The organism is Aggregatibacter segnis (assembly GCF_003130075.1).
Taxonomy (GTDB): domain Bacteria; phylum Pseudomonadota; class Gammaproteobacteria; order Enterobacterales; family Pasteurellaceae; genus Aggregatibacter; species Aggregatibacter segnis_A.
Map to the genome: position 1 here is coordinate 300,808 of NZ_NRCW01000001.1, position 57,671 is coordinate 358,478.

Annotated in this window: 48 protein-coding genes and 1 CRISPR repeat array (1 of these 49 running past the window's edge); of the genes, 29 read left to right on the top strand and 19 right to left on the bottom strand. The window is 44.2% G+C overall.

Annotated elements, in window-relative coordinates:
* The first annotated feature begins 50 nt into the window (after positions 1–50).
* A CRISPR array of direct repeats spans positions 51–1,279; the repeat unit is 28 nt; unit sequence TTTCTAAGCTGCCTATTCGGCAGTGAAG.
* Between the two features lie 180 nt (positions 1,280–1,459).
* Complete coding sequence (lysS, locus tag DK415_RS01510; protein WP_109432130.1) at positions 1,460–2,968, bottom strand: lysine--tRNA ligase; 1,509 nt, start codon at positions 2,966–2,968, stop codon at positions 1,460–1,462.
* A 49-nt stretch (positions 2,969–3,017) separates the two neighbouring features.
* Positions 3,018–4,116 (bottom strand): peptide chain release factor 2 gene (gene prfB / locus DK415_RS01515; protein WP_109432131.1). Its coding sequence is split into 2 segments (ribosomal slippage): positions 3,018–4,040 and positions 4,042–4,116, totalling 1,098 coding nucleotides; the frame shifts between segments, so codons are not numbered across the junction.
* A 169-nt stretch (positions 4,117–4,285) separates the two neighbouring features.
* Between prfB and dsbC the strand changes: the two genes are divergently transcribed.
* The 13 genes from dsbC to DK415_RS01580 all read left to right on the top strand — a co-directional run bounded on the left by dsbC (position 4,286) and on the right by DK415_RS01580 (position 15,085).
* Positions 4,286–4,969, top strand: a complete 684-nt coding sequence (dsbC, locus tag DK415_RS01520; RefSeq protein ID WP_109432132.1) for a bifunctional protein-disulfide isomerase/oxidoreductase DsbC — start codon at positions 4,286–4,288, stop codon at positions 4,967–4,969.
* 12 nt (positions 4,970–4,981) lie between these two features.
* Complete coding sequence (recJ, locus tag DK415_RS01525; RefSeq protein WP_109432133.1) at positions 4,982–6,715, top strand: single-stranded-DNA-specific exonuclease RecJ; 1,734 nt, start codon at positions 4,982–4,984, stop codon at positions 6,713–6,715.
* Between the two features lie 7 nt (positions 6,716–6,722).
* On the top strand, positions 6,723–7,382 hold the full coding sequence (locus DK415_RS01530) for a thiol:disulfide interchange protein DsbA/DsbL (protein ID WP_109432134.1): 660 nt from the start codon (positions 6,723–6,725) through the stop codon (positions 7,380–7,382).
* A 22-nt stretch (positions 7,383–7,404) separates the two neighbouring features.
* On the top strand, positions 7,405–8,097 hold the full coding sequence (locus DK415_RS01535) for a 5'-methylthioadenosine/adenosylhomocysteine nucleosidase (protein ID WP_109432135.1): 693 nt from the start codon (positions 7,405–7,407) through the stop codon (positions 8,095–8,097).
* Between the two features lie 151 nt (positions 8,098–8,248).
* The gene (locus DK415_RS01540; RefSeq protein WP_109432136.1) at positions 8,249–8,944 is read left to right on the top strand and encodes a DUF4198 domain-containing protein; all 696 of its coding nucleotides are present in this window, start codon (positions 8,249–8,251) and stop codon (positions 8,942–8,944) included.
* 4 nt (positions 8,945–8,948) lie between these two features.
* On the top strand, positions 8,949–9,449 hold the full coding sequence (locus DK415_RS01545; RefSeq protein WP_109432137.1) for a hypothetical protein: 501 nt from the start codon (positions 8,949–8,951) through the stop codon (positions 9,447–9,449).
* Between the two features lie 2 nt (positions 9,450–9,451).
* Complete coding sequence (cbiM, locus tag DK415_RS01550) at positions 9,452–10,102, top strand: cobalt transporter CbiM (RefSeq protein WP_109432138.1); 651 nt, start codon at positions 9,452–9,454, stop codon at positions 10,100–10,102.
* Entirely contained in the window at positions 10,099–10,764 is a 666-nt protein-coding gene (locus DK415_RS01555; protein WP_109432139.1) for an energy-coupling factor transporter transmembrane component T family protein, read from the top strand. Before cbiM ends, DK415_RS01555 begins: the two co-directional genes overlap by 4 nt.
* The gene (locus DK415_RS01560; protein ID WP_109432140.1) at positions 10,761–11,384 is read left to right on the top strand and encodes an energy-coupling factor ABC transporter ATP-binding protein; all 624 of its coding nucleotides are present in this window, start codon (positions 10,761–10,763) and stop codon (positions 11,382–11,384) included. Before DK415_RS01555 ends, DK415_RS01560 begins: the two co-directional genes overlap by 4 nt.
* Positions 11,385–11,462: 78 nt before the next feature.
* Positions 11,463–12,269: a hydrogenase nickel incorporation protein HypB gene (gene hypB / locus DK415_RS01565; protein ID WP_109432141.1), complete on the top strand. Its 807-nt coding sequence runs from the start codon at positions 11,463–11,465 to the stop codon at positions 12,267–12,269.
* 15 nt (positions 12,270–12,284) lie between these two features.
* Positions 12,285–13,397, top strand: coding sequence for a hydrogenase formation protein HypD (gene hypD / locus DK415_RS01570; protein ID WP_109432142.1), 1,113 nt, complete (start codon positions 12,285–12,287; stop codon positions 13,395–13,397).
* Complete coding sequence (hypE, locus tag DK415_RS01575) at positions 13,397–14,410, top strand: hydrogenase expression/formation protein HypE (RefSeq protein WP_109432143.1); 1,014 nt, start codon at positions 13,397–13,399, stop codon at positions 14,408–14,410. Before hypD ends, hypE begins: the two co-directional genes overlap by 1 nt.
* Positions 14,411–14,785: 375 nt before the next feature.
* On the top strand, positions 14,786–15,085 hold the full coding sequence (locus DK415_RS01580; RefSeq protein WP_109432144.1) for a helix-hairpin-helix domain-containing protein: 300 nt from the start codon (positions 14,786–14,788) through the stop codon (positions 15,083–15,085).
* Between the two features lie 158 nt (positions 15,086–15,243).
* Here DK415_RS01580 and DK415_RS01585 read toward each other — a convergent pair whose 3' ends face one another.
* From DK415_RS01585 to DK415_RS01595, 3 genes are all read right to left on the bottom strand, one after another.
* Positions 15,244–16,059 (bottom strand): shikimate 5-dehydrogenase, encoded by an 816-nt coding sequence (locus DK415_RS01585; RefSeq protein ID WP_109432145.1) that lies wholly within the window; start codon positions 16,057–16,059, stop codon positions 15,244–15,246.
* A 260-nt stretch (positions 16,060–16,319) separates the two neighbouring features.
* A complete protein-coding gene (hypF, locus tag DK415_RS01590) occupies positions 16,320–18,605 on the bottom strand; it encodes a carbamoyltransferase HypF (RefSeq protein ID WP_109432146.1) in 2,286 nt (761 codons plus the stop codon).
* A 291-nt stretch (positions 18,606–18,896) separates the two neighbouring features.
* Positions 18,897–20,387: a leucyl aminopeptidase gene (locus DK415_RS01595; protein ID WP_109432147.1), complete on the bottom strand. Its 1,491-nt coding sequence runs from the start codon at positions 20,385–20,387 to the stop codon at positions 18,897–18,899.
* A gap of 152 nt (positions 20,388–20,539) precedes the next feature.
* Here DK415_RS01595 and lptF point away from each other — a divergent pair, with 152 nt between their 5' ends.
* The 3 genes from lptF to metF all read left to right on the top strand — a co-directional run bounded on the left by lptF (position 20,540) and on the right by metF (position 23,775).
* Positions 20,540–21,634, top strand: coding sequence for an LPS export ABC transporter permease LptF (gene lptF / locus DK415_RS01600; protein WP_109432148.1), 1,095 nt, complete (start codon positions 20,540–20,542; stop codon positions 21,632–21,634).
* Between the two features lie 15 nt (positions 21,635–21,649).
* Positions 21,650–22,717: an LPS export ABC transporter permease LptG gene (lptG, locus tag DK415_RS01605; protein WP_109432149.1), complete on the top strand. Its 1,068-nt coding sequence runs from the start codon at positions 21,650–21,652 to the stop codon at positions 22,715–22,717.
* Positions 22,718–22,890: 173 nt separating this feature from the next.
* Complete coding sequence (gene metF / locus DK415_RS01610; protein ID WP_109432150.1) at positions 22,891–23,775, top strand: methylenetetrahydrofolate reductase; 885 nt, start codon at positions 22,891–22,893, stop codon at positions 23,773–23,775.
* Positions 23,776–23,864: 89 nt separating this feature from the next.
* Here metF and znuB read toward each other — a convergent pair whose 3' ends face one another.
* Entirely contained in the window at positions 23,865–24,650 is a 786-nt protein-coding gene (znuB, locus tag DK415_RS01615) for a zinc ABC transporter permease subunit ZnuB (protein ID WP_109432151.1), read from the bottom strand.
* Positions 24,651–24,661: 11 nt separating this feature from the next.
* Complete coding sequence (gene znuC, locus DK415_RS01620; RefSeq protein WP_109432152.1) at positions 24,662–25,435, bottom strand: zinc ABC transporter ATP-binding protein ZnuC; 774 nt, start codon at positions 25,433–25,435, stop codon at positions 24,662–24,664.
* A gap of 195 nt (positions 25,436–25,630) precedes the next feature.
* Between znuC and mepM the strand changes: the two genes are divergently transcribed.
* Positions 25,631–27,163 carry a murein DD-endopeptidase MepM gene (mepM, locus tag DK415_RS01625; RefSeq protein WP_239305465.1) on the top strand — a complete coding sequence of 511 codons (1,533 nt, stop codon included), beginning with the start codon at positions 25,631–25,633 and terminating at the stop codon, positions 27,161–27,163.
* 87 nt (positions 27,164–27,250) lie between these two features.
* On the opposite strand, the gene DK415_RS01630 is transcribed toward mepM, so the two are convergent.
* From DK415_RS01630 to DK415_RS01645, 4 genes are all read right to left on the bottom strand, one after another.
* Entirely contained in the window at positions 27,251–28,009 is a 759-nt protein-coding gene (locus tag DK415_RS01630) for an iron ABC transporter ATP-binding protein (RefSeq protein ID WP_109432153.1), read from the bottom strand.
* Between the two features lie 11 nt (positions 28,010–28,020).
* Positions 28,021–28,962 (bottom strand): iron chelate uptake ABC transporter family permease subunit, encoded by a 942-nt coding sequence (locus DK415_RS01635; protein WP_109432154.1) that lies wholly within the window; start codon positions 28,960–28,962, stop codon positions 28,021–28,023.
* Positions 28,952–29,917: an ABC transporter permease gene (locus DK415_RS01640; protein WP_109432155.1), complete on the bottom strand. Its 966-nt coding sequence runs from the start codon at positions 29,915–29,917 to the stop codon at positions 28,952–28,954. The genes DK415_RS01635 and DK415_RS01640 overlap by 11 nt, the downstream gene beginning before the upstream one ends.
* A gap of 75 nt (positions 29,918–29,992) precedes the next feature.
* Complete coding sequence (locus tag DK415_RS01645) at positions 29,993–30,892, bottom strand: siderophore ABC transporter substrate-binding protein (protein ID WP_109432156.1); 900 nt, start codon at positions 30,890–30,892, stop codon at positions 29,993–29,995.
* 242 nt (positions 30,893–31,134) lie between these two features.
* Here DK415_RS01645 and cpdB point away from each other — a divergent pair, with 242 nt between their 5' ends.
* Positions 31,135–33,111, top strand: coding sequence for a 2',3'-cyclic-nucleotide 2'-phosphodiesterase (gene cpdB, locus DK415_RS01650; RefSeq protein ID WP_109432157.1), 1,977 nt, complete (start codon positions 31,135–31,137; stop codon positions 33,109–33,111).
* A gap of 89 nt (positions 33,112–33,200) precedes the next feature.
* Here cpdB and fdhE read toward each other — a convergent pair whose 3' ends face one another.
* The gene (gene fdhE / locus DK415_RS01655) at positions 33,201–34,118 is read right to left on the bottom strand and encodes a formate dehydrogenase accessory protein FdhE (RefSeq protein WP_109104175.1); all 918 of its coding nucleotides are present in this window, start codon (positions 34,116–34,118) and stop codon (positions 33,201–33,203) included.
* Positions 34,119–34,208: 90 nt separating this feature from the next.
* Positions 34,209–35,324 (bottom strand): pyridoxal phosphate-dependent aminotransferase, encoded by a 1,116-nt coding sequence (locus DK415_RS01660; protein ID WP_109432158.1) that lies wholly within the window; start codon positions 35,322–35,324, stop codon positions 34,209–34,211.
* Positions 35,325–35,455: 131 nt separating this feature from the next.
* On the opposite strand from DK415_RS01660, the gene DK415_RS01665 reads away from it, so the two are divergent.
* The 3 genes from DK415_RS01665 (at position 35,456) to qseC (ending at position 37,996) form a co-directional block, all read left to right on the top strand.
* Positions 35,456–35,881 (top strand): YgiW/YdeI family stress tolerance OB fold protein, encoded by a 426-nt coding sequence (locus DK415_RS01665; RefSeq protein ID WP_109432159.1) that lies wholly within the window; start codon positions 35,456–35,458, stop codon positions 35,879–35,881.
* Positions 35,882–35,970: 89 nt separating this feature from the next.
* Complete coding sequence (locus DK415_RS01670) at positions 35,971–36,657, top strand: response regulator (protein WP_109432160.1); 687 nt, start codon at positions 35,971–35,973, stop codon at positions 36,655–36,657.
* Complete coding sequence (qseC, locus tag DK415_RS01675) at positions 36,626–37,996, top strand: quorum sensing histidine kinase QseC (RefSeq protein WP_204098390.1); 1,371 nt, start codon at positions 36,626–36,628, stop codon at positions 37,994–37,996. The genes DK415_RS01670 and qseC overlap by 32 nt, the downstream gene beginning before the upstream one ends.
* A gap of 147 nt (positions 37,997–38,143) precedes the next feature.
* Here qseC and argG read toward each other — a convergent pair whose 3' ends face one another.
* The 4 genes from argG to DK415_RS01695 form a co-directional block, all read right to left on the bottom strand.
* Entirely contained in the window at positions 38,144–39,481 is a 1,338-nt protein-coding gene (argG, locus tag DK415_RS01680; RefSeq protein ID WP_109432162.1) for an argininosuccinate synthase, read from the bottom strand.
* 85 nt (positions 39,482–39,566) lie between these two features.
* Positions 39,567–40,397 carry an SDR family oxidoreductase gene (locus DK415_RS01685; protein WP_109432163.1) on the bottom strand — a complete coding sequence of 277 codons (831 nt, stop codon included), beginning with the start codon at positions 40,395–40,397 and terminating at the stop codon, positions 39,567–39,569.
* Between the two features lie 65 nt (positions 40,398–40,462).
* On the bottom strand, positions 40,463–41,323 hold the full coding sequence (locus DK415_RS01690) for a phosphoribosylaminoimidazolesuccinocarboxamide synthase (protein WP_048750284.1): 861 nt from the start codon (positions 41,321–41,323) through the stop codon (positions 40,463–40,465).
* Positions 41,324–41,547: 224 nt separating this feature from the next.
* Complete coding sequence (locus DK415_RS01695; protein WP_109432164.1) at positions 41,548–42,588, bottom strand: porin; 1,041 nt, start codon at positions 42,586–42,588, stop codon at positions 41,548–41,550.
* 708 nt (positions 42,589–43,296) lie between these two features.
* On the opposite strand from DK415_RS01695, the gene prfC reads away from it, so the two are divergent.
* Positions 43,297–44,880, top strand: coding sequence for a peptide chain release factor 3 (gene prfC, locus DK415_RS01700; protein WP_109432165.1), 1,584 nt, complete (start codon positions 43,297–43,299; stop codon positions 44,878–44,880).
* A 75-nt stretch (positions 44,881–44,955) separates the two neighbouring features.
* Here prfC and DK415_RS01705 read toward each other — a convergent pair whose 3' ends face one another.
* Positions 44,956–45,903 (bottom strand): bile acid:sodium symporter family protein, encoded by a 948-nt coding sequence (locus tag DK415_RS01705; protein WP_109432166.1) that lies wholly within the window; start codon positions 45,901–45,903, stop codon positions 44,956–44,958.
* Positions 45,904–46,078: 175 nt separating this feature from the next.
* Positions 46,079–49,012 carry a bifunctional [glutamate--ammonia ligase]-adenylyl-L-tyrosine phosphorylase/[glutamate--ammonia-ligase] adenylyltransferase gene (gene glnE, locus DK415_RS01710; RefSeq protein ID WP_109432167.1) on the bottom strand — a complete coding sequence of 978 codons (2,934 nt, stop codon included), beginning with the start codon at positions 49,010–49,012 and terminating at the stop codon, positions 46,079–46,081.
* 197 nt (positions 49,013–49,209) lie between these two features.
* Between glnE and cas3 the strand changes: the two genes are divergently transcribed.
* The 7 genes from cas3 to cas1c form a co-directional block, all read left to right on the top strand.
* On the top strand, positions 49,210–51,681 hold the full coding sequence (gene cas3, locus DK415_RS01715) for a CRISPR-associated helicase Cas3' (protein ID WP_109432168.1): 2,472 nt from the start codon (positions 49,210–49,212) through the stop codon (positions 51,679–51,681).
* A 7-nt stretch (positions 51,682–51,688) separates the two neighbouring features.
* Positions 51,689–52,411 carry a type I-C CRISPR-associated protein Cas5c gene (gene cas5c / locus DK415_RS01720; RefSeq protein WP_109432169.1) on the top strand — a complete coding sequence of 241 codons (723 nt, stop codon included), beginning with the start codon at positions 51,689–51,691 and terminating at the stop codon, positions 52,409–52,411.
* Positions 52,408–54,489 carry a type I-C CRISPR-associated protein Cas8c/Csd1 gene (gene cas8c, locus DK415_RS01725; RefSeq protein WP_109432170.1) on the top strand — a complete coding sequence of 694 codons (2,082 nt, stop codon included), beginning with the start codon at positions 52,408–52,410 and terminating at the stop codon, positions 54,487–54,489. Before cas5c ends, cas8c begins: the two co-directional genes overlap by 4 nt.
* Positions 54,490–54,510: 21 nt before the next feature.
* The gene (gene cas7c / locus DK415_RS01730) at positions 54,511–55,350 is read left to right on the top strand and encodes a type I-C CRISPR-associated protein Cas7/Csd2 (RefSeq protein ID WP_109432171.1); all 840 of its coding nucleotides are present in this window, start codon (positions 54,511–54,513) and stop codon (positions 55,348–55,350) included.
* A gap of 14 nt (positions 55,351–55,364) precedes the next feature.
* Positions 55,365–56,018 carry a CRISPR-associated protein Cas4 gene (gene cas4, locus DK415_RS01735; RefSeq protein WP_109432172.1) on the top strand — a complete coding sequence of 218 codons (654 nt, stop codon included), beginning with the start codon at positions 55,365–55,367 and terminating at the stop codon, positions 56,016–56,018.
* 219 nt (positions 56,019–56,237) lie between these two features.
* The gene (locus DK415_RS01740) at positions 56,238–57,041 is read left to right on the top strand and encodes a hypothetical protein (protein WP_162540448.1); all 804 of its coding nucleotides are present in this window, start codon (positions 56,238–56,240) and stop codon (positions 57,039–57,041) included.
* A 23-nt stretch (positions 57,042–57,064) separates the two neighbouring features.
* Positions 57,065–57,671, top strand: the 5' portion of a protein-coding gene (gene cas1c, locus DK415_RS01745; protein ID WP_109432174.1) for a type I-C CRISPR-associated endonuclease Cas1c. It continues 407 nt past the right edge of the window; the window shows 607 of its 1,014 coding nt (coding positions 1–607); its start codon is at positions 57,065–57,067; its stop codon lies beyond the right edge, outside the window.

Consider the following 57,671-nt stretch of genomic DNA (forward strand, 5'->3'; position numbering starts at 1 on the left):
GCCTATTCGGCAGTGAAGCTTTATTGCAACAAACCTCTATCAGTTTGTAATTTCTAAGCTGCCTATTCGGCAGTGAAGTGTTTCTCTATTCAATCCCTGTAAGCGCTTTTTTTCTAAGCTGCCTATTCGGCAGTGAAGGCGATCGTGGCGTGGAACGGAATGCAGATGTTTTTCTAAGCTGCCTATTCGGCAGTGAAGGTTCTTCCACCGCCAATAGCTTGTGTTTTGATTTTCTAAGCTGCCTATTCGGCAGTGAAGCGGAAAAGCTAGAGGCGGTAGTTATTTACTTGTTTCTAAGCTGCCTATTCGGCAGTGAAGGTTTTACCAAAACGGCAAGCGCGTTCGCAAGTTTTCTAAGCTGCCTATTCGGCAGTGAAGAAAACCAAAAAGCGCAGTTAAGTGCGGTAACTTTTCTAAGCTGCCTATTCGGCAGTGAAGCTTAAAACAATGCGTAAGAAAAACGGCATTGTTTTCTAAGCTGCCTATTCGGCAGTGAAGAAAATTTGACTGCCTTTTGAGCCTTTTTTTATTTTCTAAGCTGCCTATTCGGCAGTGAAGATCTCAATGTTAGTGTGTGGGTAATACTCTTTTTTCTAAGCTGCCTATTCGGCAGTGAAGAATCAGCAATCAATTCATCAACAAACGCATTATTTCTAAGCTGCCTATTCGGCAGTGAAGAGATGAACTCAAAAAGGATTGGATTGAAAAGTTTTCTAAGCTGCCTATTCGGCAGTGAAGGATGACATATTAGAGCTGTATGGATTTTTTATTTTCTAAGCTGCCTATTCGGCAGTGAAGCTTTGTTGACGCAGTTTTTCCGCTGTGTTGTATTTCTAAGCTGCCTATTCGGCAGTGAAGGTTGAGATACCTGCATTTCCTTTTTGATAAAGTTTCTAAGCTGCCTATTCGGCAGTGAAGATGGCGCGGCAATATTTCGACGTTGAATTAAAATTTCTAAGCTGCCTATTCGGCAGTGAAGATAGCCATTTTTCCGCCCAAACGAAACCGGAATTTCTAAGCTGCCTATTCGGCAGTGAAGGCTTAGGCGGCATTATCCCGACCAACACGGGCTTTCTAAGCTGCCTATTCGGCAGTGAAGCTAGACGATCTAACTCGTTGCCCTGACGGCGTTTTCTAAGCTGCCTATTCGGCAGTGAAGTGTGGGTAATCTAGGACAGGATCCTGATGTAATTTCTAAGCTGCCTATTCGGCAGTGAAGCCCGTTTGTTTGTCCTGCCATTTTTCGGATGTTTTCTAAGCTGCCTATTCGGCAGTGAAGTAGACATTCTAATTGAAAATACCTGATGTACCAAGCTTATAGACATATTTAGGCAATAAAATCCTTTTTATATCTTGCGTGCTTAAATCATTGATTTTGAAGGAGGGATTAAACTGTAAAAATAAAGGGTAAATAAAAAGGAAGTCGAATGACTTCCTTTTTTGGATGATTTGATTTTGATTATTTCTGACGCATTGCCGGGAATAAAATCACATCGCGGATGGATGGGGCGTTGGCGTAAAGCATGGCGAGACGATCGATACCTAAGCCTTCACCTGCTGTTGGCGGTAAGCCGTGTTCAAGGGCGACAACGAAATCTTCGTCTTTGAACATCGCTTCGTCATCGCCGGCTTCTTTGGCCGCCACTTGAGCGTCAAAGCGTTCATTTTGATCTTCCGCATCGTTTAGCTCGGAGAATCCGTTACCGATTTCACGTCCACCGATGAAGAGTTCAAAGCGATCGGTGACTTCCGGGTTTTCATCGTTACGACGTGCCAACGGTGAAATTTCCGCCGGGTGTGCCATTAAGAAAGTTGGTTGAATTAAATGATGCTCTGCGACTTCTTCAAAAATCGCGTTCACAATGCTGCCTAAACCCCAAGATTTTTGCACTTCGATACCTAAACGTGCGGCAACTGCTTTCGCGCGATCAATATCATATAAATCTTCTTTTACGATACCTTTGTCTGCCCCGTATTTAATGGTGGCGTCGTGTAAGGTAATACGCTCGAATGGTTTGCCGAAGTCGAATTCGTATTCGCCGTATTTCACGATGGTTGTGCCTAAAATGTCGATGGCAAGTTTGCGTAACAATTCTTCGGTGTTATCCATTAAATCGTGATAGTCGGCATAGGCTTGGTAGTATTCAAGCATGGTGAATTCCGGATTGTGACGAACAGAAACGCCTTCGTTACGGAAGTTACGGTTCAATTCAAATACACGTTCAAAGCCACCGACCACTAAGCGTTTTAAGTAAAGCTCAGGTGCAATACGCAAGTACATATCTACGTCTAATGCATTATGGTGTGTTACGAAAGGACGTGCTGAAGCACCGCCCGGGATGACTTGTAACATAGGTGTTTCGACTTCCATAAATCCTTTCGAAATGAAGTAGTCACGAATGCCTGCAACCACTTTTGAACGAATGATAAAAGTGCGGCGGGATTCTTCATTAGAAATTAAATCCAAGTAACGTTGACGGTAGCGCACTTCTTGGTCAGTTAAGCCATGGAATTTATCCGGTAACGGGCGCAATGCTTTGGTCAGTAATTGTACCTCGGTGGCTTTAACGGTGAGTTCGTTGGTTTTGGTTTTGAATAATGATCCTTTTACGCCCACGATATCGCCTAAATCCCAGTGACCGACATCATCGGCATACACGCCTTCAGGTAGATTGTCGCGTGCAACATAAAGCTGGATTTTGCCGCTCATATCTTGGATGGTGATAAACGTGGCTTTCCCCATGGCACGACGCGTCATGATACGGCCGGCAACTGCAACTTCAATATGTTGTTCTTTTAATGCTTCGCCTTCTTCCGCATCATATTTATCATGTAAATCTTGAGCGAGTGCGTCGCGACGGAATTGGTTTGGGAACGCATTACCTTTCGCGCGCAGGGCGGCTAATTTTTCACGACGTACTAACATTTCGCCGTTTAAATCTAATTCTTTTACTTCTTGTTCTGACATTTTTGTTTACCTTTAATTTTAAAAAACGTGTTTAAAAACGACCGCACTTTTAGAGTCCGGCCTTGAGACTGGCTTCAATAAACCGATCCAAATCACCGTCTAATACGGCTTGTGTATTGCGGTTCTCCACACCGGTGCGTAAATCTTTAATACGGGAATCGTCTAACACATAAGAACGAATTTGGCTGCCCCAGCCGATGTCGGATTTGTTGTCTTCCATGGCTTGTTTGTCGGCATTTTTCTTTTGCAATTCCAATTCGTACAACTTCGCTTTCAGTTGTTTCATTGCTTGATCTTTGTTCTTGTGTTGGGAGCGGTCGTTCTGACATTGCACCACAATGCCGCTTGGCATATGCGTAATTCGCACCGCACTTTCGGTTTTGTTCACGTGCTGACCACCCGCACCGGAGGCGCGATACACATCAATACGCAAATCGGCAGGATTGATTTCGATATCAATATCATCGTCAATTTCAGGATACACAAACGCAGCACTGAAAGAGGTATGACGACGGTTATTGGAGTCAAACGGGCTTTTACGCACCAAACGGTGAATACCGGTTTCTGTGCGTAGCCAGCCGAATGCGTATTCGCCGCTAACACGAATGGTAGCAGATTTAACACCTGCCACATCGCCGTCGGAGACTTCCATTAATTCAGTTTTGAATCCTTTGCTTTCCGCCCAACGCAAATACATACGAAGTAACATTTCTGTCCAGTCTTGCGCTTCGGTACCGCCGGAGCCTGCTTGCAAATCTACATAACAATCGCAGGCATCGTGTTCGCCGCTGAACATACGGCGGAATTCCAGTTTGGCGAGTTGTCGTTCCAGTTCATCTAATTCGGCAACAGCTTCGTTGAAGGTGGCTTCGTCTTCCGCTTCCACGGCGAGTTCCAACAAACCGTCTACATCTTCCAAGCCTTGCTCTAAATTTTTAATGGTGTTAACCACCTGTTCTAAAGAAACGCGCTCTTTGCCGAGTGCTTGTGCTTTGTCTGCGTCGTTCCATACATCAGGCTGTTCCAATTCGGCGTTGACTTCTTCTAAACGCTCGGTTTTGGCGTCGAAGTCAAAGATACCCCCGAAGCACTGAAGTGCGGTCGGTTAAATCGGTGATTTTATTTTTGATCGGATTGATTTCAAACATGATAATTAAATGTGTTTAAATACTAAATTAAATGCACAATTATAAGGGATTTTCCATAGATTTGGTAGGGCGAAAGGGGATTCATCATGAAAATTGAATGGGACTTTTGCATAAGCCTCCAATTACTTTTATAATTCGCACTTATTTTCACAATTTAGGAACAATAGAAATGAAAAAAATTATTACCGCACTTTCTCTTTTTGCGATTTCTGTGGGGGCAACCGCAAGCGATGCCGTGTTGAAAAGTAAATTAGAAAAATTAGGCGCAAAAGACATTGAAATTCAAACCTCACCGATTAAAGGTTTGAAAACTGTTGTCAGTGATCAAGGTATTTTCTACGCCAGCGAAGATGGCAGCTATTTAATTCAAGGTAAAATTTATAAACTTACCGACAACGGCATCAGCAACGTTTCTAATAAATTGCTGATGGAAAAAGTCAATGCGTTGAAAGACGAAATGATTGTGTATCCGGCAAAAAATGAAAAACATGTTGTGACGGTTTTCATGGATATTACCTGTCATTACTGCCATTTATTGCATCAACAAGTTAAAGAATATAACGACTTAGGCATTACCGTACGCTATTTGGCGTTCCCGCGTGGTGGTTTGGATAGTCAAACAGCACGTCAAATGGAAGCGATTTGGACGGCAAAAGATCCTATGTTCGCTTTGAATGAAGCGGAAAAAGGGCATTTACCGCAAGAGTTGAAAACCCCGAATATGGTGAAAAAACATTATATGCTTGGTGTGCAACTGGGCGTCACCGGTACACCGACAATTATTACATCTGAAGGTGATGTTATCGGTGGTTATTTGAAACCGGCTGATTTACTTACTGCCTTAGAAGGTTAATGCAGGTTCTTTGTGCAAAAACGAATCTTACGCCGCGATGTGCCGGCAGGCGATAAACTTTGTGACGATCCCTTGTTGGATCGTCTTTATCGTTCGCGCCACATTAAAAACGCCAACCAATTAGACCGCACTTTAAGTGCCATGCACAATCCGAATCTCATGTCCGGCATGGATACCGCGGTGGAATTCCTCGTCGAAGCTTATCAAAAACAACAGAAAATCGTCATCGTGGGCGATTTCGATGCCGATGGTGCAACCAGTACCGCATTGGCTGTACTCGCGCTACGTCAACTGGGCTTTGCTAATGTCACCTATTTAGTGCCGAACCGTTTCGAGCAAGGTTATGGGCTCAGTGTTGCTGTGGCACAAGAGGCATTGGCTTTAGGCGTTGAACTGTTAATGACCGTAGATAACGGTGTCTCTTCTCATGAGGGCGTAGATTTTTTAAAGGCGCAAGGCGTGAAGGTGATTGTGACAGACCACCACTTGCCACCGGAAACGTTGCCGAATGCCGATGCGATTGTGAATCCGAATTTGGCGCATTGCGGTTTTCCCTCCAAAAATTTGGCCGGTGTGGGCGTTACTTTTTATCTTATGCTTGCCTTGCGGGCGAAATTCCGTGAGCTTGGTCTATTTGATGCCAAAAATCAGCCGAATTTCACGGAATTGTTAGATTTGGTAGCATTAGGCACAGTCTCCGATGTGGTGCCGTTAGATCAAAATAATCGTATTTTAGTTTATCAAGGCATTGCCCGTATTCGCGCCGAACGTTGTCGTTGCGGTATTCGTGCATTGGCGGAAGTGGCGAAGCGGGATGTCACCCGTTTTGTGGCGGCGGATTTAGGCTTTTCCATTGGCCCGCGTTTAAATGCGGCGGGACGGCTGGATAATATGTCCGTGGGCGTAGAGCTTTTGTTAGCCGAAAACATGGAAACGGCTCGTGCGTTGGCATTGGAGTTGGATGGGTTAAATCAAGCACGCAAGGAAATCGAGCAGGGCATGAAGTTAGAAGCCTTAACCATCTGCCAAAATTTGTTTGCAAATGCCACCGCACTTGAAACGGACATTCCCCATTCTATCGTGTTGTATCAATCGGATTGGCACCAAGGTGTGCTTGGCATTCTTGCATCACGCATTAAAGAGCAGTTTCATCGCCCGGTGATTGCGTTTGCTCAAGATCAAGCAGGCATGTTGAAAGGGTCTGCACGTTCCATTCCCGGGTTACATATTCGCGATGTGCTGGAGCGGGTTTACTCACAGCATCCGGATTTGATCCTGAAATTTGGCGGGCATGCCATGGCGGCAGGATTGAGTATTCAAGAAAGCCGTTTTGACGATTTTCGTCAGATTTTTAATCAGACGGTCAGCGAATTACTGGCGGAAGACCAATTACAAGGCACGATTTGGACTGACGGCGAATTAAATGCGAACTTGTTAAACTTGGCGACGGCTGAAACTTTGCGTCAAGGCGGACCTTGGGGACAGGCATTTCCTGAACCGATGTTCGACGGCGAATTTAAAATCTTACAACAACGCTTAGTGGGTGAAAAACACTTGAAAATGATGGTGGAACCCAAACTGGGCGGACCTTTGTTAGATGCTATCGCCTTTAACATAGATACGCGCTATTATCCTGATTTATCTATAAAAACCGCAAGATTTGCGTATAAATTAGATATCAATGAATTTCGTGGTAACCGCGATCTTCAATTATTAGTGGATTATATTGAACCATTGGAAAGTTAGGCACATGATGTCACGGGTCGGATTACTCATCGTTTTATTCTTTATCAGCGGATTTACCGTTGCGCAAGAAAGCGTGTCTCATCCGTCAGCCGTGGATGAAGCAAGCCGACCATTTGAAGATGGCAAAGATTATTTTTCTTACCAAGAACCACTCATGTTGCCGCCTCGGGAAGATAATCGCATTCCGATTCAATTCTTTTTTGATTACGATTGCCGCGTTTGTTCTTCTGCACAAGATATTCTTGAACTTTACAGTCAAATTAATCGCGATCGCGTGGCGCTTAGTGAATATCCGGTGGCAACTGCCAAAGCCCGTTTTTCTGCGATGGTTTTTTACAGCTTGCAGGCGTTAAATGCCGATAATGTGTCTTCTGCGTTAATGTTTGAAACGGCCGAAAGAAACCAATACATCAAACTCACTCAGCAAGAAAATTTATTAACTTGGCTTGAACAACAAGGCATTGAACGTAACCGTTTTTTACAAACCTATTATTCGGAACAAGTCAAACAACAGGTGGATGAGGCAGTCCGTTTAACGGAAGATTACGGTGTGTTTACGTTTCCTTATGTCATTATTGACGGAAAATATGTGTTGACTGCCAGCACCTTATATAACGACGATTATGCCCTCGCGGTATTAGATTTTTTAATTAACAAAAAACAATAGCAAACAAATACAAAGGATATTTATGAAAATCGGGATTGTTGGCGCGATGGCGCAAGAAGTAGAAATTTTAGTCAATTTAATGACGGATAAGATCGTGACAAAATTAGCCTCCGGCACGATTTATGAAGGTACGATTCGCGGTAAACAAGTTGTCTTATTGCAATCCGGTATCGGCAAAGTTGCCGCCGCCATGGGAACGACGGCGTTATTGCAATTAGCCAAACCGGAGCTTGTGATTAATACCGGTTCTGCCGGTGGCGTAGCGGAAGGTTTGAAGGTTGGTGATGTGATCGTTTCCACTGAAACGCAATATCACGATGCGGATGTGACGGCTTTCGGTTATGCCAAAGGGCAATTACCGGCATGTCCGGTCACGTTTGTGTCTGATACAAAACTTGTTGAGTTGGTAGATCGCGTTGCAACCCAATTAGGACAACACGTGAAACGTGGGTTAATTTGTTCCGGCGACAGCTTTATTCAAGGCGGTGAACGCTTGGCACAAATTAAACAAGATTTCCCGAAGGTGATTGCCGTGGAAATGGAAGCCACCGCGATTGCGCAAGTTTGTCACGCGTTTAATGTGCCTTTTGTGGTGGTTCGCGCGATTTCTGATGCGGGGGATGGTAAAGCGAATATGTCCTTTGAAGAATTTCTCCCGCTGGCGGCGAAACAATCTTCTCACATGATCGTTGCCATGTTGGCGGAATTGAATTAATCCCTTCTTTCCGCGTACGGTGTATCGTACGCGGACGACATCTTCTGACCTATCTCTCTCATTTTTCATCTATTTTTCTAAAAAACGCTTGATTCTAGAGTTGCTCCATATTTTATCATGAGTCAAACTTAACGATAAAAGGAGACATCAAATGAAATTTCTAAAAACAAGCGTAATTTGTACCGCACTTTTCGCAGCATCCCTTGCTAACGCGCATAACGTTTGGTTAGAGCCCGTTAAAGACGCCAATGCTGCAGGACAATATGTGGTGAAATTCGGTCATGAACAGACAGAAGCTTATCCTGAACAAAAATTGAAAGCGGTGAAGTTGCTCGATAATAAAGGCAATGTCACTAACGCAACCTATCAATTTAAAGAAGGCGAAGCTTATCTTAATGCTGAGAAAGCTTCTCAAGTATTCATCCGTTTTGATAACGGTGTTTGGTCTAAATTGCCAAGCGGCAAATATGTAGAGAAAACCAAACAACAAGAACCGACAGCCGAACTTTCTGTGAATCCGGTGAAATTCGGTAAAGCCGTATTACAGTGGGACGAACAAGCGATGAAAGCACACGGCATGGAATATGAATTGGTACCACAAGCGCAACCAAAAGCCGGAAAACCATTGTCGATTTTAGTGTTACACAAAGGCAAACCGGTGAAAGATATTAAAGTGGGATTGGGTGAAGATGCACCGTTCAATTTAACCAACGACAAAGGTATCGCTGAATTTACCCCACAAGCCGGTTACAACAAAGTTTGGGCTGAATTTGAGGAAAACGTCAAAGGCAATCCGGATTACGATAGCCGTTCTATTGAATACATGTTGACCTTTGATGCCGAGTAATCGCATGAAAAAAACGTTGCGTATTCTGACCGCACTTTTCCCCTTGTTGTTTGCCCCTCATGCTTTCGCGCACGCGCTTTATGTGTTCGCCCAGTATGATGGGCAAACGGTGACGGGAAAATCCTATTATTCCGATATGACCCCAGCCGCAGAAACTTATGTGGAAGTTTTACGTCATGGGGAAAATCAGCCATTGATGACGGGGAAAACCGATAACCGTGGTTATTTTCACTTTCCGTTAGTGGTTGAACCGAAAGTCGCCTTAAAAGTGGTGGTTGAAGGGGAAGAAGGACATCGGGCGGCGGTAGTGGCAGATCGCATCACCGCAACGCCAAATACGCCAACTCAAGCGAGCGATGAAAGCTTGTTGTTACTGCGTGGTGATATTGCGCAGTTACGCGACAAAATTTACCTGCACGATATTTTAGGTGGCATTGGCTACATCGTTGGTATTGCGGGCATTGCTGCGTGGCTAAGTGCCCGCAAATTAAGAAAAGGGCGTTAATAATGCATTTGTCGGAAGGCGTATTACATACGCCGGTGTTATTAGCGGGTGTTGCTTTGGCGGGAGTTGGTGTGGCTGTCGGATTACGTCGTTTAGAAAGTGAACGTTTACCTTTAACAGCGTTGTTTGCTGCCGCATTTTTTGTTGCCGGCACCATTCACGTGCCCGTGGGTATCGGTAGCGTTCATCTGATTTTAAATGGCATGGCAGGTCTATTTCTCGGCTGGGCAGTATTCCCGGCCTTTCTTATTGCGTTGTTGTTGCAAGTGCTGTTCTTTTCCTTCGGCGGTTTTGCTGTGTTAGGCGTGAATTTATGCGTTATGGCATTGCCGGCGGTCGCAGCGCATTATGTATTGCGTGGTCATTTAAAGCCGGACATGGGACGCATAGCAAAATTATTCACCGGTTTGGGAGCAGGCATTATTGGTGTCGGTGGTGCCGGCGCATTAGCCTCTCTCGTTTTAGCGTTAGATGGCGGCAAACATTATCAGGATTTAATCGCCTTATTGCTGTTGTCACATTTACCGGTATTCGTATTAGACGGCGTTATCAGCTACGGCGTGATTTCTCTCCTCAGCAAAATGTACCCTAGCGCATTACAATCTATTGGCACGTCATTGAATGTTGATGATACCAAACGGTGCGCACAATGAGCCCCGTTTTTCAGCGTTTTTTTCCACCGCACTTTTTTGCTCCTCGTTGGCGGCTGATTTATCTATTCCTTTGGGGATTGGTAATCAGCGCCTTGTCTCAACCTTCTTTGTTGCTATGGTTGAACGGCATCACTTTAATTTTATTAGCGATCCTGATTTATCGTGACCGCGAACCTTATTTTCCTTATCTAAAACGTTGGCTGGTTTTCAATGGCTTTACTTTATTACTTTGGGCAACATTAAGTTGGCGTATTGGCACCGACGGTATTGAACTTAATCCTGAGGGCATGGAAACGGCGTTGTTAATTAGCTTACGCATGAACCTATTACTGTTTTCCGTATGGTTATTGCTATGGAAAATGAATGACACGGTGTTGGTACAAGCCATTGGTAAATTGCTCTTGCCGCCCAAATTAATTTGGCTTTTTGTCCTCACGGTGCGTTATATTGCGCTGTTAGGTGAACTGCAACAAAAAATGGATTTGGCGATGCGTGCGCGAGGCTATCATGCCGGTTTGAATCGCCGAACATTATATGTCACCGCACAACGGGTTGCGCTTTTACTGGTGCATGCCTTACTCAAAGCTGAGACGGCACAAATCGCGCTCCAATGCCGCGGCTTCCGCTTTGGTGAAAAGACAAATTTAAGTGGGGAAAAATGACAGTTTTACAAGTCAACGGATTGCAAATTAACCGAGGAGAACGGCAGATTATCGGCAATCTGTCTTTTCAAATTGAAGAAGGCCAACGCTTTTTTGTGCAGGGCGAAATCGGCACAGGAAAAACCACTTTATTGCTTGCTTTGTTAGGCTTTGTGCCTGTTGCGCGCGGTGAGATTCGTCTATTAGGGCAACTGTGTCGAGAAGAAAAAGATTTTGCGCCTTTTCGTGGCACCGTGGGGCTTTGTTTTCAGCACGCCGATGATCAACTGTTTGGCCCAACTGTGTTGGACGATGTTGCCTTCGGACCGTTAAATCAAGGCTTGTCTCACCAACAGGCGTATGCCGTTGCTTTACACCAACTGGAACGCTTGGGTATTTCTCATTTGCAGGATCGCACCGTACATACGTTGTCCGGTGGGGAAAAAAATTTCACAGCGTTGGCGGGCGTGTTGGCGATGCAACCGAAAATGTTGCTGTTAGATGAGCCGACGAATGGATTGGATCGTAAAAATGCCGAAAAACTGACCGCACTTTTGCGTGAGCTGTCACTGCCTATGTTGGTGGTTTCTCATCATCAAGGATTTACGGCTGAATTGGCTGACGATGTTCTGACTTTATGATCTCAATCAACCCGAAAAATCAAAGGTTGTGCTACCCTAGCGAGGTTTTTTGTAACCAGATAGTAAAGGGGCAATATTATGTGTACAACTTGTGGTTGTGGACATCCGGAACAAGTCAGAATCGGTGAAGTAGCACATTCTCATCATGACCATGACGGCACACAAAGTGCGGTCAAAAATCCGAACTTTTCTCATTTCAAATTTCACTCGGTAGAATCGGCTTCTGAAGCCAGTGAAACGCAAAAACGCCTGTTAAAAGTAGAGCAGGACGTGTTAGGTAAAAATAATCAAATTGCGGCGCACAACCGCTTTCTTTTCCAGCAACAACATATTCTTGCACTGAATTTGGTTTCCAGTCCGGGTTCCGGCAAAACCACCTTACTCACTACCACGCTAAACGCGCTGAAAAATGACCGCACTTGTTATGTGATTGAAGGGGATCAACAAACGGAAAATGATGCGGATCGTATTCGTGCTACCGGTGTCTCTGCGATTCAAGTGAATACCGGCAAAGGTTGCCATTTAGATGCCCAAATGATCAATGATGCCTTGTTCAAACTGCAACCAAAACAAGACAGTTTACTGTTTATTGAAAACGTGGGTAACTTGGTTTGCCCGTCCGAATTTGATTTGGGTGAAAAAGCCAAAGTGGTGATTTTGTCCATCACTGAAGGTGAAGATAAACCGCTGAAATACCCGCACATGTTTGCGGCGTCTAAGTTAATGATTTTAAATAAAGTCGATTTATTGCCATACCTTAATTTTGATGTGGAAAAATGTATCGCTTACGCTAAACAAGTGAACCCGCAAATTGAAGTGATTCAACTTTCTGCGACTACCGGCGAGGGCTTAAAAGCCTGGTTGGATTGGTTACAGGCACAATAAGGATTGTGGAACAAAATGCAGTTTATTGATGAGTTTCGTGATCCGAAATTAGCGAAAAGTTTAGTCAACCTTCTGAATGAATTAATGGCGAAATTGCCACAATATACGGCGGAAAATCCGCTCTATTTAATGGAAGTTTGCGGTGGGCATACGCATACCATTTTTAAATTTGGTTTAGATCGTTTGTTGCCGAAGAGCATTGAATTTATCCATGGCCCCGGTTGCCCTGTATGTGTCTTGCCGATGGGACGTATTGATGTGTGCATTGAAATTGCGCAGAAACCGGATGTGATTTTCTGTACTTTTGGCGATGCTATGCGCGTGAAAGGGCGTCGAGGTTCCTTGTTGGAAGCCAAAGCAAAAGGTGCTGACGTGCGCATTGTGTATTCACCGCTGGATGCGATGAATATTGCGGTGAATAATCCTGACAAAAAAGTCGTGTTCTTTTCTCTTGGTTTTGAAACCACCATGCCGAGCGCCGCAGTGACTTTGCAGCAGGCGAATAAATTAAATATTCAGAATTTCTGGGTAGTTTGCCAAAACATCACCATCATTCCAACATTGCACAGTCTGCTTTCACAAGATTATGTGAAAATTGACGGGTTTATTGCGCCGGGTCATGTGAGCATGGTGATCGGCACGTCGCCTTATCAATCCATCGTGGATAAATACCACAAACCTTTCGTTATCACAGGTTTTGAGCCGTTAGATATTTTGCAAGCTATTGTGATGTTGGTGCAGCAATTTGTGGACGGGCGTTGCGAAATTGAAAATCAATATAAACGTATCGTGCATTCCGAAGGTAATCTACTAGCGCAACAAGCCATGCGTGAAGTGTTCCAACTGAAAAAATCCAGCGAATGGCGCGGTTTGGGTGAAATTGAAGAGTCGGGTGTAGAACTGACTGACGCTTATAAACGCTTTGATGCGGAAGTGTATTTCCACAGCCAACCACAACAAGTGGCGGACGACCCGAATTCTCGTTGTGGCGACGTGCTTACCGGCAAATGCAAACCTTCAGATTGCCCGTTATTTGGCACCCAATGTAACCCGGACAATGCTTATGGCGCGTTGATGGTGTCCTCGGAAGGGGCGTGTGCCGCCTACTATCAATATCGGAGAGAATAATGACAGATTTCATCACCATGGCACACGGCAACGGCGGCGGAGCCATGCAAAAACTCATTCAGGATTATTTCGTCGAAGCCTTTGACAATCCCATTCTTGCGCAAGGGGAAGACCAAGCCCGCTTACCTTTAGCAGCACTCATGGCGCAAGGGGAACAGCTTTCTTTTAGCACTGACAGTTTCGTTATCGACCCGATTTTCTTTCCTGGTGGCAATATCGGCAAACTTGCTGTGTGTGGTACGTTAAACGATGTGACGGTGTGTGGTGCCGTGCCGAAATATCTCTCTTGCGGTTTTATTTTAGAAGAAGGTTTGCCGCTAGCCGAACTCAAAGACATCATTCAAGCCATGGCAGAAGCCTGCCACGCTGCCGGTGTGCAAGTGGTGACGGGCGATACTAAAGTGGTGCAAAAAGGCGCGGTGGATAAAATCTTCATTAACACCAGCGGCATTGGTGTTATTCCGCAAGGTATTGATTGGGGAATGCACCGTATTGAAGCGGGGGACAAGATTATCGTCAGCGGTACCATCGGCGAACACGGCGCGACGATTCTCAACTTGCGCGAAAGCCTAGGGATTCAAACGGATCTCAAAAGTGATTGCGCGGTTCTTGCGCCACTCATCGATTTATTGCGCCCCATTGAGGGCGTAAAAGCCGTGCGTGATGCCACCCGTGGTGGCGTAAATGCGGTGCTGCACGAATTTGCCGCCGCCCAGCAATTAGGCATGCAGATCAACGAAGACGATTTACCTATCCGCCCTGAAGTCCGTGGCATTTGTGAATTACTTGGGCTAGAAGCCTTAAACTTTGCTAACGAAGGCAAATTGGTGATCATCGCTTCTCCTGAAAAAACGCTTGAAATTCTGACCGCACTTCATTCCCATGAATTAGGCAAAAATGCCGCTGTGATTGGCGAAGTGACCACGGATAAAAAAGTCAGATTATTAGGCAGTTTCGGTCAGTCACGGTTGCTGGATTTACCGATGAATGAGCCGTTGCCAAGGATTTGTTAGGTTGTTCTACTTTCTTGCTTGTGCAAGAAAGTAGCAAAGAACACACCCCGGATAAATTGCTGTTCCTCCCTTTATTGCCATTTTCTTCACGGAAAATTTTGAACTCGCCACTGCGTGGCTCAAACAAAGCGAAATTTTCCTAAAAATGCCAAATCGTTCGGGCAATTTATACGGGGATTTTATTTGAGCGTTATTAGTTAAAAGTGCGGTGGAATTTTGGATTGTTTTTTATGTGAAAACGTTTGGGATTTCGACCACACTTCTAGATTTTTATTTGGTAGGGACAGACTTTATGTCTGTCCTTATTTATATCATCAGATTATCGGACAGGCATAAAGCCTGTCCCTACGATGGTACTAGAGGGAGCCATAAAACATGAATCCAGCCAAAGTCCAACGGGATAAATTGCATCAACTAACGGATTTGCCGAATGTAGGAAAGGCAGTTGCGGAGGATTTGCGGAAACTGGGGATTAACACACCGCAGGATTTGTTGGGGCATGATGCCTATGCCATGTATTACACACTCTGTGAGTTAACCGGTATGCAGCATGATCCTTGTATGATAGATGTCTTTTTATCTTTAACTGATTTTATGCAAGGAAATGAACCGAAGCCTTGGTGGGCGTTTACCGCACAGCGTAAGGCGTATTTATCGCAATTAAACAGACAATAACGGCATTTTCTAATGTGATCATCTTTGTTGCTAGTGTCCCCTACTATGGCGCGCGTCTCCCGACGCGTGCCTTATTTCTTGTGTTCAGCATGCGTCCGGGAGACGCGCTCTATCTATAAAGCTCAAATTATAAAAACACTCTCAAAACCCACCGTACTCTACGCATTTTTCCTCGCATAATCTGCAGCTTCGGCGATGAGTGCTTCGCTTGGTCTTTTGCCGGTGTAGAGTTCGAATTGCTCAACAGCTTGTAACACAATCACTTCCGCACCGGAGATAGTTTGTTTACCTAAGGCTTGGGCGGTTTTAATTAATGGTGTGTCGGCGGGTTGAGCGACCACATCAAACGCGGTTGTGGCTTGACAGATCATGGCTTCGGGGAAGGCGAGATCGAATGCCTCTTTGCCCCCTTTCATGCCGATTGGCGTGACGTTAACGAGAATCTCGGCAGTTTGGTTGTCGAGGGAAGCGATGTAATCATAGCCATAAAGTGCGGCTAAATAGCTGCCTGTTTTTTCGTTACGTGCGAAGACGTTGAGTTTTTCAAAGCCTGAATGCTTAAACGCCGCCACCACTGCTTTTGCCATGCCACCGCTACCATGCACGATCACGCGATCGTTTTTGCTTAATTGGTATTTTTCGATAAGTTTAACAATGGCAATGTAGTCGGTGTTGTAGGCGCGTAAAACACCGTTGTCATTGACGATTGTATTCACCGATTCAATGGCTTGTGCGGAAGGTGAGATCTCGTCTAAAAACGGCATGCAACTTTCTTTGAAAGGCATGGACACTGCGCTTCCTCGAATACCTAAGGCTCGAATGCCTTTTACGGCATGTTCGATGTCATTGGTAGTGAAGGCTTTATAAATAAAATTCAAACCGAGTTTTTGATAAAGATAATTGTGAAAGGTGGTGCCGAAATTACCGGGACGACCGGAGAGGGACATACAGAGTTGGGTATCTTTGTTAAGCATAAGAAGTATTCCTTTTATAGATAAAGAAATGATGTCGTGAGTATAGCAGATGGCAAGTAAAACATTTGGAAAACTGACCGCACTTTTACGAATCATGCAAAAATAAGACGATTGGGCCCCATCTGAGCCGCCTGAGCGATTTGCAATTTTTAGGAAATTTTTGCTTGTTTGAGCGTAGCGAGTTCGAAAATTTTTTCCTATAGATGGCGCGCGTCTCCTGACGCGTGCCCTTTAGTGGCTTACTTCGCGGTACGCATCAGTTATGCGGTTTCTATCTCATTGAATTGACTTGCGATGACCGCTTGACCCAAACTCAATCCGCCATCTCCCATCGGAAACTGATGCGCACTCAATACCTTAAATTCAGCCAAATGTTCTTTTATCAATCGCCGTAATAATTGGTTATGCCATACGCCACCGGAAAGCACGATTGTTTTGCACTGGTGGCGTTGAGCCTGTTGGCGAGCCAAATGAGCAAAGCCTTCTGCTAACGAATAATGAAAAATAAAGGCTTTGTCGGCGTTGGAAGAATCGAGCGCAATCCAGACTTGCCAGAAATGGGCAAGATCCAATTTATTTTCAGCATTAAGCGGCATTAAGGTTGGAAGCACTCTTTTATCGAAGGGCAAATTGGCGAGCGCCGATTGTGAGGCGAGCACTTCCAATTGGCAAGCAGCTTCGCCTTCCCAACTCAGTTGTGGCTGCGTGATGCCCAAGCCAAATGCCACAGCGTCAAATAAGCGACCTGCAGAGGAAATTCGTGGGCTATTGAGATTGCGCTCAATGGCCTTAGCGAGCAGTTGCCAGTCATAGTTGGCGCAGGTTTGGGCGGCGATTTCTTGCCAATTTGGCATGAATTGATGCAAATGTGCCAGCCAGTTGCGCCAAGGTTGTTTGGCGGCAAGATCGCCCCCCGGCAATGCCACCGCAGGTAGCCCCCCTAAATAATGGCAGTGTTTTTCATCGACCAACAGACATTCTCCGCCCCAAAGTTGCCCATTTTCCCCCATACCGATACCGTCTAACGCAAGCCCAATAACTTGCTCATGGCAATGATGTTCGGCCATCACGCTGACAATATGGGCGTGGTGGTGGAGCACTTCCACATAAGGAATTTGATGTTGTGCAGCCAATCGTTTCCCGACTTCATGGGTGAAATAACCCGCGTGTGAATCAATGGCGATCAGCTCCGGTTTGAATTGGTAGATTTGGCAGAAGAGGGCTATGTTCGCTTCTAATTGTGACCGCACTTTTTCGTTCGAGGTGTCGCCAATGTGTTGGCTGACAATGGCTTTATTTTGACGCAGCAAACAGAACGTATTTTTTAAATCAGCCCCCAGAGCTAGCACATTGTGAGCACTGTGGTGATCCAACAGCGTTTCGTCAGGCACATAACCTCGCGCTCGGCGCAAAGTTTCCACGCCATCAAACGCAGCACACACTAAGGAATCGTCGGCGCGTTGCAAAATGTCGCGGTTGTGGCAGAGAAAATAATCCGCCAAATCACTTAAACATTCCACCGCACTTGTATTATCCAATACCGGCGGTTGTCCGCTTGGGTTGGCGGAGGTCATCACTAATGGGCGATTCACTTCTCTCAATAATAAATGCTGTAACGGGTTGCTTGGCAACATCACGCCGATTTCATTGAGTTGTGGCGCAATCTGTTCCGCTAATAAAGGGACTTTATGTTTTGCCAATAGCACAATGGGTGCAGCCGTGCTGGTGAGTAATCTGATTTCTGTTTCGGTGAGATCGTTTAAAAAAGACACATCCGGTACCATCACCGCCAAGGGTTTACTTGGGCGGCGTTTGCGGTCGCGCAGTAATTGCACGGCATCAGCATGAGTTGCATCACAGGCAAGATGGAAACCGCCGATGCCTTTTACTGCAACAATCTTGCCTTGTTGTAAGAAAAGTGCGGTAGTTTTTATTGGCGTTTTTTCATCGATAAGTTCGCCTTGCTGATCGCTTAACCAAACATGAGGGCCACAGACGGCACAGGCGTTCGGTTGCGCGTGAAAACGACGATCGGCAGGATTTTTATATTCTTCTGCGCAATCAGGACAGAAGGGAAAATCAGCCATCGAGGTGTTTTTGCGATCGTAGGGAATGGCTTTAATAATCGTAAAACGCGGACCGCAGTGGGTACAGTTCGTAAAAGGGTAGTGATAGCGCCGATTGGTCGGATCAAATAAATCCTTTAAACAGGCAGGGCAAGTGGCAGCATCTGGCACGATTTGGGTATCCATGGCGTTGTTTTCGCTTTCACGGATTTCAAAACCGTCAAAGTGCGGTGGATTTTCCCAGCGTTTTTCATGCTGTTGAATGTCGGTAATCAGCGCAAGCGGAGGCAGTTTCGTTTGCAGGTCGTGCAGGAATGGTTGTAGCTGTTGCACTGTCGGTTCACACAAGCGGATAAGTACGCCTTGTCCGTCATTGTTGACATCACCGCGTAATCCGTATTGATTCGCCAATAACCAGACGAAGGGACGAAATCCCACGCCTTGCACTTTGCCTTTTATGCGTAATTCAATGCCCTGCATATGTTTCCTGTTGCATTTTTTATTGCTTTTAAGTATGAAAAAATATTTAACAGTATGAACAAGTTATTTATTTTTAGTGGTTTATTTTACTGGATTTATGGCTTGGCTATGAGGCGGTTTTACGAAAACCATCAAAAATGATGATCTTCGTCAAGGAATAATTCTTTTGAGATGTAAGTGACCAAAGTCATGACCGCACTTTGGGATCGTTCTCAAAGTGCGGTCATTTTTTTTCATTTTTTGAAGATGTTGGCTGTGCCAGTGTTCAAAGCCTGTGCCGTTCTTTGTGTTTTATTTCACTTGATTTAACAGGAATTGTACGAGCAAGGAAACCGGTCTGCCGGTAGCGCCTTTATTAGCACCTTGTAGCCATGCAGTACCGGCAATGTCGAGGTGCGCCCATGGGTATTTCTTGGTGAAATTGGAGAGGAAGGCGCCCGCCGTGATGGCGCCGCCCCAACGTCCGCCAATATTGGCTAAATCGGCAAAGTTGGATTTTAGCTGTTCTTGGTATTCTTCGCTTAACGGTAAACGCCATGCCTTGTCGGCGCTTTGTTGTGCGGCTTGTTCAAGTGCAGCTGCGATGTCGTCATGGGTAGAGACCAAACCACTGTTGTGTTGCCCTAATGCAACAACGCAAGCACCCGTTAAAGTAGCAATGTCGATGACCACTTCAGGATCGAAACGTTCTACATAAGTGAGGGTATCGCATAAGACCAGGCGACCTTCTGCATCCGTATTTAACACTTCCACGGTTAAACCGTTCATGGTGGTGAGAATATCGCCGGGGCGATAGGCGTTGCCGTCCGGCAAGTTTTCACAGCCCGCCATGACGCCGATCACGTTTAACGGCAGCTGTAGTTGTGCTAATGCATTCATCACGCCGTAAACGGAGGCTGCGCCGCACATGTCGTATTTCATTTCATCCATATCCGCAGCCGGTTTTAGGGAAATACCGCCGGCATCAAAGGTTAAGCCTTTGCCCACTAACACGATCGGTTTTGCGTTCGGGTTCGGGGCATTACGGTATTCCATAATGGCTAATTTTGCCTCGTTGTGCGCCCCGCGAGATACCGCAAGATAAGCGCCCATACCTAATTTTTCCATCTCGGCTTCATTGACAATGGTGGTTTTAATCAGCGATGAGGTTTCGGCTAAGTTTAGCGCTTTGTCTGCTAAATATGCCGGGTTACACACATTCGGAGGGCAGTTTGCTACATCTTTGGCAAGGCGTACGCCAAGGGCGATTGCTGAGGCATGCTGAATTGCTTGTTCGGCGGATGCCAGCTCATCTGCGCCAACGTTAAAAATTACCTCTGAAAGTGCGGTAGATTTTTCTGCTGTTTTTTGACTTTTGAATTGAGTGAATTGGTATAAATCCTGTTCTATAGTTTCAATAGCAAAGCGGATGTTCCAGTAAAGCGTCCGTTGATTAAGTGGAATTTCAGTTAAAAAATTGACCGCACTTTTTGTTTGGGTTTCTTTGAGTGCTTGTGTCGTTTTTTGCATCAGTTGCTTAAATTGACGCTCGTTGAGTTCTCCTCGTTTACCACACCCCACCACGAGAAGGCGTTCGGCAGCAAGGTTTGGCACATTGCGCAATAACGTGGTTTGCCCAAGTTTGCCGCTAAGTTCACCGCTTTCCACCAAATGGAGGAGATAATTATCGGAAATCTTGTTAATTTCCACCGCACTTTGGGATAGGTTTTTTTCTTCAAAAATACCCACAATCAGGCAATCCGCCGCTTGATTTACGGCATAATGTTGTGCGCTAAACTTCATTTTTTCCTCGCTTATTTTGCTGTTTTAAATGTCAAATTAAGGTATCATACGCCACCTACTCTTTAGGTAAGCCAAACCCAATTTGGTTTTTTCAAAGTGAAACGAATTTAATCTCTTTTGCTGAAATAGCAAGAGAAAAATAGGCAAAAAAAGTGATTTTAACCCGATATTTAACCAAAGAAGTTTTTAAAAGCCAGATTGCGATTTTGTTCATTCTGTTGCTGATCTTTTTTTGTCAGCAGCTTGTTCGCGTACTGGGCTCTGCCGCGAATGGCCAGGTGCCGGCAGATTTAGTCTTTTCTTTGCTCGGTTTAGGCATGCCGACCATGGCACAACTGATGTTGCCACTTTGTTTGTTCATTGCGATTTTGTTGACCTTAGGCCGTTTATACGCAGAAAGTGAAATTACCGTTATGCGTGCCTGTGGCGTAGGGTCAAAAATTTTAGTGAGAGTCGTTTTGATTCTGTCGCTATTTACCGGGGCATTGGCAGCATACAATGCATTGTGGTTGAGTCCATGGGCAATTAATAAACAAGTGGCGATCATTGAGGAGGCAAAGGCAAATCCGAATATGGGTGCCTTGTCTGCCGGTCAATTTATGACGGCAAATAACAGTGATTTTGTGTTGTTTATTGATGACATTCAAGAAAATCAAATTAATAACGTTTATGTGTTCCAAACCCAGCCAAAAGGCCAAACTAAGCCGTCAGTCATTGTGGCGGAGCAGGGGGAGTTAACATCCTTGCCAAACGGTGATCAAATCTTACGTTTGCAAAATAGTGATCGTTTTGAAGGTACCGCAATTTTACCGGATTTCCGCATCACTCATTTTGATGAATACCAAGCCTATTTGGGACATAAAGCGGTCGAAGATGATTCAAATGAAGCGGGTGAAATGAGCTTTATGCAACTGTTAAATGCCGATACACCGGCGATGAAAACCGAATTTCACTGGCGTTTAACCTTAATTCTTGCTGTGCCTATCATGGCATTGTTAGCCGTGCCGTTAAGTCGTGTTAATCCACGCCAAGGTCGTTTTGCCAAAGTGTTACCGGCGTTATTGTTGTATTTAATTTACTTCTTATTACAAAGCTCATTGAAATCAGCCGGTGGTGCAGGCAAATTGGATGCCTCGTTGTTTATGCCACTGGTGAATGGGGGCTTTTTCTTATTGGCGATTTTGCTCAACAGTTGGGATAGCGCATTCATGTATCGCATTCGTTATTCGTTGAATAAAAAGCGCTAAAACAGGGATGACAGAATGAATACCTTAGAACGATATATCGGTAAAAGTATTTTAGGCACGATTTTCGCCACCTTGTTCATGTTAGTGGGATTATCCGCCATTATTAAATTTGTAGAACAGTTCCGTAGCGTGGGGAAAGGCACTTACGATATCTTACAGGCTATTGCTTATACGGTGTTGACTATGCCGAAAGATGTAGAAACCTTTTTCCCTATGGCGGCATTGCTTGGTGCATTAATTGCCTTGGGGAATCTTGCTAGTCGTAGTGAATTAGTGGTGATGCAATCGTCAGGATTTTCACGCATACGCATCGGCATTGCGGTGATGAAAACGACTATTCCGTTGGTATTATTTACGATGGTGATCGGTGAATGGGGAATTCCGCAAACCGAGCAATTTGCGCGTGATATGCGCTCCAAAGCTATTTCTGGCGGTTCTATGCTTTCGGTGAAAAATGGCATTTGGGCAAAAGACGGCAATAATTTCGTGTATGTGCGCCGCATTTCTGATGAGGTGAAATTAAACGATATTTATATTTATACTTTTAATGAACAACGCCAATTAGAAAAAATGAAACATGCGAATCAAGCGTCTTTTAACAATGGCAAATGGACGTTAAGACAAGTGAATGAATCCCGTATTCAACATGATGAAGTGGTGACCATCAATCGTTTAAATGAAGACTGGGAGACCAACTTAACGCCGGATAAACTTGGCGTGGCATCATTGCGTCCAACATCGCTGTCTATTTCAGGATTATCGAATTACATCGCCTTCCTGAAAGAAACCGGACAGGATTCTAGAAATTTTGAGTTGACCTATTGGCGTAAATTGCTCCAACCGGTGTCGGTGGGTGTGATGATGATGTTAGCGCTTTCCTTTATTTTTGGTCCGTTGCGTAGCGTGACTGCCGGGGCGCGTGTTCTTATCGGGATTTCTTTCGGTTTCTTGTTCTATGTGGTGAATGAGTTGTTTGGGAAATTCAGCTTAGTGTATAACAGCACGCCGCTTATTGGCGCGTTGATGCCAAGTGTGCTGTTCCTGCTTATTACTTGGTGGCTGTTGGCGCGACGTCGAAATTAGACAAAAGTGCGGTAAGAAAAAACAATGTTTTTAAAGCCCGTGATTGTCACGGGCTTTTTATGCTAAACATTAATTTCATTCATTAAATGAATGAAATATTTGAAATTGACACATATTCCCTTTCTCTTTAATTTAAACAACATCTTTGACAGAGTTGAAATGAGGTAACTTGCATGAGTTATGCAAAAGAAATTGATAATTTAAATCAACACTTAGCCGATTTGAACGGCAAAATTAACGTTTCCTTTGAATTTTTCCCACCTAAAAATGAAAAAATGGAAAATATTTTGTGGGAATCCATTCATCGTTTAAAAGTCTTAAAACCAAAATTTGTTTCTGTGACTTACGGGGCAAACTCCGGTGAACGTGAACGTACGCACGGTGTTGTAAAACGTATTAAACAGGAAACCGGTTTAGAAGCGGCACCGCATTTAACTGGTATTGATGCAACACCGGATGAATTACGTCGCATTGCAAAAGACTATTGGGATAGTGGCATTCGCCGTATTGTGGCGTTGCGTGGTGATGAGCCGAAAGGTTATGAGAAAAAGCCTTTTTATGCCGCAGATTTAGTGACATTGCTCCGTGAAGTAGCGGACTTTGATATCTCCGTTGCAGCCTATCCGGAAGTGCACCCGGAAGCAAAATCAGCACAAGCGGACTTAATCAATTTAAAACGTAAAATTGATGCCGGTGCTAATCACGTAATTACGCAATTCTTCTTTGACATTGATAGCTATTTACGTTTCCGTGATCGTTGTGCTTCTATCGGCATTGACGCGGAAATCGTGCCGGGCATTTTACCGGTCACTAACTTCAAACAGCTTCAAAAAATGGCCGAAATCACCAATGTGAAAATTCCTGCCTGGATGGCGAAAATGTATGACGGGTTAGATAACGACCAAACGACTCGCAATTTAGTGGCGGCAAGTATTGCTATGGATATGGTGCGCGTATTATCTCGCGAAGGGGTAAAAGACTTCCACTTCTACACCTTAAACCGTAGTGAACTTACTTACGCGATTTGCCATACTTTAGGTATACGTCCAACGTTGTAATTTAAAAAAATAAAAAAAGCGACCGCACTTTAGATTTTCCTCTTAAAGTGCGGTCGTTTTTTTATGTATTTGTTGTGGTGAATGCAAATTTAATTCGGTTCTTTTTTCAGTAATGAACACCAAAAGAGAAACGTGGCGCAAATGACGACGGAGGGGCCAGCGGCGGTGTCGTAATAGGCGGATAAGGTTAACCCCATGGAAACCGCGAGCATGCTAACAAGCACGGCAACGCCAACCATGCTTTCCGGGGTGCGGGCAAAGCGCTTAGCGGCGGCAGCCGGAATAATGAGGAGGGAGGTGATAATTAATGCGCCAACAAATTTCATACTTAAGGCAATGGTTAATGCTGTTAAGATCATTAGAATAAAACGCATTCTTTTCACGTTAATGCCTTCCACTTGGGCTAATTCGGGGCTGATCGTGGTGGAAATTAGCGGTTTCCAAAAATAGATTAAGGCAGCAAGCACAACAATGGCACCAAGACTGATATAAATGAGATCGTCATAAGTGATCGCCAGTAAATCGCCGAACAAGTAGGACATCAAATCTACCCGCACATTTTGGAGTAAACCGACCGTGACAACCCCGATGGAAAGACAGCTATGCGCAATAATGCCAAGCAACGTATCCACAGAAAATTGCGTATTATTTTCCAACCAAACCATGGCAATGGAAAGCAAGACTGTGAGGACTAAAATGGCGATGTAAGGGTTGATTTGCAAAAAAATACCAAGCGCAACACCTAATAACGCCGAGTGGGAAAGTGTATCGCCAAAATAAGCCATTTTGCGCCAGACCACAAACGCTCCGAGAGGCGCTGTAATCAGCGAAAGTACCATGCCTGTAATCCAGGCGGGAAAAAGAATATCAAACATAATATGAATCGTTAGTGTGAATGGGGCGATTCCATACCGCAAATATCGCCGTGCATATCATGACGATGATTGTGGTGATGGGTGTAAACCGCGATATTTTTAGAAAATTGATCGCCGAAAAAGTGAATAAACGTTGGATCGTTTGAAACGGTTTCAGGCGTGCCGGCGCAACAAATATGCTGGTTAATACACAACACTTCGTTGGTATCCGCCATGACAATATGTAAATCATGTGACACCATCAAAATTGCGCAATTTAATTTTTCGCGGGTTTGCTGAATGAGCTGATAAAGGTCTGCTTGGCCGGTCATATCTACGCCTTGAGTAGGCTCGTCCAACACCAATAAATTGGGTTTATTTAAAATCGCTCGCGCCAGTAAAACCCGTTGCATTTCACCACCGGAAAGTTTTTGCATACTGTTGTGAATGAGATGGCTAATGGACAATAATGCCATTGCGTCTTGAATATCCTGACGACAAATTCCTTTTTTTAAGGATAAAAACTTTTCAACGGTAATGGGTAAGTTATGGTCTAAATGAATCTTTTGCGGAACGTAACCAATACGAATATTTTTGTTGTAACGCACAGATCCGGAAGTCGGTTGTTGTAGTTTGAGTAAGACTTTTAATAGCGTGGATTTACCACCGCCGTTGGGCCCCACAATAGTAATAATCGAGTTTGGGTAAACGGCGAGGTTAATATGACTGAGTGCGACTTGTTGCCCGTATTTTACATTGATGTCTTTTAATTCGACTAAGGGCACTTTTATTGCATTGATTTGCATGATGGGTTCTATTTGAGATTTCATTGGAGAAAAATTGCGCTAAAAATAGCTTATTTTTTATGATTTAACAAGTTCCTCGATAATTTATGTGTATAATTGCGCCGTTTGTCAGGAATTTCGCTTTATCCGTTGAATTTTTTTATTTTTATTGAGTCATAAGTAAACTTAAATCTTATCCGTTGTAAGGAAACCACAGTGGTACAACACGTAAAATTAGCAAGAGAACGTCGTCAAAGAAAGTCGCGTATTAAAGCGCTTATTTTCTTTTTGGCGCTTTTGTTGATTTTTACCGGCTTTTTTCTGCATTTAAATGACACCGCAGAAGACAAAATCGAAAGTGTTAAAAATCCCACCTATTCCAACCTTTCGACCCAAAATACACTTTCTGATACGAATCATCTGCTTCAGGAAATTCTCTCGTTAGGTGAGCTTTATCCTGTTTCTTCCTATGTCGTTTCTTTTACCAATGAAGCTGTTCAAGAAACACAAATTTTAGCCGACACCTTTAACCTCAATGCTGTAGATGAGGCCACTTCTTATGAGGATGATGTAGGGAAAGACGATGAATCGGAAGAAGTCAAAACCCATGATGAATTTGATGATCTGGATACATTGCCAGATGATGCAAAAGATGCTGTCGTGAATATTTTAGATGTGGCGGATCAAGCAATGAGAATCAAAGATCAATTTAGTCATACCGTGGTGAAAGGCGATAGTTTAAAAGATGTATTGGAACTTTCCGGTTTAGAGGATGATACCAGTAAACAACTGGTTTCTGCGTATCCAGAACTTAAACATTTAGAGGCTGGACAACAATTTTATTGGATTTTGAATAATAACGGCGAGTTGGAATATTTAAATTGGTTGGTCTCACAGAAAAAAGAATACATCTACGAATTACAGTCAGAAGGCAAGTTTACCCGTCAAATTCTGGAAAAGAAAAGCGTTTGGAAACGGGAAGTATTACGTGGCGAAATGGATGGCTCTTTCGTCAATAGCCTAAGAAAATTAGGTTTAGATAATCGTCAAATTTACCAACTGATTTCTGCGTTACAGTGGCAGGTGAGTTTAAAACAACTGAAAAAAGACACCAAAATATCGATTTTAGTTTCTCGAGAATATTTGGAAGACAAACGTACCGGTCAAGGTAACGTAGAAGCCATTCATATTATGAGCGACGGTAAAGGGTATTATGCGATTCAAGCTGAGAACGGACGTTACTATAACCGCCAAGGGGAAACCTTAGGTAAAGGCTTCTCTCGTTATCCTTTGCAACGTCAAGCGCGTGTATCTTCACCGTTTAACCCGCGTCGTCTGCATCCTGTTACAGGTCGTATTGCCCCCCATAAGGGCGTGGATTTTTCCATGCCGATAGGCACACCGGTGATTGCACCGGCAGACGGTACGGTAGAAAAAATTGCATATCAGGCAAATGGCGCCGGTCGTTATGTGGTCATTCGTCATTCCCGAGAATACCAAACCGTGTATATGCACTTAAGCCGTCCGTTGGTGAAAGCCGGGCAAAGTGTGAAGAAAGGGGAGCGTATTGCATTGTCGGGGAATACCGGTCGCTCAACCGGCCCGCATTTACACTATGAATTCCATATTAACGGACGCCCGGTGAATCCGCTCACGGTTAAACTTCCGGGGGGAAGTAGCGGAATGGCAACGGCTGAACGTAAACAATTCCTTGTTAAAGCCAATGAAGTAGAACGCTTGTTACGTTAGTTTTGAAAGTGCGGTGGTTTTTCCAGCTGTTTTAAAAACATTGTGAAAATCGACCGCACTTTTTTATAAAAACCGTATCACCATTTATCAAATATGATGTATCACTAATCTTTTCCCTTGATAATCCAACACGTCTGCATCCAAATTAAACACAGATTTTAAGTTTTCTTTCGTGATAATTTCGGTAGGTGTGCCAATCATTGCGATTTCACCGTTTTTCATGGCGACAATGGTGTCGGCGTAGGCGGCAGCCATATTAATATCATGTACCACCATAACGGTTGTTAGCGCAAGTTCATCAGTGAGTTGACGTAATAGACGCATGAGTTCGCGTGCATGGAACATATCCAGATTATTGAGCGGCTCATCTAACAAAACATGATCGGTTTTTTGACAGAAGGTCATGGCAATCAGGGCGCGTTGACGTTGACCGCCGGAAAGTTCGCTAAGAAAACGATTAGCTAAGGGGGCTAATTCAAAACGTTGTAAGGCATCGCGGATAATGGCATTGTCTTCTTCCGTCGGGCTCCCCTGATGGTGTGGATAACGGCCGAAAATCAACAAATCTTTTACCGTAATGCGACTATGAATCACGTTATCTTGGGTCAGAATTGCCAGGTTTTGCGCAATTGTGCGTGATGGCGTGGTGGCAATATCCATATCATTTAGCCAAATTTGCCCTTGTTGAATCGGATTTAAGCGCGCAACCAAAGAGAGCAGAGTGGATTTACCGGCACCATTAGCGCCGATCAATGCGGTAATACCACCGTTTGGGATGGTGAGATTAATGTTATTTAAAATCGTCGCCTGATTAATTTTATAGGTTATATTTTCAATTTTTATCACAAGAAATTCCCTTATTTTGCCCGTCTTAACATCAAATAGATAAACACCAATCCACCGACAAATTCGATAACTACGCTAAGCACACCCTGCATCTTCATTACCTGTTCGAACACGGCTTGACCGCTTACTAATGTGATGGCCGACACCATAAACGTCATTGGGATGCGAATGTTGTGATGCATGGTTGGACTGATGGCATTGACGATGGCACATACCAATAAGCCTAAAAACAGAATCGGCCCCACAAGTGCAGTGGAAATTGACACTAAAAATGCGCAGCAAATGAGTAATTGGCGGCTGAACTGATGATATTCCAAGCCTAATCCGATAGCGCGTTCACGCCCCAGTAGGAGTACATCTAATTTAAAACGTTGTTGCCAAATCCACAGGGCGCTGACCAATGTAATGACAGTACCGATCCATAATAAGGTTGGGTTCACCGTGTTAAAACTGGCAAAGGAAGATCCTTGTGCGACGGCGAATTCATTGGGATCGATCATGCGCTGTAGTAGGTTATTTACACTGCGGAAAAGCACACCGAAAATAATCCCTACCAAAATCATGCGGGCGAGATCGCTGTTGTTTTTGCTGAGTGTACGGAATAGCAGGAGTGCGCCAAGCAACATAAGCAAAGTTTCAAAGGCAAATTTGCCGGCCACATTGAGTTGTGTAAATCCAATCCCGCCGAAGAGAAACACTAAAATGCTTTGCACCAATAAATATAAGGAATCAAAGCCTAAAATGCTGGGTGTTAGAATCGGGTTATTGGTTAAGGTTTGGAATAGCAATGTAGATATGCCAATGGTGTAGGCCATCATCAGCAATAACAACAGTTTCTTTCCACGAAACGGCAAAATGAAATCCCAGTTACCATTGGCGTGATAGGTCATAAAAAAGGTGCAGGCAAGCGTGAGTAAGGCACCGAGTAATAACATGACGCGATTATTTTGCATTGGCTTTCCCCTTAAATAACAAATAGAGGAAAATCAATGTGCCGACAATGCCGAAAATGGTCGAAATCGGTACTTCATAAGGTGCGTTAATGACTCGACCTATAATGTCACAAACTAAGACCAAATTGGCGCCGAGCAACACAACCGAAGGCAGATTTTGGCGTAATCGGTCACCGGCTAAGCGGGAAATAATATTTGGTACAACCAGGCCGATAAAGGGAATTTGCCCGACGGTGACTACGACTACCGCAGTGATCATCGCCACCACAATTAACGCAAACCACGTCATTTGGCGGTAATTAATCCCTAAGCCGGTACTGATATTTTTCCCCAGTCCGGTAATGCTCAGACGATCGGCCATAATATAAACCACCACAGCAAGGGCAGCGGTAAGCCATAATAATTCATAACGTCCTGCTAAAATGCCGGAAAAATCGCCGGAAAACCAAATGGACAAGGTTTGTAAGCTGTCTGTTTCGTAGGCAAGAAAGGTGGTCATCGCCTCAATAATATTGCCGAACACAATTCCCACCAACGGCACCATGAGACGTTGATGTGGCGGCAATTGCTGTAACAATAAGGTAAAAATCGCCATACCGATGAGTGCGGAGACGGTGGCGACGGACATTTTGAGAAGCAAGGCGGCGCTTGGAAATAATAGGCTGGTTAATAAAATCCCCAATGCCGCGCTTTGACTGGCGCCGATCATGCCCGGCTCAATAAAGCGATTTTTTAAGACAATTTGTAATACCATGCCTGCCACGCCAAGAGTCGCCCCCACTAAAATCACGGCGAAGGTACGAGGCAATCGACTGACTAACAGGACTTGCATTTGTTCCGGCTGAGAAAAAAATTGAGACCAATGAAAATCGGCTACGCCCACGGTAATACTTAATGCGGCGAGTAATACAAGAATGAAAAAATTAATCCGATTTAGGGTAAAAATATTCGACATGGCGTTTTTTAGGCAATAAAAAGTTCTCTTCATTATTGCCTTAGTTTGACACAATGAAGAGAACGATAAGCGTGATTATTTTTTCTCGAAAGCGGTTTTAATCGCGTTTAAGTCCGTTTTTAATTGTTCCGCACCGCCCGGGGCTAGGTAGGAAGCGCTACTGAGATAAACGACGTGACCGTTTTTCCAGGCTTTAGTGCGACGAACCAATTCATTATCCAACACGTCTTTGGCGGTTTTACCTTCTTCGCCAATAGCAGAAATGCGATCTAACACAAACAACCAGTCAGGATTGGTTTTTTCAATAAACTCAAAGCTCGCCGGTTGGCCATGACCGGTACCTTTAATACTCGGATCCGCCATTGGTACGCCAAGTTCATCATGAATAAAACTTAAACGATAACCGCTACCGAATGCGGAAATTTTGCCACCGTTGACTAAAATAATTAAACCGTTGCCTTTGTCTTTCACGGCGGCTTTAGTGTCTTTTAATAAGGTTTCCAATTCACCTTTTAACTTATCTGCTGCCGCTTGTTTATCAAATAAACGGCCGAAACTGCCAATGCGTTGAATGCCACTTTCCACTAATTTATCACCGTTATCGGTTAAATCAATGGTTTTTGCAATAGCGCTGACATCATCAAATTTTTTCGCCGTGCGGGTGCCGACAATAATTAAGTCTGGTTTTAATTCATTTAAGGCCTCTAAATTGGGTTCAAAAATAGTGCCGACATTTTGGGCTTTTTCTAGTGTTGGTTTTAAATAAGGAAGTATTTTGCCGACATCCGCCGCACCATCTACTTTCACACCTAATGCTTGCAAGGTATCAAGGCTTCCCGTATCAAATACTGCGATTTTGGCTGGCGGTGCTGCTAATGTCACTTCTCCTCGTGCCGTTGGAATCGTAATTTCTTTTGCGTAAGTAGAGACAGCGATGGTGATGCAACTTAATGCTAATAATGTTTTTTTCAACATTCTAAAACCTCTTTATTTGAAATTGAAAATTATTCTCATATATTCTATCTCAATTTAGCAAAAGGTAAATGTAAATATTGGAAAAAATCATTAGTTCTCAATGTGGAGAAGAAGATGGAAAGATAAAAGTGCAGTTAAAAAAACGGATATTTTTCTGACCGCACTTTTCCTTTCAAAGCCCCTTTAATTTCCTTACAATAACGCCAACTTTTAACCCATTTTCCCTAACGAAGGAGTTTATTATGATAAATAGAAGACGTTTTATTCAAATCGGCGCGAGCAGTGTACTGGCGCTCAGCTGCCATCGTATGGCGTTCGCGAAAAGCGATAACCAAGTCGATTTACGCATTATCGGTACCACCGATATTCACAGTTTTTTGACGGACTTTGACTATTACAAAGACGCGCCGACAGAGAAATTCGGGTTTACTCGCGCAGCAAGTTTGATTCGTCAAGCCCGCGCTGAAGTGAGAAACAGCGTGTTGCTGGATAACGGCGATTTAATTCAAGGTAACCCGATTGCTGACTATCAAGCGGCAGTGGGCTATAAAGAAGGTAAGCCAAACCCGGCGGTGGATTGCTTGAATGCCATGCATTATGAAGTAGGCACATTGGGCAATCACGAGTTTAACTATGGTTTGGATTATTTAGCCGATGCCATCAAACAGGCGAATTTCCCGATTGTGAATGCCAACGTGGTGAAAGCGGGTAGCGAGGAGCCTTATTACACGCCTTATGTGATTCAGGAAAAAACGGTGGTGGACAATAAAGGCAAGTCTCATAAGCTAAAAATCGGTTATATCGGTTTTGTGCCGCCGCAAATTATGGTGTGGGATAAAGCCAATTTAACGGGCAAAGTGGAAACCCGCGACATCGTAAAAAGTGCGCAAAAATATGTGCCGGAAATGAAGAAAAAAGGCGCGGATATTATCGTGGCATTAGCGCATACCGGCCCATCCGACGAGCCGTATCATGAGGGCGCAGAAAACTCCGCATTCTATCTTGCGGATGTGCCGCACATTGACGCGGTGATTTTCGGTCACTCCCACCGTTTGTTCCCGAACAAAGAGTTTGCCAAATCACCGAACGCAGATATTGCTAAAGGTACCGTAAAAGGCGTGCCGGAAAGTATGGCGGGCTATTGGGCGAACAATATCAGCGTCGTAGACTTGGTATTGAGCGAGCATAACGGCAAATGGATTGTTACTGACGGCAAAGCGGTATTGCGTCCGATTTATGATGCGGAAAATAAAAAGGCGTTGGCAGAAAATGACCCAGAAGTGACCACACTTTTAAAAGAAACTCATGAAGCGACCCGTAAATTCGTATCACAGCCGATTGGTAAAGCCACCGACAATATGTATAGCTATTTGGCATTGGTGCAAGATGACCCAACCATTCAAATTGTTAACCAAGCGCAAAAAGCTTATGTGGAAAAAGTCGCGCCAAGCGTACCTGCCATGGCTAGCTTGCCAATTTTAAGTGCGGGCGCACCGTTTAAAGCGGGCGGACGTAAAAACGATCCGACAGGCTACACCGAAGTGAACAAAGGCGAGTTAACGTTCCGCAATGCGGCAGATTTATACTTATATCCGAATACCTTGGTGGTTGTGAAAGTCAGCGGTGAGCAATTGAAAGAATGGTTGGAATGCAGCGCGGGGATGTTTAAGCAAATCGATCCTGCCAGCGACAAACCACAATCTTTATTGGATTGGGAAGGCTTCCGTACCTATAACTTTGATGTGATTGATGGCGTAAATTATGAATATGATTTAACTCAACCGCCACGCTATGACGGCGAGTGCAAGTTAATCAATCCGAATTCCCACCGCGTGGTGAATCTGACTTACCAAGGCAAACCGGTGGATCCGAAAGCAGAATTCTTAATCGCGACCAATAATTACCGTGCTTACGGTAATAAATTCCCGGGCACCGGCGACAAGCATATTGTTTACGCGTCACCGGATGAAAACCGCCAAGTATTGGCGGATTACATCAAAGCCACCAGTGAAAAAGACGGCGCAGTGAACCCACGTGCCGACAAGAACTGGCGCTTCGTGCCTATCAAAGGCAACGATAAGTTAGATGTCCGCTTTGAAACTTCACCAAGCGAACAAACGGCGCAATTTATCAAAGAAAACGCCCAATACCCAATGAAACAGGTGGGTACTGATGAAGTGGGATTTGCTGTGTATCAAATTGATTTATCTGGCAAATAATTCACTCCAAAATAAAAGGCATCCGATGGATGCCTTTTTTATTGTTAAAGTGCGGTGGTTTTTTCAAACGTTTTTTGAATTGTTTTGATTTATTCAGCCGGGAACACAAACGGATTCAAACCGCTTTTCATAAAGCCTTTTTTCTCCATTTCCATATCCAAAAAGATAGACGCCAAATCATCGGCAATCACTTCCATTTTCGGATCTTTTTCTTGGTATAAGGCTTTAAGGTAACTGTGGCAGCTTCCGCAACTTTCGCTGCGAACTGCCGCTAAATGATCATCAAGGGACCAATAATCTAAATCGCTGCTTTCTCCACAGTTTGTGCATTGTGTGCGCACCATATTCCATTCGCTTTCACATAAAGAACAGTGCATGTAGCGCAAGCCTTGATTTGTACCTAAATGAATCATGCTGGCCGTTGGAGAGGCGCTACAAACCGGGCAAAGATGTAAATCTTCGGTACTTTCTTGTTTGGCGTTGTGCGGAATTTGTTGCACTAATTGGAACCAATATAAGGATAATGCCGCCCACACAAACACCGCTTTATCGCTGGAAATAGTGGCAAATTCTTGTGCCAAGACTTTATCGGCAAGGTCTTCTAATTCACTGTCTGCGGCTTTTTCTAACCATTCGATGGTGGTGAGAATTTGGTCGTTGGCAGAAGGTTTTAATTTCTCTAAAAGTGCGGTCAATAATTTTCGCCAAATTGGGTCACGCTGCCAGTTTTTCACATCTAGTGGCTTATTTGCTAATTGCTCACCGGAAAGTGCTTGTAGTCGAGGATCTTGTGGAATCGGCATGGTTTCAAGCAATGCTAACTGCGCATCGGCAATCGCGGCGGCAAACAACAGATAATCAGCGAGTGGATGATCCTGCGCTAATTCTCTTAAACGTGCGGCACGGCGTTGATATAAGTTTTTCGGGTTGGAAAACAACAGTGGCGGCGCAGTATAAGAGGCTGCCGCTTGTTTAATTTCATTTTCAGGTAGAATTCGGATACTCATAATTTTAGGGCTTATTGTTAATAGAAAGTGAAAATTCATGCCTATTATAGGCGCATAAATTTACTGTTCAATGACCGAAACGGGTAATTTTTATTTATTTGACAGCCATTGTTTAATGCGATTTACCCCTTCTTGCAAATGCTCGATGTTGCGTGTGTAAGCAAAGCGCAAATAATGCTTCGTACCATTTTGCCCAAAATCAATGCCCGGCGTGGTGGCGACCTGAATTTCATGGAGCATTTGTTTGGCAAATTCATAGCTGTCATTAGTGTATTTGGATACATCCGCCCACAAATAAAAAGCGCCTTGCGGTTTAAATTCAATGGTAAAAATGTCTTTTAAGGCGTTATATAAAAAATCGCGACGCGCTTGGAATTGTTGTTTTACCTGCGCTAAATGCACGTCATCGAAGGCCTCTAATGCCGCATATTGGCTTAATGTTGGTGCAGAAATAAAGATATTTTGCGCAATGATTTCGGCTTCACGCACTTTATCCTCCGGCACGATAATCCAGCCTAAACGTAAGCCCGGCATACAGAAATATTTAGAAAAACCGTTAATCACATAAGCCTTGTCGTTAAATTGCAAGGCTGTTGCTGCAGTTTCGTCATACACCAAACCGTGATACAACTCATCGGAAATAAACGCAATGTCGTGTTCGCGGCAATATTCATTAAGCGCTTTCAAGCGTTCGCTAGTGTAAATATTGCCTGTCGGGTTTGCCGGTGAGGAAATTTGTAACGCTTTAATTTGATGGCATTTTAATTGCTCCACACTTAATTGATAATAATCTTGTTTATCTACCGGCATGAATTCCGGTTGAATATCCATCATGTAAGCAAAATTTTTATAACAAGGATAAGACGGATCCGTTAAACCCAATTTGTCACCGTTATTTAAGGTAAGGGCATAAGCGACCAAGAATGCACCGCTGGTGCCAGGCGTGAGTAAAATGCGATTTGGGTTAATTTTCACCTGATAAGTGCGGTCATAATACGCCGCAATTTTTTCTCGCAACGCCATAAGCCCAAGGCTTTCTGTGTAACTAAATTGATTGTTCTGCACGGCATCTTGCAACGCGGCTTTGACCTTATCGGAAGGCGGTAAATCCGGTTGACCGATTTCAAAATGAATGGCGTTCGGGTATTTCGCCGCTTCTCGTACAATATCCATCACAATAAAAGCGGACATGTTGTCGTAACGCATAATGTTTCCTTTTTTCTCTTTTTTTAGAAAATTTTAAGCTTCTTAATCTTTTCTTAATTTTTACTTGATTTAATCGCTCTCAACAAAGCAAGGGGGCTTTGTGATAATGAACTTTATGAAGGAGATTTCAAATGAAGAAACGTAGTTTAGCAACAATTTTCGTATTAGCAACCGTTGCCGCAAGCGGTGCTTCTGCCAAAGGTGGTTTCCAAGATCCACATGCACAACAGGCACAACATGCACAGTATCACCACAAAGGTGAATTCAAACACGAAGGCTTTGTCAACGGTAATCAAACCGTCAGCAAAGCAGCAGATGCAACTAGTTGGAAAGACGATCAATACATTATTTTGCAAGGTAACATCATCAAACAAGTAGGCAAGGATGACTTTATTTTCAAAGATGCCAGCGGTGAACTCCAAGTGGAAATCGACCGTAAAGCATGGCGCGGTCAGGATATTTCCCCAAGCGATGAAGTGAAACTTTACGGTGAAGTAGATAAATCTTGGGATAAAATGGAAGTCGATATTGATCGTGTCGAAAAAATTGTAAAATAATCCGACAAAAAACAGAAAGTGGTGATGAGCCACTTTTTGTTTGTTTTGATGATAGCAATTTCTCAAGTGAAAAGTGCGGTGATTTTTTTATGCGAATTTTATTAATCGAAGACGATGCGCTTATCGGCAACGGCATTCAAATCGGTTTGACCAAATCGGGCTTTGCGGTGGATTGGTTTACTGACGGCAAAAGCGGATTGGCGGCAGCGCAAGGCGCGCCTTATGATGCGGTGGTGTTAGATTTGACATTGCCGAAAATGGACGGTTTAGATGTGCTGCAGGCATGGCGTAAAAAAGGGCAGGATGTGCCGGTGTTGATTTTAACGGCGCGAGATACCTTAGATGAACGCATTACAGGCTTGCAACGTGGCGCGGACGATTATTTATGCAAGCCGTTTGCACTGGCGGAAGTGGTGGCGCGATTGCAGGCATTGATCCGTCGTCGCTACGGACACGCCAGCCCGATTATTCAGCATAGCTGCGTCAAATTCGATCCGAATCAACGTAAAGTATTGTTGAATGAACAGGAAATTGCATTAACCACGCGCGAATACAAACTGCTTGAGCTGTTTATGCTGAATAAAGAACGCGTGCTCACCCGTGATTTTATAGAAGAAAAACTTTACAACTGGGATGATGAAGTCAACAGCAATGCCTTGGAAGTGCATATTTACAACTTACGTCAAAAACTCGGTAAACAATTTATTCGCACCGTGCATGGCGTGGGCTATGCCTTAGGAAAAAATGATGAAGAAACTGAATTGGCACAAGCGTAGCCTCCGTTTTCGATTAATTGCCACCTTGTCCTTGGTGTCTGTTTTGGTGTGGTTGATCTCCACGGCGGTAGCGTGGTTTCAAGTCCGTAAAGAAGTGAATCAAGTTTTTGACGCACAACAAATTCTCTTTGCTGAACGGCTAGCTTCTTCTGATTTACGCCATCTTTTAATCGATCGTCACAACCCACAACCACGCCGTCCTTTTAAAAAGCATCGTTTTGACGATGATGCGTTGGCGTTTGCGATTTTTACCACAGACGGCAACATTGTGCTCAGTGACGGTGAAAATGGCGAAAACTTTATTTATGCACCTAAAAAAGGCTTTTCACTGACTCGAATTCGTGATGATGACGATGACTGGCGTATTTTCTGGTTGCCTGTTGCCGGTGGTCGTTTAATCGTTGCCGTGGGACAGGAACAGGAATATCGCGATGAACTGATCAATAAAATGGTATTCGGCCAAATGTGGATTTGGTTTGCGGGTTTGCCGTTTTTATTAGCTGCACTCGGGTTGATTATTCGCCGAGAATTGCGCAGCCTAAAACAAGTGGGCGAGCAAGTGGCGAAGCGCCCGCCGGACGACACGTCGTTGTTACCGACCGACAATCTGCCGACGGAAATTTTGCCGTTAATTCAAAATTTGAATCAATTTTTTGACCGCACTTCTGCCACCTTATTGCGCGAACGTCGTTTTACTTCCGATGCTGCCCATGAATTGCGTAGCCCGCTTGCCGCTTTGCGTATTCAAACGGAAGTGGCGCAACTTGCCGGTGATGACGTTCACTTGCGTGAACAGGCATTGGAAAATCTGACCAAAGGTATCGATCGCGCTACACAGCTGATCGAACAATTATTAACCCTTTCTCGCTTGGATAATTTGAAAGAACTGGAAAATTTACAGGAAATTCATTGGGAACAGCTGATTCCCTCACTGATGGGGGAATTGTATTTTCATGCGGAAAAACACCAAATCACGCTGGAGTTTGAGCCAATCGCCGTGCCGCCGGTAAAAATGGGGCAGCCGTTGTTGTTGGCACTTATGCTGCGTAATCTGATAGACAACGCCATTCGTTATTGCCCGGCGGGCAGTCAGGTTAAAGTGCGGTTGGAAAAAAACAAGATTTTGGTGGAAGACAACGGTGGCGGTGTGGATGAGGCGGATTTGGCTAAACTCGGTCAACGGTTCTATCGCCCCGCCGGTCAAAACGAAAAAGGCAGCGGCTTGGGCTTATCCATTGTTCGCCGCATTGCCGAATTGCATCACTACCAACTTACCCTCTCTAACCGTAGAAATGCTGCCGGTGAACGCATCGGGTTGTGTGCGGAGATTTTGTTGTAAGTCGATAAAAAGGCGGGGCTAAAAGTGCGGTGAATTTTCACCGCACTTTTTTGTTTAATGCTATTGAATAGGTTTTATGAAAATAAAAAAGCAAGCCAAAAGGCTTGCTTTTTTTCGCTGTAAAGTGCGGTCCCCAAAGAGAGCGTTTTACGCTTTTTTGTATAATTGCGGTAACGCAGAATCTTTGTTTGTCGCCAGTAAACCGGTGCGGGAATAGATACCGAGTTTGTCGCGGGTGTCGGTGATATCAAGGTTCCGCATGGTTAATTGACCAATACGATCTACCGGATCAAACGGTGCATTTTCCACTTTTTCCATACTCAAACGTTCCGGATGGTAGGTTAAATTCGGCGATTCAGTATTGAGTAAGGAATAGTCGTTACCACGACGTAACTCTAACGTCACTTCACCGGTGACCGCGCGAGCCACCCAACGTTGAGCGGTTTCGCGCAACATTAAGGCTTGCGGATCGAACCAACGACCTTGGTATAACAAGCGACCTAAACGAATACCGTTGATACGGTATTGTTCAATGGTGTCTTCGTTGTGGATGCCGGTCACTAAACGTTCGTAAGCGATGTGTAACAGTGCCATTCCCGGGGCTTCATAGATGCCGCGTGATTTTGCTTCGATGATACGGTTTTCGATTTGGTCGGACATCCCTAAGCCGTGACGGCCTCCAATACGGTTGGCTTCAAGGAACAATTCTACGATGTTGTCGAACGTTTTACCGTTTAATGCCACCGGGATGCCTTCTTCAAAACGCACCGTCACTTCTTCCGCTTTGATTTGTACGTCTTCACGCCAGAATGGTACGCCCATAATTGGGTTGACGATACGAATACCGGAATTTAAGAATTCCAAGTCTTTTGCCTCGTGAGTCGCGCCAAGCATGTTGGAGTCGGTGGAATAGGCTTTTTCGACAGACATTTTGTAATCAAAGCCGTTTTCAATTAAGAAGTTAGACATCTCAAAACGGCCGCCCAATTCATCGATAAATTTTTGATCCAACCAAGGTTTATAAATTTTTAAACTTGGGTTGGTCATTAAGCCGTAACGATAGAAACGTTCGATGTCGTTGCCTTTGTAAGTACTGCCATCACCCCAAATATTGACATCATCTTCTTTCATGGCGGAGACCAACATGGTGCCGGTCACCGCACGGCCTAATGGAGTAGTGTTGAAATAAGTCAAACCACCTGTCGTCACGTGAAAGGCGCCGCATTGGATCGCCGCAATGCCTTCCTGGGCTAATTGCGTGCGGCAGTCGATTAAGCGCGCCATTTCTGCGCCATATTCTTTGGCTTTGCGTGGAATTGCCTCGTAATCCTCTTCATCCGGTTGACCAAGGTTCGCGGTGTAAGCGCAAGGAATGGCGCCGTGTTGACGCATCCAAAGCAGTGCCGCACTGGTGTCTAAGCCGCCGGAAAAGGCGATACCGACTTTTTCACCTTTGGGTAAGTGTTGCAAAATGGTATTTGACATATTTTCTTTCCTTATCTGTGTTTGTTTGGGTTAATGGGTTTGATAAAAGTACGTGGTAAAAACATTTCGAAAAACAACCGCACTTTTATTCTTCTGTTGTCAGCATTAAATTCGGATCCGGATATTGGTAAACAAATTCTAATTCATGACAAATTTTTTCCGCCATGATAATGCGCTGCGGATCTTGTTCTGAGTTAATAAAGTGCGGTGGTTCTAGCCCGTATTTTTCTGCCGCATACTGATAATAGGCTTCTCGTGTAGGGTGCATTGGCGCGGCCAAATGATATAAACGATAGCCGCCCGGGGTTTCTAACAATAATTGAATGGCGCGTGCGCAATCGTCTAAATGGACTAAATTTACCGGAGAATGACCGCACTTGAGTGCTTGTTTTCCGGCAAGGGAATAAACAGGGTGACGATCGTTACCGACTAAACCGGCAAAACGAATAATATCGCAATCAATGTCTTGCATTTTTGCCAAGGCGTTTTCAATTTCAACCAAGGCGCGCCCTATATCACTGTCCGGCTGTGGGGTGACGGATTCATCAAAATGGGCGGAAATATCAGGAAAAACGGAGACGGAACTAATAAAAATAATGTGGCTTACGCCTTGTAATAAGGCTTCGTTAACCAGATTTTGCACGCCTTCGACATATTGATTGAGATCGAAAAAATATTGGCTTGGAGGAATATTAATGATCAACGAATCCACATCCAGCAATGCACTGACATCATCAGGATCCGCATTAATTTCAGGGGTAAGTTCCAAATGATAGGCTTCCAAACGCATTAAACGCATTTGTTCTACACCGTCGTGCGTGCGTTTTGTGCCTTTCACTTCCCAGCCTAGATTTTTTAAATGTCGCGCCAGTGGCAAACCTAGCCAACCTAACCCGACAATGGCGACTGACCTCATATTACTCCTATCCGGTTACAAAAAATTCCCACTATTCTAATGCATAGCGGGAATTCCTTTAAGTGTTATTTTGTTAATAAATCCAAGGCTTCTTGGTATTTATCTACAGTCTTCTGAATGACATCCGACGGCACTTTCGGCGCCGGTGGCTGTTTATTCCAACCGCTGTTTTCCAACCAGTCACGAATGAATTGTTTATCAAAAGACGGAGGATTCGTGCCTTCTTTATAGGTTTCTACTGACCAAAAACGGCTAGAATCCGGCGTTAATACCTCATCCATCAAGGTTAATGTGCCGTGTTCATCTAAGCCGAATTCAAATTTGGTGTCACAAATGATGATACCTTTGGTTAAGGCATATTTCGCCGCCTCGGTATAAAGGGCGATGGCTTTTTCTTTCACTTGCGCCGCCAAATCTTTGCCGATTAAGTTTTCGCATTCGGCATAGCTAATATTAATATCATGATTGCCGATTTCTTCTTTGCTGGATGGCGTAAAAATTGGCTCTGGCAATTTGCTGGCTTCTACCAAACCTTTTGGTAACACTAAACCGCAAATGGTGCCGGTTTGTTTATAATCTTTCAAGCCGCTGCCGGTTAAATAACCGCGCACGATAGATTCAATTTTAATTGGGGTTAAGCGTTTGCACACCACCGCACGATCTTTTACTAAATCGGCTTCCGCTTTGGGTAACACATCGTAAACGCTGTCGCCGGTAAAATGATTCGGCATAATGTGCGCCAGTTTGTTAAACCAAAAATTAGAAATTTGTGTCAGGATTTCGCCTTTACGCGGAATCGGATCATCTAAAATCACATCGAACGCTGACAATCTGTCACTGGCGACCATCAACATTCGTTTGTCATCAATTTCATACAAATCCCGTACTTTGCCGGAATAGATTTTTTTAAGACTGAGTTGTGTCATTTCATTCCCTTTTTATCTGCGTAAAAATAATGGCGCGTATTGTACCGCACTTTTTACGCAAACGTTTGCATTTTTTTGGCGAGAATTTTATTTGTATGGGTGTAAGAGAGAAAAGTGCGGTCAGAAAAAACATGTTTTTTAGTTGAACTATCAAATATAAAAAGACCGATAGCTTTCGCTATCGGTCAAAAAGACAGTAGTATGTATTTTATGAATAATAAGAATTAGAACATGATACGGGTACCTAAGCCGATGCGAGCTGCATCAGATACTTTTGTACCGTTTTCTTTAACATTCGCTTTGCCGCCTTCAAGGTAAACAGCAACGTGTTTGTTAAATCTGTGGTCAACACCCATTACCCAGCCTCTGTGTTTACCATTAGCTCGGCCTTCATTTTTACCGGTACCCCATAAGAATGCACCGTAAAGGGCGTTTTGCTCGGTTAAATCGACTTTCAAACCTAAGTCAAAACGGTCGATTTTTTCATATTTAGCTTTCATGCTATGTTTGAAGTTGTAATCGCTATGACCTTTCATTGATGTACCATGAGCCCAGTCAAAACCAACGGTCACGATTTTATATTTTACGTCAAAACCGACACCGGCAATTTTTTGTTTGTAGTCTTTGGTTACTACAACATTATCAGCTTTTTTCACTTCGATATAACCGGAACCGAATCTCACACCTACGTCGCCCCATTGGCCGTCATAGAAAGCACCTACGCCAAAACCTTGACCCGCATCTGCTTTGGTTTTATCTGCTTCACCAAAGTAGTAGTCTGCGGCAACACGGAAACCGTCAAATTTGTTAGACATAAAGTGAACCGCTTTTGGTGCGTTATCGTGTAATACGTTACCACCTAACTCGTAAGAGTAGTTAGCTTTAGGAATGTGGTCACCTAAAGTAAGTTGACGACCGAAAGTCAATGAACCGACATCTTTATGTGCAAATCCACCGAATAAGCGTTTGGTGTTGATGCCATCACCAACAGTACCGTTTTGTGTGAAACGAATTTCAAATGCCGCTAATGCGCTGAAACCGTTGCCAATCTCTTGGCTTGCGCGAACGCGAACACGAGAACCACGGTCAACTAAATCAGTGCGTTTGCCACTAGTGTCGACTTTTTTATCTTTCATGTTAACGATTTCGAATGCGCCACGTCCGTCTAATTCAACTTTTGTGCCTTCGTTTTTATAAACGACAACAGCATTTGCTGAAGCCGCAGCCATTGCTGTTACTACTAGTGCGATAAGTGTTTTTTTCATGTTAATCACCTTGAGTTTTAGTTTTAACAAAATTGACGTTCTTATTGTATAAAATCGGATGTTTCACTCCATTTTGTTTTTATTAAATGGCGTTTTTCTCGATTTCAGTTCAACGCTAATAAAACTTTTTAGTACTGTCAATAAACGAGAAATTTCACGTGGTTTTTAAAACCATTATTTTTCAAATGGTTATGTAATTCTTCCATTTTGGTTTAGTGGCGAAAAGTGTTATCTGGATCACAATTTTTATATTTTCTTGATCGACTATTTTCTATCGGGTTGATATTAAAATATTGATTTTTATATGTATTTTATTTTTTACAGAAATCACTGTGCAATAAAATAAATAGATAAGTGATTTATTTTGGATTTCATCTTATTTTTGTGATGCTGATCACATAATAGTTGACGGAATTCGCCTTTAAAAACAATGGGATGGGAAAAGTCTTTCACTCCATTTGAAATAAATTTTTATTTGATGAATGAAAGAGAGAATAAATTTTGTGCGTTTTTAATGCACGCCAAGTGCTTATCATGGTGAAATAAAAATACCCGGAAAATACACCGCACTTTGTTGTAACGTGCTCGCATTCATGATTCTCAAACTTGAAAAAAGTGGCTAAAAAGCATATAGTTGCGCCACTTATTTTTGGACCGTCGTTTAAGGCGGTTTCTTTATTTCTTCATCAAACAACACAGACAGAACAGATGACATACCCACAAGAACAAGTTAATAAACGCCGCACTTTTGCGATTATTTCTCACCCCGATGCGGGTAAAACCACGATTACCGAAAAGGTTTTGCTTTATGGTAACGCCATTCAAAAAGCCGGTTCGGTGAAAGGCAAAGGTTCCGCACAGCACGCGAAATCCGACTGGATGGAAATGGAAAAACAACGTGGGATTTCTATCACCACTTCCGTGATGCAATTCCCATACAACGATTGTTTGGTCAACCTGCTGGATACTCCGGGGCATGAGGATTTCTCTGAAGATACCTACCGCACTTTAACGGCAGTGGATAGCTGTTTGATGGTGATCGACTCCGCTAAAGGGGTTGAGGATCGTACCATTAAATTGATGGAAGTCGCCCGTTTGCGCGACACACCGATTATCACGTTTATGAACAAACTTGACCGTGATATTCGTGATCCGATGGAATTGTTGGATGAAGTCGAAAACGTATTGAAAATTCACTGTGCGCCAATTACTTGGCCTATCGGCTGCGGTAAATTATTCAAGGGTGTGTATCACTTATACAAAGACGAAACCTATCTTTACCAAACCGGGCAAGGGCACACCATTCAAGAAGTGCGAATTGTAAAAGGCTTGAATAATCCGGAATTGGATAACGCCGTAGGTGACGATTTGGCACAACAATTACGTGATGAATTGGAATTGGTCAAAGGCGCCAGCAACGAATTTGACTTAGATTTATTCCTAAACGGCGAACTGACACCGGTCTTTTTCGGTACTGCGTTAGGGAATTTCGGTGTGGATCATTTCCTTGATGGTTTAACCGAATGGGCACCAGCGCCACAAGCCCGTCAAGCCGATGTGCGTAAAGTGTCTGCCGATGAAGAAAAATTCAGCGGTTTCGTGTTTAAAATTCAAGCCAATATGGATCCGAAACACCGCGACCGCGTTGCCTTCTTACGTGTCGTGTCGGGCAAATATGAAAAAGGCATGAAACTCAAACATGTGCGTATCGGCAAAGATGTGGTGATTTCCGATGCGCTAACCTTTATGGCGGGCGACCGCGCCCATGCAGAAGAAGCCTATGCCGGCGATATTATCGGTTTGCACAATCACGGTACGATTCAAATCGGCGATACCTTTACCCAAGGGGAAGACTTAAAATTCACGGGCATACCAAACTTTGCACCGGAGTTATTCCGCCGTATTCGTTTGAAAGATCCTCTCAAGCAAAAGCAATTATTAAAAGGATTGGTACAGCTTTCTGAGGAAGGTGCTGTACAGGTTTTCCGTCCGTTGTTGAATAACGATTTAATCGTTGGGGCCGTGGGCGTGTTGCAGTTTGATGTGGTCGTTTCGCGTTTGAAATCCGAATATAACGTAGAAGCTATTTATGAAACCGTCAACGTGGCAACGGCGCGTTGGGTGGAATGTGGTGATGCGAAAAAATTTGAAGAGTTTAAACGTAAAAACGAGCAAAACTTGGCGTTAGACGGTGGCGATAACCTCACTTATATCGCCCCGACTATGGTCAATCTCAACCTTGCGCAAGAGCGTTACCCTGACGTGACATTCTTCAAAACACGCGAACATTAATTCGCTCAAAAATGTTAAAAAAGCAGACCGCACTTTAAGAGATTAAAGTGCGGTCTTTTTTCTAGGTGTTTTTACTTACTTGTTGTCTTCTTCGTTACCATTTTTCAAAGTAGAGAAGTAGTTTGCTAAAATCGGGCCGGAAACGTTGTGCCAGAAACTGAACACAGCGCTTGGTACGGCAGCGATTGGGTTCAAATGCGCAGTGGCAAGTGCTGCGCCTAAACCGGAGTTTTGCATACCCACTTCAATGGCGATGGCTTTGCTGTCGTAGTTATTTAATTTGAGTAATTTGGCTGCGATAAAGCCGATGAGGTAGCCCAAACAGTTGTGCAAGACAACCACACCGAAAATCAATAAACCGGAGTCGATGATTTTGTCTTTGCTACCGGCAACCACTGCCGCAAGAATCAAGACAATCGCGATGACGGAAACCAATGGCATGGTTTGGCTGATTTGCGACATTTGTTTTTTGAATAGCGCGCGAATTACTAAGCCCAAGAAAATTGGGAAAAGCACCATTTCCAACACGGAAATAAACATCGCACTGGCGTTAATTTCGATCCATTGGCTGGCCAACACATAGAAAATCACCGGCGTTAATAACGGGGCTAACAAGGTGGAAATGGTGGTGCAAGCCACGGAAAGTGCGGTGTTACCACGGGCCAAATAGGTCATCACGTTAGAGGACGTACCACCCGGGCAAGAGCCGACAAGAATCACACCGGCCGCTAAATCATCCGGTAAATTTAGGGCTTTTGCGAGGACAAAAGCGATGGATGGCATGATCACAAATTGCCCGATTACACCGACAATGACGGCTTTCGGATGTTTGGCGACTTCACTGAAATCATTGAACGTCAGCGTAATTCCCATGCCGAACATGACGATGCCGAGCAAGTAAGGAATATATTGGCGGAGCCATAAAAAGGTTTCCGGCGAGAGAAACGCGAGGAGAGCGAAAAGTAATACCCAAAGGGCAAAAGTTTTACTGACAAATTGGGTAAATTTAAGCAATGCGTGCATAAAAAATCCTTAAAAATTAAAAGTACGAGTAGTGAAAAAAGGTAGTCAACATAGCAGAAAATAGGAGAAATGAAAAAATATTTTCGGGGCGAAAAAGGCGAAAACGTGAATTTTTTTATTTTCACAATTAATTCACGTTTTTAACTCATGAAATTCAGTCAAAAATGACCGCACTTTAATGGAACAAGCGCGCCCACATCTCTCGCACAAACGCCCGTTCTGCACAAAATTCCGACGCATCCACCACAGAGGGTAAACCGAGTAAATTCAAATGGTGAATACGGTTGCGTAGATCTACATAACATTGTTTCAAACGTTCGCTATCGGCATCAGAAATCACGCCATATTCTGCCATGATTTCGAAAATCCGAACGTTATCTGACCAACGGGTGAGTGCGGGCTGCTGCGGCGAATGCGCCAACACCAAATATTGGGCGATAAATTCAATGTCCGTAATGCCGCCTTGGTCGGTTTTGATGTTGAATTGGGCGTCATCATGTTTTGCCAAATGTTCATACATTTTTTCCCGCATTTCGCAGACATCCTGTTTCAGTTGAACTAAATCACGTGGTGCAGAAAGTACCTTGTGGCGAATGGTTTCAAATTCGTCTCGGAGTTTCTGTTCGCCGAACACTGCACGGCTACGCACCAAGGCTTGTTTTTCCCAGGTCCAGGCTTCGTTTAGTTGATAGTTTTCAAAGGCGGCGAAAGAGCAACCAAGCAACCCTGCATCACCGGATGGGCGTAGGCGCATATCCACGTCATATAAAATCCCGGCGCTGGTATTCATGCTGAAAATACTGACGATTTTTTGCGCCAAACGTAAATAGAATTGGTTGCTGTCGATGACTTTTTTGCCACCAACGGTTTGGCTATTGCTAGCGGGATCGTATAAGAAGACGAGATCTAAGTCAGATTTATAGCCTAATTCAATGCCGCCCAATTTTCCGTAGCCCACCACGAGGAAGTTTTTCTCTCCTTCTGCCAAATGTTCGGGCACCCCAAAACGCACGGCGATTTGTTGCCACGCCAAATTGACCACCGCGCCGATAATGGCCTCAGCCAAATAGGTGAGATGATCGCTCACTTTCATTACCGGCAACACGCCGAGAATATCGGCGGCGGCAATGCGGAGCAGGGCAGCGTGCTTAAACTGGCGCAAGCCGTCGATAAATTGTTCTTCGTCATCTTGCGGCAGACGTAATAAATATTGCTGTAATTCGGAAGCGTACTCGGTAAAGTGCGGTGGATTTCGCAGGGATTTTTGATCGAGCAATTCATCGAGCAAAATCGGGTGGCGCGCCACTTGTTCTGCAATAAATTTTGATTGGGAACACAGTTCGATAAGCTGCGTCAAGGCTTGCGGATTCTCTGCTAATAGCTCGAGGTAAGTGGTACGCGTGAGAATTTTTTCAATAATCGTCAAAATCCGTGGCAGTAAAACCGGGCTGTTGGGGGTGTGTAAAACTTGTTGCAACAGGTTTGGCATTAAGCGATTGAGCACTGCCCGCCCACGCACACCAATGGCATAACGAGGCAGTTCGTTGCGAAATTGCAACAGACGATCCAACACCGCATCTTGTTCCGCCTCCGGCACACCGTTTTGTTGCAAAATGCCGAGCAATTCTTGTTCGTCAAAATCCGCTTCGAGGAAATCTTCCCACGCATTTTCCGATGTATTTTCTTCTTGTTCATCGCCAATTAATGACTGAAAAACCGACCGCACTTTGCGCTGATGTTCTTGTAATACGGCGAGAAAACTCGCCCAATCGTGAATCGGGTAGGTGACGGAAATACTTTCTTGTTGCGCACCCCATTGGGTAAATTCTGTGCAGGCGAAGATTAAACGTTGACGATCCAATTCGTTATCGGGCAGTTGTTGGGTTTGTTGATCTTTGATGGCTTGCAACACATTTTCCGTACGGCGTAGAAATAAATAGGCGTGGCGCAAATCGGATTCCTGTTCGCAGGAAATTAAATTCAGCCTGCTCAGTTCCGGCAATAAATTCAGCAATTCGTGCTGCTGTAAGGCAATTTCCCGCCCACCGCGAATTAACTGGAAAACCTGCACGATAAACTCAATTTCACGAATGCCACCCGCGCCCAATTTGATGTTATCGGTGAGGTTGCGGCGGCGTACTTCCCGTTCGATTTTTTGTTTCATCTCACGCAACGCCTGAATCACGCTGAAATCAATGTAGCGACGATATACAAACGGGCGCAATAAATTCTGTAAAACGGCAACATTGGGATCCGTTGCTTGCGCACCTAAAATTCGCCCTTTGATCATGGCGTAACGTTCCCAATCGCGTCCTTGATCCTGATAATACTGCTCCATGGCGTTAAAACTGAGTGCCAACGCACCACTGTCGCCAAAGGGACGTAAACGCATATCCGTGCGGTACACAAAGCCATCGGCGGTGTATTGATCTAACGCGTTAATCAAGCGTTGCCCCAAACGGGTGAAAAACTTCGCATTATCCACGCTACGGCGCGCACCTACGGTTTCCCCTTGGCTTGGATAAGTAAAAATCAAATCAATGTCGGAAGAAAAATTCAGCTCAAAGCCGCCTAGTTTGCCCATGCCGAGAATGTATAATTGCTGCGCGTTGCCTTGCGCATCCATCGGCGTACCCATTTCTTCACACGCCCGTGCATAAAGCCAATCGCGCGCACCAATAATCAGGCTTTCAGCCAGTTGCGACAAGCGAATAAAAACCTGTTCCACCGTGGCAAAATTCAGGCTCTGGCAAACACTCAGCTTCACCATTTCACGGGCGCGAAACAGACGTAATTCCCGATAAAGCTGTTCTTCCGTTTGCACATGCTGTAACACCTCATCCAACCGCTCGACGTACTGGTCACAGTCCTCAAAGTGCGGTAGTTTTTCCCAACATTTTGCTAAAAACGCAGGCTGTTTCTGCCACGCCTCTGCCACAAAATCCGACATCGCCACTGCCACAGCCATTTGTCCGATATTTGTTGCGGGATTTTCTCTTTGTTGTTCGATTTGTTCAAACAAAGTGGAATCGAATTTTTCCGGAAAAGAGTGAATTAAAACCTCGGCAAGCGAACGGAGTTTATCGGTAAATTGAGCAACAAAAGACATGGTGAATCCTTATGAAAAATGATGCGTAAACTTTAGCATGAAATGGCGAAAATTTCAGGGGAGAAAAAGTGTGATTGCTATCTCAGAATGAAAAATCGGCGTTAGATGATATGTAATATTTTTGATATTCTTTTCGCAAACTCACAAATTATTTTGATGAGGAAGCTTCCCATTATTTTAACCTAAAAGGAACTGCGATGAGCAAAAATCCGATTGCACATGTACGTCAATCTGATGGATTACAGCAATTACTTATTGATCACCTACTGGAAACCTCTACTATCTCAGGGCAACTCGCCGCAAAACTGGATTTAGGTTTTGTTGGTGAATTACTTGGCCTCATGCACGATTTCGGTAAATATTCCCGAAAATTCCAAAAATATCTCCACGATGAAACGGGTTTGTTCAATCCTGATTTGGATGATGAAGAAAGTACACCGAACGGCAGTAAAGTTGACCACTCCACCGCCGGTGCGCAATGGGTTTACCGCGAATTGAGAAAATTTGGTGCAGAGCAGGGCATCGGGGAATTGTTCGGGCAAATGCTGGGTTTGTGCATTGCATCACACCACGGCGAAGGCTTGATTGACTGTTTGGATGGAGAAGGTAATCCGAAATGGATTGAGCGGTTTAATAAAACTGATGAACTGACACATTTGGTGGAATGCGAACGAAATGCCGATGAAGTCGTTCAGCAAAAAGCATATGAATTGGCAGGAGAAAACCTGATTCGCAGCCTGCTAAATGCAGTGAAACCGATTCTCTCTGATCAAGCCACCAATAACAAGATCAAAGAGTTTTATCTCGGCTGTCTGACCCGTTTCCTGTTTAGTTGCCTGATTGATGCTGACCGTATCAACAGCTCGGATTTTGAGCGAGAAGATCAAAAGGATGTCCGCCGTTTGACTGAAAAACCTGATTGGCAATCGGCGATTAATCAGTTGGAAACCAAATTAGCAGGTTTTGAAAACCGTTATCCTATCGATAAAATCCGCCGCAAAATTTCAGACGACTGCCTAAAAAGAGCGGCCGATTCTCAAGGTATTTATACGCTGACCGTGCCGACCGGTGGCGGTAAAACATTGGCTAGCTTGCGCTACGCTCTCCATCATGCGCAAAAGCATAATCTTGATCGCATTATCTACATCATTCCCTATACTTCCATCATTGATCAAAATGCCCAAGCCGTGCGTGAGATTCTTGGTGAAGATTGGGTACTGGAACATCATTCTAATCTAGAACCTGAAAAACAAAGTTGGCAGGACAAATTGTTGTCCGAAAACTGGGATAAGCCTATTGTCTTCACCACGATGGTGCAGTTTCTAGATGCGTGGTTCGGCGGCGGTACGCGCGGCGCACGCCATATCCACCCGATGACAAATAGCGTCTTGATTTTTGACGAAATCCAAACCCTGCCCGTGAAATGCATACATTTGTTTTGCAATGTGCTGAACTGGTTGACGGCATTTGGCAAAAGCACGGCGGTTTTGTGTACAGCGACGCAACCTTTACTCGGCGAATCGGGTTTGCAGAATTTCCCCGAAGATAAAAGGGAAAGTATTGTCGTGCGCGGTTTACTAAGGTTGCCTGAAAATGCCGAAATCATGGGCAAGCATCAGGATTTGGATAAATTGTTTGCCGATTTATCGCGCGTGGAAATCCGGTTCAACGAAAAAGCAGGCGGCTGGAATGTGGAAGAAGCGGGCGCATTTTTGCTGGAACAGTTTCAGACGACACCAAGCTGCCTATTTATCGTCAATACCAAAAAATGGGCGCAGGAGCTTTATCAATATTGCCAAAGGCAGAATGTGCCGCCCGAGGCCTTGTTTCATTTAAGCACCCACCAATGTGCGGCGCACCGCAAAGCGATTTTTGACACCATCAAAGCTCGTCTGGAAAACAAACAACCCGTTATCTGCATCAGCACTCAGTTGATTGAAGCCGGCGTGGATATTTCTATGGCTTGCGTGATTCGCGCCTTGGGTGGGCTGGATAGCATTGCCCAAGCAGCGGGGCGTTGTAACCGGCATGGGGAGAAAGAAGGCAAAGGGCAGGTTTGGGTGTTGAATTTGCAGGAGCAGGATTTTACGCAGATATTACCCGATATTCAGGCAGGCAAAACCCATGTTGAACGCGTGTTTCGCGATTTTACCGGACAGGATATTTTGCAGCCTGCCGCGATGGAGCGTTATTTTGAATACTATTTTTACCAGCGCAGCGATGAAATGTCGTATTCCGTCAAAAACAGCACAACAGGTTCGCTGCTGGATTGGTTGAGCGATAACGCACGGAATCCTTATGGCGAAAAAAACAATAAAAGAAGCAAACCGTTGCCGTTGTTGATGCAATCCTTCAAAAGTGCAGGGCGTGTTTTCCAGACCATAGACGCACCGACACACGCCGTGATTGTGCCGTATGGCGAAGGTGTGGAACTCATTGCCAAACTCTGCGGCGAATGGGATCCAAAAGAAATGTATGACGCAAAGAAAAAAGCCCAGCGTTACAGCGTGAACGTTTTTCCCAAAGTATGGGATAAATTGCAAAAAGAAAACGCCCTGCATGAAACCATTGAAGGTTCAGGTATTTATTATCTCAAAGAACGCTATTACAACGATGAATTCGGCTTGTCTTTGGACGAAACAAGCGAAATGACTTTTTACGACTTATAGGAGCAATATGGACAGCAAAATCAGTTTCCGCGTATGGGGACGGCAAGCCCTGTTTACCGACCCGGTTACCAAAATCGGCGGCGAAAAATTCAGCTACCAAGTGCCGACATACGAAGCTATTAAAGGCATCGTCAAAAGCATTTACTGGAAGCCAACTTTGATATGGCATATCGACCGCATCCGCGTAATGAAGCCCATCCGCACCCAAAGCAAATCCACCAAGCCGCTGGATTGGAACGGTGGCAACACTTTGGCGATTTACACCTTTTTGCAGGACGTGGAATACCAAGTAGAAGCCCATTTTGAATGGAACGAGTATTGGGAAGAATTGGCAGGCGATCGCAATTTCGGCAAACATATCGCCATTGCCAGAAGAATGTTGGAACGCGGAGGGCGGCAGGATATTTTTCTCGGCACGCGCGATTGCCAAGGCTATGTTGAGCCGTGCACTTTCGGTGAAGGCGAAGGGTTTTACGATGAAATCGATAATTTGGATTTTGGCCTGATGTTCCATAGTTTCGGCTATCCCGAAGAAACCGGAAAGCCGGAATTGGTCAGCCGTTTTTGGATGGCGAATATGCAAAACGGTGTGATTGAGTTTCCAAGCATCGATGATACAGAAGGTCGTCTGAAAACCCGATTTATCCGCAAAATGCAGCCTGAAAAACCGTTCAAGCGCGGCGAAAACGTCAAGTCTGTGGAAGATGAAGCCAAGGAGCTGGAATTATGAGCTGGATGCAGAAACTTTATCGGACATATGAATATGTCCAAGAACAAGGTTTGAATGATGAAGACTTGGCATTGCCGTTTCATATGTCCAAAGCGGTTCATTTAAAAGTTATTTTGAATGATAAAGCAGAGCTCGTTGGGGCAGAGAGATTTGAGGTAAAGAAACAAGTTCCAATACAGGTAACTGAAAAATCATCAAAACGTGCAGGATCAACTATCGCTTCTTATGCGTTACATGATGGCTTGCAATATATTGCTAAAACAGCGGGAAATTACTTAACAATTGAATATCTTTCTAAAGTGGCTGAGAAGGACAACGGAAAGAAATGGAAAGAATTTCTTGCAGGGACTGATGAAGATAAACAGAAATTTGCCGATACGGAAAAAGCAAAATATAAAGATTGTTTTGAGTTTTATGAAAAGCAATTATCTGGCTGGACTGAGTTTGGAAATTTAAAAGAAATAAATATTGTTTTGCAATATATTCAAAAAGGTTCATTGATTGAAGATTTGTTAGTGAAACAGATTCTTTCTTTTAAGGATAATATTTTGTCGGCAGGAAAAGATGATCCTTTTAGCTTGACCATTGTATGGGCTGTTGAAATATCTAACGATCCACATTCGGATTTATGGAGTAAAAACAGTATAAAAAAACAATGGATAAAATATCAAGAGAGCCAGTCTGGAGAAGAAAGTGAACAACCAGAATTATGCTACATCACTGGTAAAAGAGATTATGCGGCAAAGGCTTATCCCAAAATCGAGGGTAATGCGAAATTGGTTTCTGCTAATGATACCAGTGGCTTTACTTTTCTTGGTCGGTTCTTATCAGACAAGCAAGCAGTAGCTTTGGGGAGAGATGTTTCTCAAAAAGCTTTTAATATGCTGAAGTGGCTTATAAAACGCCAAGGCATCCGAAACGGAGATCAAGTTACCGTCGCCTGGGCAATCAGCGGCAAACCCGTCCCATCGCCGATGAAAGACATTTCCAGCGAAATTGATTGGGATAATTTGGATCTAAGTACGGCTGAAAATCCCGATGAATTTTCATCGCAAGCATCGTCTGAACAGCCATCCCTTGATTGGTCTGTAAATATCGGGCGTGCTGCTGCACAAATTATCAAAAAGAAACTGCACGGCTATCAGGCAGAATTGAAAGCCCACGAACAAATCTCCCTGATTATGCTCGATTCTGCCACGCCGGGGCGCATGGCATTGACTTATTACCAAGAATTTCTGCCCACCGACTATTTCGCCAATTTAGACGCATGGATTGACGATTTTTCTTGGTATCAGCGTTACAGCATTGAGCAACCGAATGCTAAAAAATCAGATAAAAAGAAAACACTTTGGGCTTTCGTCCCGCCGTCGCCTTACAGCATTGCCGAAGCCGTGTACGGCAAATCCCTGTCCGATACACTCAAAAAACAGCTTTATGCCCGACTTCTGCCTGTTATCGCAGGCGGAACATCCGTGCCGATTCCTGAAGATTTGGTGCGCCAAAGTTTTCAGGCAGCCTGCAACCCTAATGGCTGCGAAAACTGGGAATGGCAAAGAAACATCGGCGTCGCCTGCGCCCTATACAAAGGCTGGCGCGCCCGTAAATATCCATCACAACGGAGATATTCTATGAGCTTAGATACTGAAAACCGCTCGCGCGATTATATATTTGGCAGATTACTGGCAGTTGCCGAACATTTAGAACGCACCGCATTGAGAATAGCCAATGAAACCCGTGCAACTAATGCGGAAAACTATATGCAGCGTTTTGTTATGTGTCCGTTTCATACATGGGAGCAGCTTGAAACCAATCTGAAACCGTATAAAGACAGATTGCGTAAAGACTACCCGATTAGGATTGCGGAAAAATTCGTTTTAACCAGCCCGATAGGCTTTTTGAATAATCGAGAAAACGAAATTAATCAGCTTATATGCGTGCTGGATGATTTGAAACAGAAAGGATGCGATTTAGACAAACCTTTGGAACCAGAATTCCTGTTGGGATACCACAGCCAAAAAATGGCGTATCACAACAAATCCAACCAACCCGAGCAAGAAGTAACCAAAACCCATGAATAACCCATTTAAAGGAAAAATAAGATGAGCTTAACCAAAAAAATCGACTTTGCCTTAATCCTGAAAGTAACCAATGCCAACCCTAACGGCGACCCCTTAAACGGCAATCGCCCACGTGCCGATTTCCAAGGCTTCGGTGAAATGACCGACGTATGCCTGAAACGTAAAATCCGCGACCGCCTGCAAGATAGTGGCGAGAGTATTTTTGTGCAATCGGACGAAAAGAAAACCGACGGCATGACCAGCCTGGCCAACCGCGCAAAAGACAAAAATGTCGGCTTGGGTGCGGATGCCTTTAACGCTAAAAAAGCCAACAAAGACGATACCGCCAAGAAAGCCTGTGAAAAATGGCTAGATGTGCGTAGTTTCGGACAGGTCTTCGCATTCAGCGGCGACGGCAGCAGCGGCATTTCCATCGCCGTGCGTGGACCCGTTACTATTCAATCCGCATTCAGTGTTGAGCCGATCAGCATCACCAGCACCCAAATCACCAAAAGCGTCAGCGGCGAAGGCGATGGCACGAAAAAGAGCTCCGACACCATGGGCATGAAACACCGCGTCGATCAGGGCGTGTACGTTGCCTTTGGTGCAATGTCGCCGCAGCTTGCCGAGCGCACCGGCTTTTCAGACGACGATGCCGAAAAAATCAAAGCCGTACTCACCAAACTCTTTGAAGGCGACGCATCATCCGCTCGCCCCGAAGGCAGCATGCAGGTGCTGAAACTTATCTGGTGGGAACACAACAGCAAAGCAGGGCAATATTCTTCCGCCAAAGTACACGGCAGCCTGAAAGTAAATGCAGATGGCAGCTATGAACTGGAAAACCTTAACGGTTTAGTTCCGCAGGAAATCGACGGCTTCTAAAAACATTCAAAAAGATGACCGCACTTTCAACTGAAACCCAAGGGGAAAATCAGGACACGCGCCTGATTCCCCTTTCCGCCCTGCAACACTACGCCTTCTGCCCGCGTCAATGTGGGTTGATTCACAACGAGCAGGCGTGGGCGGAGAATTATTTGACTGCGCAAGGCAAGGCGTTGCATGAGCGGGTGGATTCGGGGGAGCCGGAAACGCGCAAGGGCTTGCGCTTTGAGCGAACGGTGCATGTGTCGGCGGAGAAACTGGGCATCAGCGGCGTGTTGGATTTGGTGGAAGTGGAAACGAAAACAGGCCGTCTGAAACCCGTGGAATACAAACGCGGCAAGCCAAAACCCGACCCGATGGACGAAATCCAGCTTTGCGCCCAAGGTTTGTGCTTGGAAGAAATGACGGGGCAAACCGTCTCTGAGGGCGCGCTGTGGTATATGCAAACCCGCCACCGTGTTCCCGTCGTGTTTTCAGACGACCTGCTCGCCCAGACACTCGCCACCATCACCGCCGTGCGCGACCTTCTAAACAGCGGACAAACCCCGCAGCCCAACTACGGCAAACGCTGCAAAGCTTGCTCGCTGGTGGAGGTTTGCCAGCCGGAGTTGCTGGGGAAACGGGATAGAAGTGTGGGGTATGTGATGGGATTATTTTTAAATGTCTAACATTGTATGGTTTGTGGAAATAATATGAATAATTTAAGTGAATATGCTTGATGTTTTACTGTTGAAGACTGGTTAATAATTCATTCAAAAGATGTTAATTCAAATGATGAGATTAATGAAGAAAATAAAAGAGCAATTAGTAATTGCCATATTTATATGATAAATACTAGACCTCAAATTTATTTTGTTGAGAATTCTATTTCATATAATGAAGAAAAAATGATCTTACAAGGAAAAATTAGAGTCTCTTATCCAAATGGAAAAAGCAAGGAGTCAGCATTTTTACGAGATTTCATGTTTGTGGAAGACGCTGTGAGAATTAAATGTTTATATCCATATAAAGAAATAACTATTTATGATTGTAATGATAAGATTATTAGATATATCCCAGTTTATTCTTTATTACAAGAAATAGATGACTCGGAGTTGATAAATAGTTTATCAAATTTAAAGATAGAATACATTGGTCAGTCTTATGGTAATGGAAATAGAAATGCCTTGGAACGTTTGAAAAACCATTCTACTTTTCAAAAAATTCTGACCAAATTACAGTATGAGCGTCCAGACTTAGAAGTTTTTATTTCTATGATGAGTTTTCAGGCTCCTATATTATTAACTAATATAGATGGGCGTAAGAATATCAAGTTTAATAAAGAGAAAGAAAATAAAAGATTAAGAGATATTATAAAGAAACCTCTAAAGCCTAAAGAATCAATCAATCTTATTGAAGCAGGCTTGATTAGATATTTTAAACCGGACTTCAATGAAAAATTAAAGGATAGTTTTCCATCAGTTAAGCAGAAAATGCTATCCAATTTATCTAACTTAGAAATATCTGGACTAATAATTAAAATTCCTGATTCTGAATTAGGTTTCAGATTATATACAAATTTTGTTCCCCCACATTTTATGCATTCTGCTAAATATGATCTAAGTACAGATAATGAAAGATGTGGTTTTTTTAATGGTTCTCTAAATCTATGCAACCCAAAAGAATTAATTAGAATGAAAGACAATAAGTAAAATATTATGTAATAGGAATATCAGTGAAAAAACTACAAAATACGCTCTACATCACCACCCAAGGCAGCTATCTGCATAAGGAGCGGGAGACACTGGTGGTGGAGCAGGAGCGTAAGAAGGTGGCGCAGTTGCCGGTGCATTCCATCGGGCATATTTTCTGTTTTGGGAATGTGCTGGTGTCGCCGTTTTTGCTGGGGTTTTGCGGTGAAAATAATGTGAATTTGGCATTTTTTACTGAAAACGGGCGTTTCCTAGGGCGGCTTCAGGGACGGCAGAGTGGCAATGTGCTGTTGCGTCGGGCGCAGTATCGGGTGTCGGAGCAAAATCCCGTGCCGATTGCGCGCAATATCATCGCGGCGAAGATTCAGGCGAGTAAGCGGGTGCTTCAGCGGCAGATTCGCAATTATGGCGAGAATGGGGCGATTCAAAGTGCGGTCGATTCTTTGAATATTTCTCTGCGGCAGTTGAAGGGGGCGTCGGAGCTGGACGTGGTGCGCGGTATTGAGGGCGATGCGGCGGCGCGTTATTTCGGCGTGTTCGGGCAGCTTTTGAGCGAAAAAAGCGGCTTTACTTTTGATGGGCGTAACCGCCGTCCGCCCAGAGACGGGGTGAATGCGCTGTTATCGTTTG

Excerpts from the sequence above, each read along its gene's own strand:
- DK415_RS01690 (WP_048750284.1), bottom strand. The coding sequence starts at position 41,323 with ATGACACAACTCAGTCTTAAAAAAATCTATTCCGGCAAAGTACGGGAT.
- argG (WP_109432162.1), bottom strand. The coding sequence starts at position 39,481 with ATGTCAAATACCATTTTGCAACACTTACCCAAAGGTGAAAAAGTCGGT.
- metF (WP_109432150.1), top strand. The coding sequence starts at position 22,891 with ATGAGTTATGCAAAAGAAATTGATAATTTAAATCAACACTTAGCCGAT.
- znuB (WP_109432151.1), bottom strand. The coding sequence starts at position 24,650 with ATGTTTGATATTCTTTTTCCCGCCTGGATTACAGGCATGGTACTTTCG.
- DK415_RS01640 (WP_109432155.1), bottom strand. The coding sequence starts at position 29,917 with ATGTCGAATATTTTTACCCTAAATCGGATTAATTTTTTCATTCTTGTA.
- hypF (WP_109432146.1), bottom strand. The coding sequence starts at position 18,605 with ATGCAGGGCATTGAATTACGCATAAAAGGCAAAGTGCAAGGCGTGGGA.
- glnE (WP_109432167.1), bottom strand. The coding sequence starts at position 49,012 with ATGTCTTTTGTTGCTCAATTTACCGATAAACTCCGTTCGCTTGCCGAG.
- DK415_RS01560 (WP_109432140.1), top strand. The coding sequence starts at position 10,761 with ATGACAGTTTTACAAGTCAACGGATTGCAAATTAACCGAGGAGAACGG.
- cas4 (WP_109432172.1), top strand. The coding sequence starts at position 55,365 with ATGACCGCACTTTCAACTGAAACCCAAGGGGAAAATCAGGACACGCGC.
- DK415_RS01545 (WP_109432137.1), top strand. The coding sequence starts at position 8,949 with ATGAAAAAAACGTTGCGTATTCTGACCGCACTTTTCCCCTTGTTGTTT.
- cas5c (WP_109432169.1), top strand. The coding sequence starts at position 51,689 with ATGGACAGCAAAATCAGTTTCCGCGTATGGGGACGGCAAGCCCTGTTT.
- znuC (WP_109432152.1), bottom strand. The coding sequence starts at position 25,435 with ATGCAAATCAATGCAATAAAAGTGCCCTTAGTCGAATTAAAAGACATC.
- DK415_RS01660 (WP_109432158.1), bottom strand. The coding sequence starts at position 35,324 with ATGCGTTACGACAACATGTCCGCTTTTATTGTGATGGATATTGTACGA.
- cas8c (WP_109432170.1), top strand. The coding sequence starts at position 52,408 with ATGAGCTGGATGCAGAAACTTTATCGGACATATGAATATGTCCAAGAA.
- DK415_RS01635 (WP_109432154.1), bottom strand. The coding sequence starts at position 28,962 with ATGCAAAATAATCGCGTCATGTTATTACTCGGTGCCTTACTCACGCTT.
- DK415_RS01555 (WP_109432139.1), top strand. The coding sequence starts at position 10,099 with ATGAGCCCCGTTTTTCAGCGTTTTTTTCCACCGCACTTTTTTGCTCCT.
- DK415_RS01530 (WP_109432134.1), top strand. The coding sequence starts at position 6,723 with ATGTCACGGGTCGGATTACTCATCGTTTTATTCTTTATCAGCGGATTT.
- DK415_RS01540 (WP_109432136.1), top strand. The coding sequence starts at position 8,249 with ATGAAATTTCTAAAAACAAGCGTAATTTGTACCGCACTTTTCGCAGCA.
- fdhE (WP_109104175.1), bottom strand. The coding sequence starts at position 34,118 with ATGAGTATCCGAATTCTACCTGAAAATGAAATTAAACAAGCGGCAGCC.
- hypB (WP_109432141.1), top strand. The coding sequence starts at position 11,463 with ATGTGTACAACTTGTGGTTGTGGACATCCGGAACAAGTCAGAATCGGT.
- prfC (WP_109432165.1), top strand. The coding sequence starts at position 43,297 with ATGACATACCCACAAGAACAAGTTAATAAACGCCGCACTTTTGCGATT.
- lysS (WP_109432130.1), bottom strand. The coding sequence starts at position 2,968 with ATGTCAGAACAAGAAGTAAAAGAATTAGATTTAAACGGCGAAATGTTA.
- DK415_RS01670 (WP_109432160.1), top strand. The coding sequence starts at position 35,971 with ATGCGAATTTTATTAATCGAAGACGATGCGCTTATCGGCAACGGCATT.
- DK415_RS01705 (WP_109432166.1), bottom strand. The coding sequence starts at position 45,903 with ATGCACGCATTGCTTAAATTTACCCAATTTGTCAGTAAAACTTTTGCC.
- DK415_RS01595 (WP_109432147.1), bottom strand. The coding sequence starts at position 20,387 with ATGAAGTTTAGCGCACAACATTATGCCGTAAATCAAGCGGCGGATTGC.
- cpdB (WP_109432157.1), top strand. The coding sequence starts at position 31,135 with ATGATAAATAGAAGACGTTTTATTCAAATCGGCGCGAGCAGTGTACTG.
- DK415_RS01685 (WP_109432163.1), bottom strand. The coding sequence starts at position 40,397 with ATGAGGTCAGTCGCCATTGTCGGGTTAGGTTGGCTAGGTTTGCCACTG.
- DK415_RS01585 (WP_109432145.1), bottom strand. The coding sequence starts at position 16,059 with ATGCTTAACAAAGATACCCAACTCTGTATGTCCCTCTCCGGTCGTCCC.
- qseC (WP_204098390.1), top strand. The coding sequence starts at position 36,626 with ATGATGAAGAAACTGAATTGGCACAAGCGTAGCCTCCGTTTTCGATTA.
- DK415_RS01695 (WP_109432164.1), bottom strand. The coding sequence starts at position 42,588 with ATGAAAAAAACACTTATCGCACTAGTAGTAACAGCAATGGCTGCGGCT.
- DK415_RS01645 (WP_109432156.1), bottom strand. The coding sequence starts at position 30,892 with ATGTTGAAAAAAACATTATTAGCATTAAGTTGCATCACCATCGCTGTC.
- lptG (WP_109432149.1), top strand. The coding sequence starts at position 21,650 with ATGAATACCTTAGAACGATATATCGGTAAAAGTATTTTAGGCACGATT.
- DK415_RS01740 (WP_162540448.1), top strand. The coding sequence starts at position 56,238 with ATGATCTTACAAGGAAAAATTAGAGTCTCTTATCCAAATGGAAAAAGC.
- DK415_RS01580 (WP_109432144.1), top strand. The coding sequence starts at position 14,786 with ATGAATCCAGCCAAAGTCCAACGGGATAAATTGCATCAACTAACGGAT.
- DK415_RS01665 (WP_109432159.1), top strand. The coding sequence starts at position 35,456 with ATGAAGAAACGTAGTTTAGCAACAATTTTCGTATTAGCAACCGTTGCC.
- hypE (WP_109432143.1), top strand. The coding sequence starts at position 13,397 with ATGACAGATTTCATCACCATGGCACACGGCAACGGCGGCGGAGCCATG.
- cbiM (WP_109432138.1), top strand. The coding sequence starts at position 9,452 with ATGCATTTGTCGGAAGGCGTATTACATACGCCGGTGTTATTAGCGGGT.
- cas7c (WP_109432171.1), top strand. The coding sequence starts at position 54,511 with ATGAGCTTAACCAAAAAAATCGACTTTGCCTTAATCCTGAAAGTAACC.
- cas3 (WP_109432168.1), top strand. The coding sequence starts at position 49,210 with ATGAGCAAAAATCCGATTGCACATGTACGTCAATCTGATGGATTACAG.
- DK415_RS01535 (WP_109432135.1), top strand. The coding sequence starts at position 7,405 with ATGAAAATCGGGATTGTTGGCGCGATGGCGCAAGAAGTAGAAATTTTA.
- hypD (WP_109432142.1), top strand. The coding sequence starts at position 12,285 with ATGCAGTTTATTGATGAGTTTCGTGATCCGAAATTAGCGAAAAGTTTA.
- dsbC (WP_109432132.1), top strand. The coding sequence starts at position 4,286 with ATGAAAAAAATTATTACCGCACTTTCTCTTTTTGCGATTTCTGTGGGG.